The 54,294-nt window shown below is 68.2% G+C and carries 61 protein-coding genes, 3 tRNA genes and 2 pseudogenes (1 of these 66 only partly in view); 37 read left to right on the forward strand and 29 right to left on the reverse strand.

The window, feature by feature from the left end:
* Positions 1-167: 167 nt before the first annotated feature.
* Complete coding sequence (locus tag AB0N73_RS03970; protein ID WP_363560603.1) at positions 168-1,412, reverse strand: isochorismate synthase; 1,245 nt, start codon at positions 1,410-1,412, stop codon at positions 168-170.
* Positions 1,413-1,435: 23 nt separating this feature from the next.
* Here AB0N73_RS03970 and AB0N73_RS03975 point away from each other — a divergent pair, with 23 nt between their 5' ends.
* The 6 genes from AB0N73_RS03975 (at position 1,436) to AB0N73_RS04000 (ending at position 7,116) form a co-directional block, all read left to right on the forward strand.
* The gene (locus AB0N73_RS03975; protein ID WP_363560605.1) at positions 1,436-2,008 is read left to right on the forward strand and encodes a DUF402 domain-containing protein; all 573 of its coding nucleotides are present in this window, start codon (positions 1,436-1,438) and stop codon (positions 2,006-2,008) included.
* Between the two features lie 19 nt (positions 2,009-2,027).
* Entirely contained in the window at positions 2,028-2,747 is a 720-nt protein-coding gene (locus tag AB0N73_RS03980; protein WP_363560607.1) for a class I SAM-dependent methyltransferase, read from the forward strand.
* A 67-nt stretch (positions 2,748-2,814) separates the two neighbouring features.
* Positions 2,815-3,876, forward strand: coding sequence for a polyprenyl synthetase family protein (locus AB0N73_RS03985; RefSeq protein ID WP_363560609.1), 1,062 nt, complete (start codon positions 2,815-2,817; stop codon positions 3,874-3,876).
* Between the two features lie 55 nt (positions 3,877-3,931).
* Positions 3,932-5,305 (forward strand): FAD-dependent oxidoreductase, encoded by a 1,374-nt coding sequence (locus tag AB0N73_RS03990; RefSeq protein WP_363560611.1) that lies wholly within the window; start codon positions 3,932-3,934, stop codon positions 5,303-5,305.
* Positions 5,306-5,344: 39 nt separating this feature from the next.
* Positions 5,345-6,316 carry an alpha/beta hydrolase gene (locus tag AB0N73_RS03995; RefSeq protein ID WP_363560613.1) on the forward strand — a complete coding sequence of 324 codons (972 nt, stop codon included), beginning with the start codon at positions 5,345-5,347 and terminating at the stop codon, positions 6,314-6,316.
* Positions 6,317-6,549: 233 nt separating this feature from the next.
* On the forward strand, positions 6,550-7,116 hold the full coding sequence (locus AB0N73_RS04000; protein WP_363560615.1) for a manganese efflux pump MntP family protein: 567 nt from the start codon (positions 6,550-6,552) through the stop codon (positions 7,114-7,116).
* A 616-nt stretch (positions 7,117-7,732) separates the two neighbouring features.
* On the opposite strand, the gene AB0N73_RS04005 is transcribed toward AB0N73_RS04000, so the two are convergent.
* Positions 7,733-7,960 (reverse strand): hypothetical protein, encoded by a 228-nt coding sequence (locus tag AB0N73_RS04005; RefSeq protein ID WP_363560617.1) that lies wholly within the window; start codon positions 7,958-7,960, stop codon positions 7,733-7,735.
* A gap of 344 nt (positions 7,961-8,304) precedes the next feature.
* Here AB0N73_RS04005 and AB0N73_RS04010 point away from each other — a divergent pair, with 344 nt between their 5' ends.
* The gene (locus tag AB0N73_RS04010; RefSeq protein ID WP_363560619.1) at positions 8,305-8,715 is read left to right on the forward strand and encodes a Fic family protein; all 411 of its coding nucleotides are present in this window, start codon (positions 8,305-8,307) and stop codon (positions 8,713-8,715) included.
* A 342-nt stretch (positions 8,716-9,057) separates the two neighbouring features.
* On the opposite strand, the gene AB0N73_RS04015 is transcribed toward AB0N73_RS04010, so the two are convergent.
* The gene (locus AB0N73_RS04015; RefSeq protein WP_363560621.1) at positions 9,058-10,026 is read right to left on the reverse strand and encodes a tyrosine-type recombinase/integrase; all 969 of its coding nucleotides are present in this window, start codon (positions 10,024-10,026) and stop codon (positions 9,058-9,060) included.
* A gap of 561 nt (positions 10,027-10,587) precedes the next feature.
* Here AB0N73_RS04015 and AB0N73_RS04020 point away from each other — a divergent pair.
* The 5 genes from AB0N73_RS04020 (at position 10,588) to AB0N73_RS04040 (ending at position 13,303) form a co-directional block, all read left to right on the forward strand.
* Positions 10,588-11,136 (forward strand): hypothetical protein, encoded by a 549-nt coding sequence (locus AB0N73_RS04020; RefSeq protein ID WP_363560623.1) that lies wholly within the window; start codon positions 10,588-10,590, stop codon positions 11,134-11,136.
* Between the two features lie 32 nt (positions 11,137-11,168).
* Positions 11,169-11,489: a hypothetical protein gene (locus tag AB0N73_RS04025; RefSeq protein WP_363560625.1), complete on the forward strand. Its 321-nt coding sequence runs from the start codon at positions 11,169-11,171 to the stop codon at positions 11,487-11,489.
* 58 nt (positions 11,490-11,547) lie between these two features.
* Complete coding sequence (locus AB0N73_RS04030) at positions 11,548-11,850, forward strand: hypothetical protein (protein WP_363560627.1); 303 nt, start codon at positions 11,548-11,550, stop codon at positions 11,848-11,850.
* A 5-nt stretch (positions 11,851-11,855) separates the two neighbouring features.
* Positions 11,856-12,305 carry a hypothetical protein gene (locus AB0N73_RS04035; RefSeq protein WP_363560629.1) on the forward strand — a complete coding sequence of 150 codons (450 nt, stop codon included), beginning with the start codon at positions 11,856-11,858 and terminating at the stop codon, positions 12,303-12,305.
* 656 nt (positions 12,306-12,961) lie between these two features.
* Positions 12,962-13,303, forward strand: a complete 342-nt coding sequence (locus AB0N73_RS04040; RefSeq protein WP_363560631.1) for a hypothetical protein — start codon at positions 12,962-12,964, stop codon at positions 13,301-13,303.
* Positions 13,304-13,339: 36 nt separating this feature from the next.
* Here AB0N73_RS04040 and AB0N73_RS04045 read toward each other — a convergent pair whose 3' ends face one another.
* The 12 genes from AB0N73_RS04045 to AB0N73_RS04100 form a co-directional block, all read right to left on the reverse strand.
* Positions 13,340-13,996 (reverse strand): hypothetical protein, encoded by a 657-nt coding sequence (locus tag AB0N73_RS04045; RefSeq protein WP_363560633.1) that lies wholly within the window; start codon positions 13,994-13,996, stop codon positions 13,340-13,342.
* On the reverse strand, positions 13,993-16,617 hold the full coding sequence (locus tag AB0N73_RS04050) for a phage tail tape measure protein (RefSeq protein WP_363560635.1): 2,625 nt from the start codon (positions 16,615-16,617) through the stop codon (positions 13,993-13,995). Before AB0N73_RS04050 ends, AB0N73_RS04045 begins: the two co-directional genes overlap by 4 nt.
* A complete protein-coding gene (locus AB0N73_RS04055) occupies positions 16,610-17,008 on the reverse strand; it encodes a hypothetical protein (RefSeq protein WP_363560637.1) in 399 nt (132 codons plus the stop codon). The genes AB0N73_RS04050 and AB0N73_RS04055 overlap by 8 nt, the downstream gene beginning before the upstream one ends.
* Before the next feature lie 118 nt (positions 17,009-17,126).
* The gene (locus AB0N73_RS04060; RefSeq protein ID WP_363560639.1) at positions 17,127-17,606 is read right to left on the reverse strand and encodes a hypothetical protein; all 480 of its coding nucleotides are present in this window, start codon (positions 17,604-17,606) and stop codon (positions 17,127-17,129) included.
* 17 nt (positions 17,607-17,623) lie between these two features.
* Positions 17,624-18,166 (reverse strand): hypothetical protein, encoded by a 543-nt coding sequence (locus AB0N73_RS04065; RefSeq protein ID WP_363560641.1) that lies wholly within the window; start codon positions 18,164-18,166, stop codon positions 17,624-17,626.
* 1 nt (position 18,167) lies between these two features.
* Entirely contained in the window at positions 18,168-18,551 is a 384-nt protein-coding gene (locus AB0N73_RS04070; protein WP_363560643.1) for a hypothetical protein, read from the reverse strand.
* Positions 18,552-18,815: 264 nt separating this feature from the next.
* Positions 18,816-18,974 (reverse strand): hypothetical protein, encoded by a 159-nt coding sequence (locus AB0N73_RS04075; RefSeq protein WP_363560645.1) that lies wholly within the window; start codon positions 18,972-18,974, stop codon positions 18,816-18,818.
* Positions 18,971-19,357: a hypothetical protein gene (locus AB0N73_RS04080; RefSeq protein ID WP_363560647.1), complete on the reverse strand. Its 387-nt coding sequence runs from the start codon at positions 19,355-19,357 to the stop codon at positions 18,971-18,973. The genes AB0N73_RS04075 and AB0N73_RS04080 overlap by 4 nt, the downstream gene beginning before the upstream one ends.
* 12 nt (positions 19,358-19,369) lie before the next feature.
* Positions 19,370-19,747 (reverse strand): hypothetical protein, encoded by a 378-nt coding sequence (locus AB0N73_RS04085; RefSeq protein WP_363560649.1) that lies wholly within the window; start codon positions 19,745-19,747, stop codon positions 19,370-19,372.
* On the reverse strand, positions 19,747-19,947 hold the full coding sequence (locus AB0N73_RS04090) for a helix-turn-helix domain-containing protein (RefSeq protein ID WP_363560651.1): 201 nt from the start codon (positions 19,945-19,947) through the stop codon (positions 19,747-19,749). Before AB0N73_RS04090 ends, AB0N73_RS04085 begins: the two co-directional genes overlap by 1 nt.
* A 917-nt stretch (positions 19,948-20,864) precedes the next feature.
* On the reverse strand, positions 20,865-21,416 hold the full coding sequence (locus AB0N73_RS04095; protein ID WP_363560653.1) for a hypothetical protein: 552 nt from the start codon (positions 21,414-21,416) through the stop codon (positions 20,865-20,867).
* Positions 21,413-21,610 (reverse strand): helix-turn-helix domain-containing protein, encoded by a 198-nt coding sequence (locus tag AB0N73_RS04100; protein ID WP_363560655.1) that lies wholly within the window; start codon positions 21,608-21,610, stop codon positions 21,413-21,415. The genes AB0N73_RS04095 and AB0N73_RS04100 overlap by 4 nt, the downstream gene beginning before the upstream one ends.
* An 83-nt stretch (positions 21,611-21,693) precedes the next feature.
* Between AB0N73_RS04100 and AB0N73_RS04105 the strand changes: the two genes are divergently transcribed.
* Positions 21,694-22,287 (forward strand): helix-turn-helix transcriptional regulator, encoded by a 594-nt coding sequence (locus tag AB0N73_RS04105; RefSeq protein WP_363560657.1) that lies wholly within the window; start codon positions 21,694-21,696, stop codon positions 22,285-22,287.
* Positions 22,262-23,383 (forward strand): site-specific integrase, encoded by a 1,122-nt coding sequence (locus AB0N73_RS04110; RefSeq protein ID WP_363560659.1) that lies wholly within the window; start codon positions 22,262-22,264, stop codon positions 23,381-23,383. The genes AB0N73_RS04105 and AB0N73_RS04110 overlap by 26 nt, the downstream gene beginning before the upstream one ends.
* A gap of 2 nt (positions 23,384-23,385) precedes the next feature.
* Here AB0N73_RS04110 and AB0N73_RS04115 read toward each other — a convergent pair whose 3' ends face one another.
* A complete protein-coding gene (locus tag AB0N73_RS04115) occupies positions 23,386-23,874 on the reverse strand; it encodes a YajQ family cyclic di-GMP-binding protein (RefSeq protein ID WP_363560661.1) in 489 nt (162 codons plus the stop codon).
* A 65-nt stretch (positions 23,875-23,939) separates the two neighbouring features.
* Between AB0N73_RS04115 and AB0N73_RS04120 the strand changes: the two genes are divergently transcribed.
* The 5 genes from AB0N73_RS04120 (at position 23,940) to AB0N73_RS04140 (ending at position 27,860) form a co-directional block, all read left to right on the forward strand.
* Positions 23,940-24,425 carry an FBP domain-containing protein gene (locus AB0N73_RS04120; protein ID WP_363560663.1) on the forward strand — a complete coding sequence of 162 codons (486 nt, stop codon included), beginning with the start codon at positions 23,940-23,942 and terminating at the stop codon, positions 24,423-24,425.
* A gap of 3 nt (positions 24,426-24,428) precedes the next feature.
* Positions 24,429-25,343: a PfkB family carbohydrate kinase gene (locus AB0N73_RS04125; RefSeq protein WP_363560665.1), complete on the forward strand. Its 915-nt coding sequence runs from the start codon at positions 24,429-24,431 to the stop codon at positions 25,341-25,343.
* 108 nt (positions 25,344-25,451) lie between these two features.
* Positions 25,452-25,536, forward strand: a tRNA-Tyr gene (locus tag AB0N73_RS04130).
* A 270-nt stretch (positions 25,537-25,806) separates the two neighbouring features.
* Positions 25,807-26,835 (forward strand): putative oxygenase MesX, encoded by a 1,029-nt coding sequence (locus tag AB0N73_RS04135; protein WP_363560667.1) that lies wholly within the window; start codon positions 25,807-25,809, stop codon positions 26,833-26,835.
* Positions 26,832-27,860, forward strand: a complete 1,029-nt coding sequence (locus tag AB0N73_RS04140) for a methionine synthase (RefSeq protein WP_363560669.1) — start codon at positions 26,832-26,834, stop codon at positions 27,858-27,860. Before AB0N73_RS04135 ends, AB0N73_RS04140 begins: the two co-directional genes overlap by 4 nt.
* Here AB0N73_RS04140 and AB0N73_RS04145 read toward each other — a convergent pair.
* From AB0N73_RS04145 to sfnG, 3 genes are all read right to left on the reverse strand, one after another.
* Positions 27,857-28,912, reverse strand: a complete 1,056-nt coding sequence (locus tag AB0N73_RS04145; RefSeq protein ID WP_363560671.1) for a crosslink repair DNA glycosylase YcaQ family protein — start codon at positions 28,910-28,912, stop codon at positions 27,857-27,859. The genes AB0N73_RS04140 and AB0N73_RS04145 overlap by 4 nt on opposite strands.
* Positions 28,913-29,043: 131 nt before the next feature.
* Positions 29,044-30,288: an acyl-CoA dehydrogenase family protein gene (locus tag AB0N73_RS04150; RefSeq protein WP_363560673.1), complete on the reverse strand. Its 1,245-nt coding sequence runs from the start codon at positions 30,286-30,288 to the stop codon at positions 29,044-29,046.
* Positions 30,289-30,359: 71 nt separating this feature from the next.
* Positions 30,360-31,490 (reverse strand): dimethylsulfone monooxygenase SfnG, encoded by a 1,131-nt coding sequence (gene sfnG / locus AB0N73_RS04155; RefSeq protein WP_363560675.1) that lies wholly within the window; start codon positions 31,488-31,490, stop codon positions 30,360-30,362.
* Positions 31,491-31,686: 196 nt separating this feature from the next.
* On the opposite strand from sfnG, the gene AB0N73_RS04160 reads away from it, so the two are divergent.
* From AB0N73_RS04160 to AB0N73_RS04185, 6 genes are all read left to right on the forward strand, one after another.
* Positions 31,687-32,871: an OmpA family protein gene (locus AB0N73_RS04160; RefSeq protein WP_363560677.1), complete on the forward strand. Its 1,185-nt coding sequence runs from the start codon at positions 31,687-31,689 to the stop codon at positions 32,869-32,871.
* A 9-nt stretch (positions 32,872-32,880) separates the two neighbouring features.
* A complete protein-coding gene (locus AB0N73_RS04165) occupies positions 32,881-33,390 on the forward strand; it encodes a DUF3060 domain-containing protein (RefSeq protein WP_363560679.1) in 510 nt (169 codons plus the stop codon).
* Positions 33,391-33,392: 2 nt separating this feature from the next.
* Entirely contained in the window at positions 33,393-33,665 is a 273-nt protein-coding gene (locus AB0N73_RS04170) for a DUF4190 domain-containing protein (protein WP_363560681.1), read from the forward strand.
* Positions 33,662-34,381, forward strand: coding sequence for a response regulator transcription factor (locus AB0N73_RS04175; protein WP_363560683.1), 720 nt, complete (start codon positions 33,662-33,664; stop codon positions 34,379-34,381). The genes AB0N73_RS04170 and AB0N73_RS04175 overlap by 4 nt, the downstream gene beginning before the upstream one ends.
* Positions 34,378-35,313 (forward strand): HAMP domain-containing sensor histidine kinase, encoded by a 936-nt coding sequence (locus AB0N73_RS04180; RefSeq protein ID WP_363560685.1) that lies wholly within the window; start codon positions 34,378-34,380, stop codon positions 35,311-35,313. Before AB0N73_RS04175 ends, AB0N73_RS04180 begins: the two co-directional genes overlap by 4 nt.
* Positions 35,314-35,419: 106 nt before the next feature.
* Positions 35,420-36,388: a hypothetical protein gene (locus tag AB0N73_RS04185; RefSeq protein ID WP_363560687.1), complete on the forward strand. Its 969-nt coding sequence runs from the start codon at positions 35,420-35,422 to the stop codon at positions 36,386-36,388.
* 29 nt (positions 36,389-36,417) lie between these two features.
* Here the strand turns inward: AB0N73_RS04185 and AB0N73_RS04190 are convergent, their stop codons facing one another.
* On the reverse strand, positions 36,418-38,001 hold the full coding sequence (locus tag AB0N73_RS04190) for an NAD(P)/FAD-dependent oxidoreductase (RefSeq protein WP_363560689.1): 1,584 nt from the start codon (positions 37,999-38,001) through the stop codon (positions 36,418-36,420).
* Between the two features lie 80 nt (positions 38,002-38,081).
* On the opposite strand from AB0N73_RS04190, the gene AB0N73_RS04195 reads away from it, so the two are divergent.
* The 4 genes from AB0N73_RS04195 (at position 38,082) to AB0N73_RS04210 (ending at position 40,567) form a co-directional block, all read left to right on the forward strand.
* Complete coding sequence (locus tag AB0N73_RS04195) at positions 38,082-38,891, forward strand: inositol monophosphatase family protein (protein WP_363560691.1); 810 nt, start codon at positions 38,082-38,084, stop codon at positions 38,889-38,891.
* A 137-nt stretch (positions 38,892-39,028) separates the two neighbouring features.
* Complete coding sequence (locus AB0N73_RS04200; RefSeq protein WP_363560693.1) at positions 39,029-40,315, forward strand: M23 family metallopeptidase; 1,287 nt, start codon at positions 39,029-39,031, stop codon at positions 40,313-40,315.
* 78 nt (positions 40,316-40,393) lie between these two features.
* A tRNA-Thr gene (locus AB0N73_RS04205) sits at positions 40,394-40,465 on the forward strand.
* Positions 40,466-40,493: 28 nt separating this feature from the next.
* Positions 40,494-40,567 (forward strand) — tRNA-Met (locus tag AB0N73_RS04210).
* Between the two features lie 179 nt (positions 40,568-40,746).
* On the opposite strand, the pseudogene AB0N73_RS04215 reads toward AB0N73_RS04210, so the two are convergent.
* The 7 genes and pseudogenes from AB0N73_RS04215 to AB0N73_RS04245 form a co-directional block, all read right to left on the reverse strand.
* A pseudogene (locus AB0N73_RS04215) lies at positions 40,747-40,944 on the reverse strand (site-specific integrase); the annotation flags it as partial.
* Positions 40,945-41,065: 121 nt separating this feature from the next.
* Positions 41,066-41,239 carry an Arm DNA-binding domain-containing protein gene (locus AB0N73_RS04220; protein WP_363560905.1) on the reverse strand — a complete coding sequence of 58 codons (174 nt, stop codon included), beginning with the start codon at positions 41,237-41,239 and terminating at the stop codon, positions 41,066-41,068.
* Positions 41,240-41,423: 184 nt separating this feature from the next.
* A complete protein-coding gene (locus AB0N73_RS04225; RefSeq protein ID WP_363560695.1) occupies positions 41,424-43,535 on the reverse strand; it encodes a P-loop NTPase fold protein in 2,112 nt (703 codons plus the stop codon).
* A gap of 41 nt (positions 43,536-43,576) precedes the next feature.
* On the reverse strand, positions 43,577-44,449 hold the full coding sequence (locus AB0N73_RS04230) for a DUF4190 domain-containing protein (protein ID WP_363560914.1): 873 nt from the start codon (positions 44,447-44,449) through the stop codon (positions 43,577-43,579).
* Positions 44,450-44,461: 12 nt separating this feature from the next.
* A pseudogene (locus AB0N73_RS04235) lies at positions 44,462-44,545 on the reverse strand (DUF2510 domain-containing protein); the annotation flags it as partial.
* A gap of 304 nt (positions 44,546-44,849) precedes the next feature.
* On the reverse strand, positions 44,850-45,602 hold the full coding sequence (locus tag AB0N73_RS04240) for a CPBP family intramembrane glutamic endopeptidase (protein ID WP_363560697.1): 753 nt from the start codon (positions 45,600-45,602) through the stop codon (positions 44,850-44,852).
* Positions 45,603-45,683: 81 nt separating this feature from the next.
* Positions 45,684-45,899 (reverse strand): hypothetical protein, encoded by a 216-nt coding sequence (locus AB0N73_RS04245; protein ID WP_363560699.1) that lies wholly within the window; start codon positions 45,897-45,899, stop codon positions 45,684-45,686.
* 230 nt (positions 45,900-46,129) lie between these two features.
* Here AB0N73_RS04245 and AB0N73_RS04250 point away from each other — a divergent pair, with 230 nt between their 5' ends.
* Genes AB0N73_RS04250 through AB0N73_RS04260 form a run of 3 tightly spaced genes read left to right on the forward strand, consistent with a single transcriptional unit; the run spans position 46,130 to position 49,103 of the window.
* A complete protein-coding gene (locus AB0N73_RS04250) occupies positions 46,130-47,143 on the forward strand; it encodes an SDR family oxidoreductase (RefSeq protein ID WP_363560701.1) in 1,014 nt (337 codons plus the stop codon).
* Positions 47,144-47,157: 14 nt separating this feature from the next.
* The gene (locus tag AB0N73_RS04255; protein WP_363560703.1) at positions 47,158-47,652 is read left to right on the forward strand and encodes an SRPBCC family protein; all 495 of its coding nucleotides are present in this window, start codon (positions 47,158-47,160) and stop codon (positions 47,650-47,652) included.
* On the forward strand, positions 47,649-49,103 hold the full coding sequence (locus AB0N73_RS04260; RefSeq protein ID WP_363560705.1) for an NAD(P)/FAD-dependent oxidoreductase: 1,455 nt from the start codon (positions 47,649-47,651) through the stop codon (positions 49,101-49,103). The genes AB0N73_RS04255 and AB0N73_RS04260 overlap by 4 nt, the downstream gene beginning before the upstream one ends.
* Positions 49,104-49,106: 3 nt before the next feature.
* On the opposite strand, the gene AB0N73_RS04265 is transcribed toward AB0N73_RS04260, so the two are convergent.
* Complete coding sequence (locus AB0N73_RS04265) at positions 49,107-49,412, reverse strand: hypothetical protein (RefSeq protein ID WP_363560707.1); 306 nt, start codon at positions 49,410-49,412, stop codon at positions 49,107-49,109.
* A 125-nt stretch (positions 49,413-49,537) separates the two neighbouring features.
* Here AB0N73_RS04265 and AB0N73_RS04270 point away from each other — a divergent pair, with 125 nt between their 5' ends.
* Both AB0N73_RS04270 and AB0N73_RS04275 read left to right on the forward strand, forming a co-directional pair.
* Entirely contained in the window at positions 49,538-50,830 is a 1,293-nt protein-coding gene (locus AB0N73_RS04270; protein ID WP_363560709.1) for an O-acetylhomoserine aminocarboxypropyltransferase/cysteine synthase family protein, read from the forward strand.
* On the forward strand, positions 50,827-51,405 hold the full coding sequence (locus tag AB0N73_RS04275; protein WP_363560711.1) for a CoA-binding protein: 579 nt from the start codon (positions 50,827-50,829) through the stop codon (positions 51,403-51,405). The genes AB0N73_RS04270 and AB0N73_RS04275 overlap by 4 nt, the downstream gene beginning before the upstream one ends.
* A gap of 142 nt (positions 51,406-51,547) precedes the next feature.
* Here the strand turns inward: AB0N73_RS04275 and AB0N73_RS04280 are convergent, their stop codons facing one another.
* The gene (locus AB0N73_RS04280) at positions 51,548-52,240 is read right to left on the reverse strand and encodes a TetR/AcrR family transcriptional regulator C-terminal domain-containing protein (RefSeq protein WP_363560713.1); all 693 of its coding nucleotides are present in this window, start codon (positions 52,238-52,240) and stop codon (positions 51,548-51,550) included.
* Positions 52,241-52,354: 114 nt separating this feature from the next.
* Here AB0N73_RS04280 and AB0N73_RS04285 point away from each other — a divergent pair, with 114 nt between their 5' ends.
* The 3 genes from AB0N73_RS04285 to AB0N73_RS04295 all read left to right on the forward strand — a co-directional run.
* Positions 52,355-53,368, forward strand: a complete 1,014-nt coding sequence (locus AB0N73_RS04285; RefSeq protein ID WP_363560715.1) for an SDR family NAD(P)-dependent oxidoreductase — start codon at positions 52,355-52,357, stop codon at positions 53,366-53,368.
* Between the two features lie 75 nt (positions 53,369-53,443).
* Positions 53,444-54,235 carry a sulfite exporter TauE/SafE family protein gene (locus tag AB0N73_RS04290; RefSeq protein WP_363560906.1) on the forward strand — a complete coding sequence of 264 codons (792 nt, stop codon included), beginning with the start codon at positions 53,444-53,446 and terminating at the stop codon, positions 54,233-54,235.
* A 49-nt stretch (positions 54,236-54,284) separates the two neighbouring features.
* Positions 54,285-54,294: the 5' end (the start) of a MaoC family dehydratase N-terminal domain-containing protein gene (locus AB0N73_RS04295; protein WP_363560717.1), read on the forward strand. The gene runs 437 nt beyond the window's last position; the window shows 10 of its 447 coding nt (coding positions 1-10); it begins with the start codon at positions 54,285-54,287; the stop codon falls past the right edge of the window.

Raw genomic sequence — 54,294 nt, forward strand, 5'->3', positions numbered from 1 at the left:
AATTCAAAACGTCCGTGCATGTTTTCGCCACCCGCAAATAGATTTGGTGTTGGTATCCCCAGATAAGAGATTTTTGAGCCATCTGTCCCACCACGGGTTAAACCCACCGTCTCGGCGCGAAAGTGCTGTCTCGCGGGTCCGGCCGGCCGGCCGGCCGGCGGGCGGGGTCAGGCGAGGGCGTCGACGATGGGGCGGAACTTGACGCGGGTTTCGAGCAGCTCGGCCTCGGGGTCGCTGGCGGCGACGATGCCGGCGCCGGCGTAGGCGGTGAGCGGCACGGTCCCCGCCGCATCGGGGGCGTCGAACTGGGCGCACCGCAGCGCGATGGCCCACTCGCCGTCGCCGGCGGCGTCGATCCAGCCGACGGGTCCGGCGTAGCGCCCGCGGTCGAACGGCTCCAACCGGGCGATCGTCGCGATGGCCGCGGCAGTGGGGGTGCCGGCGACGGCGGCGGTGGGATGCAGCGCCGCCACGAGGTCCAGGGCGGATGCGGCATCCGCGAGCCGGCCCTCGACATCCGTCGCCAGGTGCCACACGTTCGGCAGCTTCAGCGTGAAGGGCTGCTCGCTCGAGCGCAGCGCACTCGTGTGGGAGCGCAGGGATTCGAGCACGCTGCGCACCGCGAACTGGTGCTCGTCCTGGTCCTTGGTGCTGGTGGCGAGCGCGAGGGATGCGGCGGCATCCGCATCCGGGTCGGCGCCGCGCGCCGCGGTGCCCGCGAGGACGCGCGCGGTGACCGTGCCGTCCTCGACGGTGACGAGCGTCTCGGGGCTCGCGCCGATCAGCCCGTCGACCGCGAACGCCCAGGTGTCGGGGTAGCCTGAGGCGAGGGAGCGCACGAGTCGCCTGAGATCCGATCCCGCGGGCACCGTGCCGGCGAGGTCGCGCGCGAGGACCACCTTGCTCACGGCGCCGGTCGAGATCGTGGCGATCGCCTCGCGCACCGACCCGACGTAGTCGGCGGGGGCCTGGGCGCCCGGGCCGAGCGTCGCCGACCAGTGCGGGCCGTACGCGGTGGGTGCGGGTCGAGGCGCCGGTTCGTCGGCCGTGCGCACCGTGGTGAGCCAGGAGCGCCCGTCGCGCCGGCCGATGATGGACGCGGGCACCGTGATGCTGCTGGGGCGTGACGACGCGCGGTCGAACGTGAGGGCGCCGAAACCGACCAGGCCCGTGCCGGGGATGCCGACCGTGTCATCGACCTCGGCGGTGGCGGCGAGGTCGCGCCAGCGCTCGGCCAGGCTCTCGTCCCAGCCGTCGCTGTGCAGGGCCACCGCCGCGCCGATGCCGACCATGCCCTCCCCGCGGCGCTGCCACACCAGCGGGTGGGCGGCGCTGGCGAAGGTCAGCAGATCGTCGACGGGGTCGATCTCACGCGTCTCGACGAGCAGTCGAGGGGAGGCGGATCGGGTCACCAGACAAGCCTAGACTCGCTGGCGTGATCGAAGGCCCGCCCTCCGCCGTGCGTCCGCTGCCCGGCACGCCCGTGACGTTCCGCTGGCGCAAGTGGGATGGGGCGCCGCACTGGGTGCACGAGGGCGTCTTCCTCGGCAGCGACGAGTGGGGCGACTGGATCGGTCAGCGCGACGGCGAGCTCTCGGCGCGTCCGGGGCGTCAGATCCGCGCCGACGGCCCCAACGTGACGCTCGTGCCGCCGAGCGGCGACTACGCCTGCACGGTCAACGCGACGCATCCCCGTATCCGCATCTACATCGATCTGGCGTGGGATGTGCGGTGGTCGGAGACCGAGCGCGCCGTTATCGAGGGCATCGACATGGATCTGGATGTCGTGCGCGCGCTCGACGAGCGCGGTCTCTTCATCGACGACCGCGACGAGTGGGACGAGCACCGCGTGCGGTACGGGTACCCGGCGCCGGTCGTCACGCACCTGGAGAGCCTCGCCGTCGATCTGGAACGCCGCGTCGGCGCGGATGAGGCGCCGTTCGACGACGCGACCGCCGCGCGGTGGCTGCGGGAACTGGCATCCCACCCCACCCCGCATCGCCCGTAGCCTCGCCTAGGCTGAGGGGGTGAGCGAACAATCCCACCGGGCCGACCTGGGCAAGGACCCGAAGCGCGTGAGCGGCATGTTCGACGAGGTCGCGGCCGGCTACGACCGGACCAACACCGTGCTGAGCCTCGGCAACGACCGGCTCTGGCGCATCGCGGCGACCCGCGCGATCGCGCCGCGCGCCGGTCAGCGCATCCTCGACCTCGCCGCCGGCACCGCGGCGAGCTCCGTCGCCCTGGCCCGGAGCGGCGCCGAGATCGTCGCCGCCGACTTCTCGCCCGGGATGATCGCCGAGGGCAAGCGCCGGCACGGCCACATCCCGAACCTCTCGTTCGTCGAGGCCGACGCCACGGCACTGCCGTTCGGTGACGCCGAGTTCGACACCGTGACGATCTCGTTCGGTCTGCGAAACGTCAACGACCCGCACGCGGCCCTGGCCGAGATGCGCCGGGTGACCAAGCCCGGCGGGCGCCTGGTCATCAGCGAGTTCTCGACGCCCCCGCATCCGCTGTTCGCGGGTCTCTACGGCTTCTACAACAACCGCGTGCTGCCCGTCGTCGCCCGCGGCGTGAGCTCGAACGCGGACGCCTACGACTACCTCAACGAGTCGATCCGCGACTGGCCCGACCAGCGCACGCTGAGCCAGTGGATCCGCGACGCGGGCTGGGTGGATGTGGCCCACCGCGACCTGACGTTCGGCATCGTGGCGCTCCACCGCGCCCGCGCGCCGCGCGCCTGAGAAGACTCCGGTATCAGAACCGGCGCCCGCCGGAACGGGTGGGGTGCTCCGCAGGTAGGCTGAGGGGGTGACACGCAGTCCCTCCGCCCCCGGCGCGCACCTCGCGAGCAGACTCGGTCTCACGGAGCGTGTCTTCGCGGGACCGTCGTCGCGGCGGCTGCTGAAGACCGTCGAAGACGGCCTCGACCGCGTCGAGACCCACTTGGGCGAAGAGCTCCACTCCACCGACGCGATCGCGGATGCGACCAGCCGGTACCTCTACGAGGCGGGCGGCAAGCGGGTGCGGCCGATGCTGACGGTGCTCATCTCGCAGCTCGGCGACGGTGCGACCGACGAGGTCATCGACGCCGCATCGGCCCTCGAACTCACCCACCTCGGTTCGCTCTATCACGACGATGTGATGGATGGCGCGGACGTGCGCCGTGGCGTTCCCGCCGCGCAGTCGGTGTGGGGGAACAACATCGCCATCCTCACCGGCGACCTGCTCTTCTCGCGGGCCAGCCAGATCATGGCGCGGTTGGGGGAGCGCGCGACCAAGCTCCAGGCCGACACGTTCGAGCGCCTGGTGCTCGGGCAGATGCACGAGACGGTCGGTCCGGGCGAGGGTGACGACCGCGTCGCGTTCTACCTACAGGTGCTCGCCGACAAGACCGGCTCGCTCATCGCCGCGGCCGCCCAGGCCGGTGTGCTGTTCTCCCACGCCCCGCTCGAGTTCGAGCAGCCCGTCCTCGAGTTCGGCGAGAAGGTCGGCGTGGCGTTCCAGCTGCTCGACGACGTCATCGACCTCTCGGCCGACGCGGATGAGACGGGCAAGGTTCCCGGAACCGACCTCCGCGCCGGCGTGCCGACCATGCCGTACCTGTTGCTGGCGCGTCGCGAAGACGCCGCATCCGCCGAGCTGCTCGGCCGGATCGACGGCGGCGTCGCCCTGATCGCGGACGGCGCCGATCCGGCGCTGCTCGACGGGCCGCTCGCGGAGCTGCGCGAGCATGCCGCCACGGCGCAGACCCTCGACCTCGCCCACGAATGGGCGGACGATGCCGTCGCGGCTCTCGCTCCGCTGCCCCGGGGCCCGGTGCGAGAAGCGCTGACGCGATTCGCGGACGCGGTCACCAACCGCTCCCGCTGATCCTCCCGCACGGCCGGGCCTGCACAGCGCCCGCTGCCCCTTCGAAAGGACACCCATGACCAAGCTGAGGCTGGCGATCGTCGGCGCGGGTCCCGCGGGCATCTATGCCGCTGACATCCTGCTGAAGGCCGAACGCGCCTTCGATGTGTCGATCGACCTGTTCGAGCAGCTCCCGGCGCCGTACGGCCTGGTGCGGTACGGCGTCGCCCCCGACCACCCGCGCATCAAGGGCGTCGTGTCGGCGCTGCGCGACGTGCTCGACCGCGGCGACATCCGGCTCTTCGGCAACGTGCGCTTCGGCGTCGACATCACCCTCGACGACCTCAAGAAGCACTACAACGCCGTCATCTTCTCGACGGGCGCGATCCGCGACACCGAGCTCGCCATCCCGGGCATCGAGGCGCAGTCCTCGTTCGGTGCGGCCGACTTCGTCAGCTGGTTCGACGGACACCCGGATGTGGCGCGCACCTGGCCGCTCGACGCCGAGTCCGTCGCGGTCATCGGCAACGGCAACGTGGCCCTCGACGTCGCGCGCATCCTCGCCAAGCACGCCGAGGACCTGCTTCCCACCGAGATCCCCGACAACGTGCACGCGGGACTCGTGGCCTCCGAGATCCGCGACGTGCACGTGTTCGGCCGGCGGGGTCCCGCCCAGGTCAAGTTCACGCCGCTCGAGCTGCGGGAGCTCGGCGAGCTGCGCGATGTCGACATGGTCGTCTACGACGAGGACTTCGACTACGACGAGGCGTCGCTGGCGGCGATCGCCAGCAACAAGCAGGTCAAAGTCATCGACCGCATCCTGCAGGAGTGGCGCACCCGCCCGGGCGTGAACAACGCCGGCGGGGAGGCGTCGCGGCGCCTGCACATGCACTTCTGGGCCAAGCCCGTCGAGGTCAAGAAGGACGCCGACGGACGCGTCGCGGCCATCGTGTACGAGCGCACCCGCCCCGACGGCGAGGGCGGTGTCGCCGGAACGGGCGAGCTGCGCGAGGTGCCGATCCAGCAGCTGTACCGTGCTGTCGGCTACTTCGGCTCGCCGCTGCCGGGCGTGCCGTTCGACGACCGCCACGGCGTCATCCCGAACCAGGAGGGCCAGGTCCTGCACCCCGACTCGAACGAGATCGTGCCCGGCGTCTACGCCACGGGGTGGATCAAGCGGGGGCCCGTCGGGCTCATCGGGCACACGAAGTCCGACGCGATGGAGACCGTGCGCCACCTCATCAACGGGCAGGGCTCGTGGTGGCAGCCCGAGGACCCGTCGGACGAGGCGGTTCCGGCGCTGCTGGCCGAGCGCGGCGTGCGGTGGACGGATCTCGACGGATGGCACCGGCTCGACGAGCACGAGGTGAGCCTAGGCGCCGCGCAGGAGCGCGCGCGCATCAAGGTCGTCCCGCGGGACGAGATGGTGGCGATCTCGCGCGGCGAGTGATCCCTCGAAGCGGATGACGCCCGACGCTAGGCTGGCGGCATGACCGAGTGGACCCCCGACATCCTGGGGTCCGGGTTCATGCAGCGCACCCTGCCGCTGAAGACGCCCGGAGACCACGGGCCTCTCGTGGCGACGATCGTGCGGCATCCGCCCGATCCGTTCACGGCATGGGCGAAGCCGCTGCGCGATGTCGACGTGCTCTACGTGCACGGATGGTCGGACTACTTCTTCCAGACCGAGCTGGCCGACTTCTGGACCGGGCTCGGAGCCCGGTTCCACGCGCTCGATCTGCACCGCTACGGGCGGAGCCTGCGCCCGGGCGAAGTGCCCGGCTACGTCGACTCGCTGCACGACTACGACGAGGACATCGAGGCGGCGCTGTCGGCCATGGGGCACGGCCCGCACCGGCGGCTCCTGCTTCTCGGTCACTCGACCGGCGGGCTCGTGCTGACCCTGTGGGCGGCGCGGAACCCCGGCGTCGCCGACGCCCTCGTACTCAACAGCCCGTGGCTGGAGTTCCAGGCCGGCGCGCTGGGGCGTCAGGCCATCGCGCCCATCGTCAACGCCCGCGCGCGCGTGCAGCCCCGCGGCCAGCAGCCGGTCGTCGACCTCGGGTTCTACACGCGGGCACAGACGGAGCTCGGCTCGATCCCCACCGAGGGCTACCGCACGGACTGGCGGCCGCCGCAGGGGTTCGCGACGCATCCGGGGTGGTTGAGCGCCATCCTCAGCGGGCACGCGACCGTCGCGGCCGGCGTCGACGTGGGCTGCCCCGTCCTCGTGCTCATCTCGAACCGGTCGAGCTCGCCCATCCGCTGGTCGGCAGACATGACGGCGACGGATTCGGTGCTCGTCGTCGACGACATCGCCCGCGCGGCGCTGCGCATCGGGCGCCTGGTCACGGTGGCGCGTATCGAGGGCGCGATCCACGACGTGTTCCTCTCGGCGCCGGAGGCGCGCCAGGCCTCGTACGACGTGGTGCGCGACTGGAGCATCGGCCGCTTCCGCTGAGCTGCGCGCCGCGGCGGACGGCGGACGGCGGGCGTTTAGGACGTCCGAAATGCTGACAATCGCGGCGTCGAGTTGAGTTCGGTTTCCCGAATTCGCCAGGCTGGAACACGAGCGCGACGCCCGTCGAGGTGACCCGCTCTCCCGGTGGCCGTTGCAGCCCGCCTGCGCTCGGACGCATCCGTCCGAGTCCCGCTCTCCGCGGCTGTGACCGGCCGTTCTCGAAGGACGTCGCCATGCCGCTCTGGACTCTGCTCGCGCTCGCGGGAGGTGTGTCCGCCGACGCGTTCGCGGTGGCCCTCGGCAAGGGTCTGCAGGTGCGCCGCGCCGTGTGGCGCAGCGCCTTCGTCATCGCCACGGCGTTCGGACTCGCGCAGGCCGTCATGCCGCTCATCGGGTACCTGCTGGGCAGTGCGTTCGCCGAGGCGATCGCCCCGTTCGACCACTGGATCGCGTTCGGGCTGCTCGGCGCCGTCGGCGTCAAGATGCTGTGGGAGGCCCTCACCCCCGACAAGCCCGAGGATGCCGCGTCGGATCGGGGGCTGTCGATGCGCGAGATCGTGCTGCTCGCCGTCGCGACGTCGATCGACGCGCTCGCCGTGGGTCTGAGCTTCGCGTTCCTGCAGGTGGATGTGTGGGTCGCCGTCGCGGTGATCGGCCTCGTGACCTTCGCGCTCTCGTTCGTCGCGGTGCTGATCGGTCACCGGGTCGGCACCCGGTTCCGCCGCCCCGCGGAGGTCATCGGCGGCCTCGTGCTGCTGGCGATCGGCACCCAGATCCTGATCGAGCACCTCGGTCACTGAGCGGCGGTCGCCGCCCGTCGCAGCAACGAAAAAGCCCCTCCCGGAGGAGGGGCTCACGCGACGTATGAGGTCACGTCCTCACGTCGATTCGAATGACCCGAACACCCGGTCGACGCGGTACCGCTACGACCCAGCGTGTCACGTCCCGCGCCGCCGGACGGACTAGATGAGACGAGTCTCATCCGATGTTCACCGCGGCATGCGTCCGCCCGTCTCAGCGGCAGTTGATGAATCGCGGCCTGGTGGATGGGGGTCGTTGGGGGATACCGACGACTGCGGAAATACGCGGATGTACTTGTGGCTGATGATGGGGGATCGGGGGGTCGAACGCGATTCTTGCGGACTCTCCGCGGACTCGCTCAAGGACGGTCCGGAATTTCGCGCACCACGTGAGTCAGATGACTCAACCCCCCCCGAATGGGGACTTTACCCCGGTCCGGGGGAGAAGCGCCGGCATCCGGCACGCGGCCAGCGCCCCTGACTTTTCGCCAGAATTGGCGAGAAGTCAGGGGCTGGTCGGTGCGGCATCATCCGCGGACGTCCGGCAACCCGGTCAGAAATGACCGCGTCGTCAATCCTCTCTGCCAGGGAGCTAGCAATCTTTTTCCCGAACCGCTTACCGCTGACGTTCGTCCGCTGCGGGGCACTCCACCTCCTCGATCGCCATTCCCGCATCGATCGCCTCAGCTGCGATGTCGCGACTCTTCGGCACCGCCGACCCGTTCCGCTCGGTGGTGTTCCGGGGAACACCACCGAAGCGCGTCGCGGCCTGGCGTTCGGCAGCGGCCGGCTTCTCCATCTCTTCGATCGCCATACCCAGCGCCGCGGCTTCCGAGGTGAGCATCGGCTTGCGTGCGGTGTTCTCATCGCGCTCGGCGACGAGTGCGTCCCGCGCGTCGGCAATGTCGAGGACCGTCGTGGAACCTGTGGTCCCGGGACCACAGGTTCATATTTCGAACGCAGGAGCCCGATGCCAAGTCGGCAGACATACGCACACCCCTCACACACGCGCGGGTGCTACGTTGGCTCTATGGTCGTTATTGGGCGTGGTGAAGGCGAAGTGCTGCACAACTCGGGAGCTGCGCAGCTACCTGAGCAGCATGACACGCGCTACGCCGACACGGAGACGGTTCTCCGGCTCGCGTCGGATATCGCTGCCAGCAACGCGGAGTTGATGCGTCGCCTCGCGTGACGTTCTACTATCTCAAAGCGGACGACATCCGCATCATCAACCTCGCATACTGCGGGGACGGTGCTGGTGTGCGCGACGAGAACGGTTTCATGGGAATCGTTGAGCGGCCGCAGGGTACTTTTCTCGGAGTGGACCTGTTTCCGAACGTCTACCAGAAGGCAGCGGCGTACCTCCATGGGTTCGCAACGACGCAGTTTTTCCACGATGGGAACAAGCGCACGGGCTTCCTCTCCGCGACCGTGTTCCTGCGCATTCACGACCACATATGGGTCGGCCCGGACGTCGATGCCGCGGAGGGGTTCTTGCTGGACGTCGCGGCAAACAAGCATGACGAGCACGAAGTAGCCGTGTGGCTTAAGCACTTCTGTGTGTCTCAGCCGCCGAAGCGTCCCGAGTTTCTCACGTAGTCTCGTACAACGGTCTTGATGCGGCGGGTAGGTTGCCCCACCCATACCGGCTGCCGCCGCCATCTCTCGAGGCCGAGCGATGGATAGCTCCGGGTCCCGGGATCCGGAGCTATCAATCCCCTTCCCGAACCTCTTCCCGGCGTCCCGCTGACCGTTCGTGAGCTGCGGGACGCTCCATCTCCTCGATAGCCATGCCGAGAGCGGTAGCTTCGGAGGGGAGCATCGGCTTGCGGGCCGTGTTCTCGTCCCGCTCAGCGATCAACGCGTCCCGGGCGTCGGCGATGTCACGCGCGACTCGGGCGGGGATCTCCGCACGGCCGAGCGACCGTCTCCCCCCGGTGATTAAGGGGCTGTTCGGGGTGAGCGAGTTTTTTGGCTCCTTAGCTGTCGGCCGGATTTATCGGGTACTCGAACGAGGGGCAACTTCGCCATCGCGTCCGAGATTGCATCGTCCTTGACTCGCACGTACTTCTGCACCGTCTGGTGGTCGGAGTGCCGAAGCGCCGCGGCCACGATGACCGTTGAGGCGCCGCTGTCGATCATCTCTGTGGCGAACCAGGCGCGCATCTGGTGGGGGCGGTGCGCGAGGCCGGCGCGTTTGAAAGCGGTGGAGAGGACGTTGGAGACGTTCGCTGCGGTGACGTGCATGCCTTCACGGGTGGGGGAGGGGAACAGCCACCCGTCGGCGCCGCGCCACCGCTCAAGCTGCTCCCACACCACGGGGTGGATGGGGCGCCAGACTTCCTTGCCGGCCTTCCCGTTGACGGACAGGATTCGGCCGCGTTTCCAGTCGATCGAGGCGGCGGAGACGGCGGCGATCTCCGCCGCTCTGAACCCCTGGTACGAGTACAGCAGCACCCACAGTCGGGTGCGCCGGTAGATGCCTGAAGCGAGGATGTGCTCGATGTCCTCGGTGGTGACGGGGTTCGCTTCCATCTTCGGCACCCGCACGCGGGGGAGCCGAACGGCAGGGTTGTCGATGCGGAACTCTTCCTCCTGCATCCAGGTGAAGAATCCGTGCATTGTTGATTTGAACCCGGCGCGGGTGGACGCCGCGATCCCAGGGCGTCCGAGGTCACGGATTAGATCGCTACGGCTGACGGTCAGCAGTGTTCTGTCGGTCCGGCGGAGCATGGCGCGGATTGCGTACACCCGTTCCCGGATACTCTTCTGCGTCGATCCGGATGCGTACTGAAACGCCGTCCAGTACTCGATGTAGGTGTCGTCTGTCATCAGTCCGGTTGCCACCTGCTCTGGACTCGCGGGATCGTCCCGCATCCCAGACATCTGGGGTGGCTGTGCGACGAGCATGTCAACTCTCATGGTTGCGGCTCCTAATGGTCGGGTGCGTGGCGGTAGTTAGGCTCCGCGCGTGTAGCGCTTGAGGTAATCAACGATCACGTCAGTGAGCGTCTTTCCCTCAGCTTCGGCCTTCTGCATCGCCTTCGCTTTGAGCTCGAGTGGGATACGGAAGTTGGAGACGGGCGTCTTTGGCTTGTTAGGGGACACGGCGCCCATCTTTACAGATGTCTTTACGCATGCTGTTCATGCATGCCTCCCGGTCAAGCCGTTGGGTGTCTTTACACCCAACTTATCAGGTGTAAAGACAGATGTAAAGATGGCGCTCGATACTCGGAAGAGTGAGGTGAGGGCGATCTGCTCTGAGGGGCCGGAGGGTGGGGCGCGAGTCGAGGGTTAGAAGACGACACAGCTGGCTCCGTGCTTCTCCATGCCGGTCTCAGCGGCGCGCCTACTCGTGGGGGGGGCTTGGCAGGGGTGCTGGCTTCGGCGCTTGCATCCGATTCTGCGTTGGGCTGTTGACGACTACTCTGAGGAACGCCTACCGTGCACCGTGTCGCACTTGGGGGAGTGATGAGCAATCGTGCAGCAGAGCCGGAAATCTCGAGTCGAGCGTGGCGGCGTCTAATCCAGGACTTCTGGGCGAACAAGATCTCACGGTTGCTGGCCGTCGCGATCGTCGTTCTGTTGATAGCGCTCGTCAGTATGGTCGGTGTCAACGCCGTCAACTACAACGAGGCAATCGTTGCGCAGAATCAGCGCGACACACTGCAGTCCTCGGCGGCGGCGCTCAACTCCGACATCGTGGATCTGGAAGCCGAGGTTGAGCGCTACAAGCCAGCGTGGATCGATTCGCAGCGCGTTGAAGCACGGACGAAGGCGTTAGAGATCCGCTCCGCCGACGTCGCCCAGATGGAGGCCGACATGGTGACCGCGACAGCGGAGCTCGACGCGCGCGAAGGCTCTCTGAAAGCTCGGGAGGACGCCATCGCAGCGTTAGCGAACAGCACGGACTGGTGGATTGAACAGATTCGAGAGTGCCTCGCTCGACCGGGCTCGTACCGCATGGCATCAGCTACTGAAGGTGCCCTCGGCCGCGACGTCAGCTGTATGTCGGGCTGACAACGTCTGAACCCGCCTGCACACTGGGCTGCATGGCCCTCCACCCGATGACGCAGCTCAGCGTCGAAATCGGCGCGCACTGCGGCCGAGGCAAGTACTCCACCGACCCTGCCATGCACGCGGCTGTCGTCGACGACCTGCGGCGTCTCGCCGGCGTGCACACTGGGCCCCTTCACGAAGAGGTCGGTCGATGGGTCGGGTACTACGGCGACGAGTACACCCAGGCGCGGACGTCCGCACTGCTCGACGCATTCCCGGGAGCCGTCGCGCACGTCGCCACCGGGATCGAACGACGCAACGCGGGTAAGCACAAGACATACGAGACGAATCTCCCACCCGGCGGCTATCGCTGACTTGTGAACTTCGACACGCCGACCTAGGCGACTTGACAAGGCCTGTACTGTGTAGATCATGACCGCTGTGGACGAAGTCTCGGCCCTCACGCAGTCGATTGGGGAGCACGCTGTGCAGGCCATCGGCCGTAAGCACCTGAGCGCGTTGTCCGTCGTCGTGAACCCGATCGACATGACTGCACGTATTGCTGTTTCGCTTCGAGACAGCAACGCGAAAGAGCAGGCCCGCGCGTTTGAGAAGTTCTTTGACGTGCAGGACTTGTTCTTCGACGATGTGAGCATGACGCTCGTGCTCGGCGTGGACGGAAACGATCTGCCCAGCGCGGTGCCAGTAGGCAGCCAGCAGTTCTCGTTTGCATGAGCCCGGTGCCCGTCGCCCGTGATGTGCAGACGCACCTTGAGCGATCCGTCGTGCACATGGAGACTGGCGATCGACTGAAAGCTGCCGACGATGAGTGGTTCGCGGTCTGCTACTTCTACTCCGCATATCACTTGGTGAAGGCGGCGATGCACGCGGACCCGATTTTCGATGACATTTCGCGCTGCAGCGGTGTACATCCACTGTTGTCGGTAGATAGCCGCTACGTCGAGCACCACTCGGGCGGCAAGGGTGAGAACGGACGATCGCTCGGCATGAACGAGATCGTCATGAAGCTATACCGCTCCATCCGCGTCCCGTACCACCGCCTTCACACTGCGAGCATCGCCGTTCGCTATCAGGGTGGCCTGGCACCGATCTCACCAATCACCGTCGCCGACGACTTCACTGTGGTGCGCGAGGAGTACCTCGCCAACAACATCGTCGCGCCCGCCTGAACGTCGAAACGCCCCGGCGTTACCTCCGATGAGGGACGCGTGGAGATTGCTTAGGGGCGTCTGGGGTGCGAGGCGCTCGACCCCGATCTCAGCCCGTTGTAAGTACCATCGCAGCAAGATCGACTGGGGGAAGTCAGCGCAGATTGTTAGCGGTTGGACCATAGTCCTTCTTGGGCCATCGGTGATGGCCCCCACGTGGTGGCGGGCCGACGGTTTGTCGACGGCGGAGGAATGGCAGGCGTTTGCGGCGCTTCTAACGTTGTTGGTGGCCGCGGTGGCCGCGATCATCGCTATCCTGCAGATTCGGCAGGGTGCTCGGCAGCTGGCGTTGTCGGCGGAGGCAAATGCGCGCGCTGCCGACGCTGCAGAATCTGAAGCGGGGAAGCATCGGGCACGGCCACCGTCGGGGCCGGCGTTGGGGGAACGCCGGGTCCAGGTGTCCCATCGGGGACAGGTGTCAAGTTTTTGACACCTGCGAAGCTCGGCCTTACGTCTCGGTGTACTTCGACCTTCGGGTGACGGCGAACGGTGATCCCAAAAATCCGCGCGGGCGGAGGGTCATTTTCGTCATCGTGGAGAGCACAGGTCGTACGCCCGCTCGAGACATTTCGCTTACGGTCAATCCAGCGTTTGAGACGAGCGGAGAGGGGCGGCCCGTGGGTGAGGATGACCCAGCGATGCTGGCCCTGCGGCACATGTTCTCTGGCGAACCGGTGATTGGGATGCTGACGCCGGGGCAGCGTTTAGAGTACATCCTGGACTTCACCTCGCAGGTGATCCGGTCCGGCGGAAGTCTGCGGCAGCGCTACGACGTGGTCGCCACCTACAAGGACGCAACAGCGAAGCGCTCCTACTCAGAGCCGCACATCCTCGATCTAAAGCCATGGTCGTTCGCAATAGCCGAAGCGAAGCCCATGGATGTGATCGCCCGCCAAATCCGACGGGTGAACGAGAACCTAGAGAAGGCCGTAGGGCGAGACTCCTCGGGCAACCGCTGAGCTCAAGCGCGGCTCGGCTGGCATGACGCGAAGGCTCTAACAAATGTTGGCCTCCTTCGCGGCAAACGAGCTCATCGCATATCTGGTGTCGGAATAATCAGAGAATCGATGCCATCGCACGGTCTGACTGCTTCCGTTCGTCACGAGAGTCGCGAACAGATCGCCGCCAATTGGCACCCCTCCCTCGTCCTTTCGATGGACGTTCTCGTCGCGAAGGCGCTCGGCGAGTGCGATCGTCTCTTCGCGTCCCTCGGGGCGTTCGAATGTGAGTCCGGGAGGCGCGGGCTTGGCGCCGAACTGGGAGCCTTCGAATCGCTCAGGTTCGAAGTTGTTCTGGGATCTGTAAATGTACCGGACGAGCTTGTGCGAACCGGTGGGGAACCCGAAGTGATAGATCGTGGTTCGTCCGAGTGGCCCGTTCTCTTTGGCGAGGTGGGCTGAGATCGCCCGCAGCGCGGCGGGCGCATGGTCGTTGAGTCCCTCGATATCCTCCGGGCTGAACGATTCGGAGAGGACGTTCCGCCACGTGAGCGCGACGTTCGCGGTTCCTGTGGCGGCGATGGCCATGTTCATCTGGGGGAGTGTCCACACTTTGTGCTGAAACATCGTCGGCTTGTCGTCGTGGTCGACGACGAGAGTGTCGGTGATGAGGAGGACGTCGGTCTCGGTCTGGTCAAAGAGCAGGATGCTCATCGCGTCATTTCCAGTTCGCGTTTGTCGGCGGCGCCGATGATGGTTCTGGGGTTTGACGGCGGGTTTGTGTTCATCAGCACCTCGGGCCCGTCGGGGGTGAAGATCGGCTGTCGGGTGGCTATGAGGTTCGCTCGCCACTGAGCGACTCGAGCGTGTCCGCCGGCTGCTTGGACTTCGTTGGCGGTGAGGACGTGTTCTCCGTTGGAGAGCATGGCGGGGACGCGGTCGTCCTGCGGGCCGCCTGGTCCGTACACCGGCCCGCCTGAAGCGCGGCGGATGCCGAACTGGTTGGCGAGCTGTTCGTCGCTGACCGGGTTCCCGTTGGGCATCTGGACGTTGATGCGGACGGTCTTGTCCTGCAGGCCCGCGATGACACCGGCGAGTCGGTTCACGCGATCCTGTGCCTCGTTGGTTTCCGCGATCACCTTCCATTCGGTCTGGGTAGGGATCCGGTAGATCTGGTCGGCGAGGCGGGTGGCTTCGTCGGCGTTGTACCCCATCTGCTGTGCACGGTCGATGAGCGCTTGCCGTCCGGCTTCGAGGGTCGCCTTGTAGGCGTCGGTGTTGCCGTCGAGCGCGAACTGGGCTTCCGCCGCTTTCTGTGACTGTTCGGCGAGGGTGTTGAGCATGCCCAGGTTGTCGCGGCCCGCCTCGGTGCTCGTGTCGAGAGTGAGCGCATAGCCCTCTACGCCGGCCGCGGCATTACGGATCTGCTGATCAACGTTCGCGAGAGCGTCTTCATAGGCCAGGTTCGCGCTGATCGCGTCTTGACCGACGCCGTTGGCCTCGTTGATTTTGCTGATCAGTTGGTCGAGGGAAGACGTGAGCTCGTCCGCTCCCGATGCTGCCTGCAGGTAGGCGTCCGCGGCCGTCTGGGAAGAGTCGGAGCTCTGCTTGTCGGCCTTCTGCTTGAGTCGTGCGACCTCGATCGCTTCTTCGAGGGACCCGGCCTCCCCCTTCACCTGCTCCGAGATGATGGCCGCCGCGTTCGCGTACTCGAGGCTGCCGTCCTCGCCTGCTTTGAGCTGCGCGTCGAGTTCGCGCATCGCGGTGAGGTTCCCGATGGCGGCCTCGGTGACGAGGTCGAGGCTCACGCCGATTTTCTCGGCGTTGGACAGCGCGGACCCGTTGTCGATGAACCAGAACCCATCCTTGGCCGACAGGTTCTCTTTCGCGAGCTCACGGGTGGCGCGGGTGACGCGGAGCGTGCCGTCCTCGAGGGTCTGCGAGTACGCTTCGGCGTTCGCGCGGGCCTCGGCTTGCTCTCGCGCGAGCTCACCGACGATCAGGAACAGTCCGCCAAGGGCAGCACCGGCGATGCCGGCGGTGAGGGAGAGACCTTTCGCGCTGAGGCCGAGAGTGCGCATCGCCTCCCGGGTCTCATGGATCTTCGGGATTGTGAGGAGCGCCGTACCGCCGAAGAGGCCGAGTGCCGCCGTGGCGCCGCCGACAGCGAGAACACCGGTCTGCACCGGTTCCGGGAGATCGTTGTACACATCGACGAGCCCAGTGACGGTCTGGACGAGTGCGCGGAGCGAGTCGTTCGCGGCGGATCCGGTCTGGATCAGCGCCGTGTCCATTGCGCCGGAGAGCGCTTCGAGGTCACCCTTGAGGTTGTCGAGGCGTCGGCGGGCAGTGTCAGCGGCGTATCCGCTGTCGTCGACCGCGGCCGTCCACTCGTCGACACCGTCCGCGCCGGCCCGGTAGAGGGCTGTGGCAGCGGTGACGCTCTCGCGCCCGAAGATGATGCCCATCGACGCGTCACGCGATGCGCCGTTCATCGTGGAGTACGCGTTGGAGAGCTGCCCGGCGGCGTTCTCGAGCCCGAGGAACGTCCCTCGGGAGTCGTACAGCGTGAGCCCGAGACGTTCGATCTCACCCCGGGCCTGCGCGGACGGTGACGTCAGCGATGCAAGCACGCCTCGGAGGGACGTGCCTGCCTGCTCGCCGATGATGCCCTGCTGGGCGAACAACGCCAGAACACCCGCTGTCTCCTCGAGCGAAACGCCCATCGACGCCGCGACAGGCCCCACGAACTTGAGCCCATTAGCGAGGTCCTCCACCGAGCCCATCGCCTTGCCGGCGCCGGCAGCGAGAACATCGGCGACGTGGGAGGCCTGGTCGCCCGAGAGCCCGAACTGGTTCAACGCTGTGGAAGTGATCTCCGCCGCGCGTGCCACACCGAGCTCCCCCGCGGCAGCAAGATCGAGCGAACCAGCAAGAGCCCCCGCGAGGATGTCAGCAGTCGAGACGCCCGCCTTCGAGAGTTCTTCGATCGCGCCTGCAGCCTCCGTCGCCGAGAACACGGTCGAGGCGCCGGCTTCGATCGCCGCATTCCGCAACAGCGCCATGTTCTGGGAGGTCTCGTGAGTGGCGGCGTTAACGGCGCTCATCGCCTCATCGAAATCGGCGAACTTCTTCACCGCCACAGCGACCCCGGCGCCGATCAGCGCGCCCATTCCGACGCCAGAGGCGCCGACCTGGTTCATCGCCTCACGAACCTGTGCAAGCTTGGCGCCCTCAGTTCCCACCGATCGAGTCGACTGTGCGGCCTCCGCCATGCCCTTCTTGTACTCGTCGACCTTCGCCGAGAGCCGGACCGAAACGACACGCTCAGCCATGAACAGCGCTCTCCTTCTTCTTCACGGCCGCGAGGAGGCGTTTGCGCGGCTCGAGCTCGTGCAAACCCCAAAGCGCGACGCCCAAGTCGGCGAAAGAGCTCGCAGGCAAGAGCGCCAGCACATCGAGCCACTCTTCGGAGGAGGGGAGCTGACCATCGATCGTGACGTGATCAACGGGGTACCGCCTCAGGAGGGCGCCCGGGTCGAATCCGCATTTCGCGTCTTCGACGTTGTGCGGGCGGGCGGGGCAGTAGGCGACCAGATCGTTCCATTCGGAGCCCGCGACTTCGGTCAGCACAATGCTCGAGGCTTCATCGCCGATCTGCACGTCGACCACGAACGTCTCGGGTTGCCGAGCTTTCGCCCGCTTGATCGCATCTTGAATGCTCATCTGCTTCCTTCCGGTGGTGTCAGTTCGGGTGCCGCATTGTGGAAAAAACGAGGAGGGAGCAGCTGGCTAGCCCCGGAGACCCGGCTGAGCGGGTCGGGGGGTGACCTCTGCCACCCCCTCACCGCATGAACCAGTCGCCGCCGCTGCCCATGAGATCGGAGACGAACGCACGCACCTCTTCGTTGCCCGTCGGCGTGACTGTCACGTGGCCCTCCTTGCGGGCGATGTTGCCGCCGGTGCTGCGCTGTTGACTCAGGGCAGCGAGTCGTCGCGCTTGTGCGGTGAGTCCTTCGGCGTCGGTGGCGGTCATCAGGACGTCGCGATCCTCGGTGGAGACGCCGTGGCTGCTGGCAATGGTCACGCGTAGGTTCTCGAGGCGGGTGTGGGTGATCTCCTGCTCCAACTCCGCGGCGCGAGCATGTGCGTGTACCGCCTCTTCAGCTCGTGCCTTGAGGTCCTCGTAGTCGGCGTGCTGTTCTCGCTGCTCGCGGAGAGCGTCTCGTACTCGGGCGTCTAGGTCGGCCTGCGTGTACTGGCGGCTGGCGTGGGCCGCAGCTACCGTCGCAGGCGAGGGGGGCTGCGGCTCGTTCTCGGGCATCGGTGTGCGCCGTTCGCTCAGCGTCCGAAGATGGCGTAGGCCATCGTCCGCTGGAATGATTCGCTCTTGAAGTCCCCGAGCCAGTTCAGTTCTCGCACCACGTCCTTGAGCGTGGGGTGCTCGGTGATGAAGGCGTTCTTGACGTCGGGCCAGTGGGCTTCGGTTGCGCGACGGAAGACTGCGTGGGCGAGGCTGGTGTCGCCCTGTCGCATCGCACGCTCGATCATCACGAGAGCCTGCGCCTGGTCCTTGAGCTGGTCTGCGCGGTCCTGCGCGTCGCGGAACGCGATGATGTCGGTCGAGGTACCGCCCGCTCGCGACTCGAGCTGGGACTGCAGGTCGCTGATCTTCTTCTTGACCAAGGTCATCTCCTTCTCGCGGAGATCCTTCGCCAGCGGAAGGTAGTGGTTGTAAGACCTGTCGCGCTCGGCTGCCTTGCCGGCATCGCTGAGCTCGGGGTTGCTGTTGATGTCGCGGGTCTCGCGGGCATGCGCGTCCCTGAGCTGGCTAGCCCGCTCGCGGAGAGCTTCGACCTCGGACTTGAAGATTTCGAGTGACATGTCAGTGCTTCTTTCTGCGGCGGATGTACGTGGTGGCGGCGTCTGCGTCGATGGCCCAGGGGCCGCCGGATCGGTGTTGTGTCGCGGGTAGGGTTCCTTCTTTGCAGTCGAGCCGGACTGTGCGTTCGGCGATCCCGGCTGCTCTCGCGACCTGTTGAGTTGTCCACCTCTCACGTTCCTCCGATGCCGCGCTTTGCCGCGTCTGAGTGCCGCGCTCGGCAATCTCGAGCAGCCCCACCCGGTAGAACTTCACGAGGACGTCGTACAGAGCCGTGTTTCCAGACCGGTGCTTCACCCGGAGCGCGTCTAGCCGGGCCGCCTGCCAGAGCATGCGCGCCTCACCAGCAGTGATGACCAGCACAGGCTCGTCGGGCAGGTAGCTCACGCCGCGTTCACCGCCCGTGCCGACCGAGACCGATGGGATCGTTCACTGGACATGTACGGGTTCCGAAGACGGGGGCAAAACCCCGGAACCCGTACAGGGCTTTTTTGCCATCCCCGGCGGTCCGGCTCAGCCTTGGCTCGAGAGGAGGTCCCCCGGGGTGGTGACCAGCGGGGCGCAGGAGGGTCTGTGCGGGAAAGGTGACCTCGCTCGCCTCCTTCGTTCCTCGCGCGGCGGTGACGTTGACGTCCACACTGGTCACGGTTCTCACTCCGACGGCTGCTTCGCCAGATCGGCTTCGTAGTAGCCGAGCGTGAGACGGAGGGTGGTGTTGGTGCGGGAGTTGAACAGGGCTCGGTCCTCAGGGCGGTCGGAGTCGCGGAGTGCGATGAGTCTGTCGAGTCCGGGGTTGCGCTGGAACCTCATCGGGTTGCCTTCCGGGTGCGGGTCTTGATGGCTGGCCGCATGAGGTCGTCGGTGCGGCGGGGTGCGTCTGCGCTCAGGACGGGGAGGCCTGTGCCGTCGTGACCGCGGTGGGCGCCGCAGTCGAGGCAGTGGATCGTCGTCACTCCGTAGCCGGGGTCGCCCGGGCGGAGGTACTGGGAGTGATCGGTAAGCTCGATGCGTTTGGCGGGGCAGTTCAGGTGGTGCTCGAGGTAGGTGCGAGCGCTCTCGGCGACGCTCGCCCACTGGTTGTCTTCTGCGTGGTCGAGTACCTGTTCTGCGGACGGACGGTCTCCGAGTCGTAGGGCTTTCTCGAGCAGGTGGATCGCTTCGGCTTCGGTCTCGATACTGGTGGTGTCGACCATGGGGTGGTCCTTTCAGGTTCTACGGTGCCCGGCGATGTACGCGCGGGCTGCGGTGTCGGGTACGGACCAGGCGTGCCCTGATCTGGTGGCTTTGAGCTCGTTGTTGTGGATGTCGTTCCTGACGGTTCGGGCTGCTCGACGGGATGCTTTCGCGATCTGTTCGACCGTCCAGTGACTACGTTCCTCGCTTGCCGGGATTTGCCGGGGCTCGTGGCCGGGAACGGCATAGACCGCGAACGCGCTGTGACCGATCTCGGTGAGCAAGCGGTACAGCAAGTCGTCCCCTCGGCGGTGCCTGTCGCGCACCTCGGACATATTCGTTGCCTCCCAGATCACGCGTAGCTCGGCATTCGTGAAGAAGCGGCCGGGCTGGTCGATCCGGGAGCTCATCACCTAGCTCGCTGGGCGCATTCGACGACGTCGCGTGCACGGAATCGACTCGAGACCGGGACGAGCTCTCCGCTGCTCACCCACTCCCGGATCGTTCGCACGGAGACCCCGGCCCACTCCGCGGCCTCGACGTACGTCAGCCAGACCGTGAGCATCATGATCTGGCCCCGGGCATCGTGCGTTCCACGGTCGCGCGCCATGCTGGTGAGCCGGGAGCAATGGCGCCATCGTCGCGCAGACCGCACCCGCACCAGCCGGAGACCTGGTCGAACATGTGGCTGCAGACAGGTGGGGCTTGTGGCGCCGGCAGCGGGGAGACTGCGCGGGCTGCTGTCGCGAGTCCACCGCCGAGGTCTGCGTACGCGGCGCTGATGCTCATGCTGATCTCCTCAAGTGCTCGGTCAAGTCATCGGGGTGGATTTCGCAGTGAAGGCATCCGCCAGCGGACACGGCGACGTGACCGTCTCGGGCGCAGTCGTGAGCAGCGGGACGGGCTCCCTTCCGGCCCGTTCGTTCACCCCCATCCCTGTCCCTGACCCTTAGGGGTCGGGACGGGATGGGTGGGGATGGGTGGGGTGGGGATGGGGGTGTGTCACTCATGGCGTCCGTGACGCTGTTGGTGACGGCGTCACTCACCGCGTTTATGCCGATGACGGTGACGGCCTTACAGCGGCGTCCGTCACACAACGAGTGATCCCCGGCAGCGTGCAGATCTCGTCGTTCTCGGTAGCGCTTTTGGCGTTCAGCGTGTGCCTTCTGACGGTCGCGGACTTGCTCGCTCGAGTCCTGTTCCGACCAGTCCAGGACGACGTTCTCTCCGTCTCGCGCCCACATGCCGGATGCGACGAGCTCGTTCGTCAGGGCGCCCGGGTCGCCGTCCGTGAGCCTGCGAAGCGCGCGAAACGGTACACGTCCGTCGCTGAGTACACGGTTGCTGTAGAGCACCGCTGACACGTGGAGACGGAACGCGGCGTCAGAGAGCGCCATCACCTCGGGGCGGTCGGTGAACTCGTCAGAAAACCGGGACCATGTCACGGGTCGGTGCCTCCCATCCGTTCGTCGAGGTCGGCGGGAAGCCACCCGGGCCGTACATCGTCGGGGTGCACCCGCTCATGGCCTAGGACTCCATGATTCGGCGCGCATCCAGGAGCGCCTCTGTGAGTGGTCGAAGGGATAAGAGGTGAAGATCGATGTCGATGACTTTGCCGTCCACTTCGATCACGAGATTCGGTTCGCTGTCTGAGACCACCGTCCCGACTGGACCATGGCTCGAAGGGTCGGAGTCCGATGTGACGATGACGACCGTCTGCTCCCACCAGACCCTGAGCGGAACAGCGCCGATGGGAGCTGATTGGTAGCGGATCCGTGCGTCGGGCCAATCCACGAGATACATACGCACGCTCGACGCCCAGCCGGGGGTCGGGAGCGGCGGGTTGAATGTCTCCGAGAATGCTGAGTCGAAGTACGCGTGCCCCAGTTCTTCACTGAGACCGCAGGTGATGTACTCCGCGATGCGCGCCGGCGTCAGAGCGTAGGCGCCCGATTGAGCCAAGACGTCTGCGCGCGGGTCGTCGACCGACTCGATCGGCCTGCCGTAGACCGTGCGCAGATCTGCGAGGCCGCGGCACCATTCGTTCACGCTGGTGGTGACCAGCGGTTCACTAGTCATTCGACGAAGCCAGACTCGATGAAGGCGTCGAGATCCTCGGGCTTTACGACCACGCGTCCCCCGACCTTCCCGGTCTTCAAACGCTTCGTCGCGATGAGCCAGCGGACTGACGCTTCGGAGCGGCGCAACTCGCGCGCGACCTCTTCGACGAACAAAAGCCGCGGCCGTGCGGCTGGAGCGATGCTTTCTGTCATGAGAAGACCTTTCCTTTAACGAGGATACCTGCGTAATAAGGAAGGTAATGGAGACTGCGTTGTTAGTCAACTAGGCTTGCAACATGGCAGACCGGCAACGCGGCAACGACATTGGACCGATAGGTCGCCGTTTGGGTGATCAGGTACGCCGAGTTCGAGATGAGCTCGAGATCACGCAGGCAGAGCTTTCTCAGCGGCTCGGCTCGCTCGGTCGCGCCATCCCGACGGCGAGCATCGGCCGTATGGAGTCGGGACAGCGAAAGATCGACATCGACGACTTGATGGCGATTGCCTATGCGCTGGACGTGTCCCCACTAGCGCTGCTGCTCCCATTCACAGAAGCGCCCTCCGACACAGTCCGGCCAGCGGGTGTCGGCCGAGAGATGGATTCGATCGCGGCGTGGGAGTGGGCTCTCGGTGTCGCGCCACACTCGTACGAAAGCGGAAACCGTGACAGCCAGATGGCGCAGTGGAGCCAATTCAGATCGAGGTCGCGTCCATGGTGGCTCTCCGTCGATGCGTCCCTCAACGAGCGCCTCATAGCGGAACTGCGCAGGCTGCCGGCCTTCTCGTCCGAATTGGCGGAGCAACCCGACCCGCTCTATGAAGGGCAGTCGGATACGAATCCCGAGTGGTACAGAAAGGCCACGGATGGCCAGCATCAAGCAGAGACCTGATGGTGTTTGGCGTGCCCGTTACCGCGACGCGGACGGCCGCGAGCATGCGAAACACTTCCCGCTGAAGCGGGATGCTCAGCGATGGATCGATGAGGTCACTACGTCGGTCGTCACCGGCCAGTACGTGGACCCGCGCGCCGGGTCGATCACCTGGGACGAGTGGGTACGCACGTGGTCGGAACGGCAGTCATGGACCGCTGGAACGATCGATGCAATGCGGACCGCAGCGCAAAGCGTTCCATGGCGGACACTGTCAATCTCGAAGGTGAAGCCGTCGAACGTCCAGGCATGGGTGACTGCCGAAGCGAAGCGCGGTCTTGCGGCTTCAACCATCCGGACCCGTCTTAACTATGTACAGATGGCATTCCGTGCGGCGGTGCTCGACCGAGTCATCGCATCGAGTCCCGCGGTCGGAGCTAAGCCGCCACGTGCTCGCAAGGCAGAGGCCACCATGCAGATTCTCAGCGCCGAGCAGGTCGCGGCGGTGCTCGTGGCAGCGGGTGACTTCCGGGCGTTCGTCGAGGTGTGCGTGTTTGCGGGGCTCCGTCTCGGTGAGGCTGCCGGCCTGCAGGTGGGCGACGTCAACTTCCTCGGTCGCTCAATCGACGTGAGACGTCAGGTGCAGGGCTCGACGATCAAGAGTGCGACGCTCGTGCCACCCAAGTACGGCAGTGAGCGGACGATCTATGTACCGAGCCAACTCATGGCCACGCTTTCGGCGCATGTCGCGACCGAGGCGTTGAGCGGGCCGGGGGAGCAGCTCTTCGTAACGCCACTCGGTCGCCTCTGGCAGAGAAACAACGCGGGCGAGGAGTGGCGCCGCATCCGCAAGGAGGTTGGCCTGCCTGAAGGGATCACGTTGCACGCGCTGCGGCACACATTCGCGTCGAACCTCATCGCGTCAGGGTGCGACGTCGTGACGGTGCAGCGCGCGCTCGGCCACTCGCAACCGTCGATCACGCTCAACGTCTATAGCCACCTCTGGCCCTCTGCCGAGGATAAGACGCGTAGTGCGACCGCGGATTTCATGGCCGCCGTCGCCGGTCCTGCGGACTCTGTGCGGACTGAAGCAGCAAAACCCCAGGTCAGGGGCTAGCCCTACCGGTAGTTGATGAACTGCAGGTCGACGTCGAGGTCGGCGGCCTTCAGCAGGCGCTGGACTTCCTGCAGGTCGTCGCGGGACTTCGACTGCACGCGCAGCTCGTCGCCCTGCACCTGCGACTTCACCGACTTGGGGCCCTCGTCGCGGATGATCTTGCCGATCTTCTTCGCGTTCTCCTGCGAGATGCCCTCTTTCAGGGTCGAGGTGATGCGGTACTCGCGGCCGCTGGCCGTGGGCTCGCCCGTCTCGAGGCTCTTCAGCGAGATCCCGCGCTTGATGAGCTTGGTCTGGAAGACGTCGAGCACGGCGTTCGCGCGCTCTTCGCTGTTCGCCTTGATGAGGATCGCTTCGCCGCTCCACTCGATGGACGCATCGGTGCCCTTGAAGTCGTAGCGCTGCTCGACCTCTTTACGCGCCTGGTTGAGCGCGTTGTCGGCCTCCTGCTTGTCGATCTTGGACACGATGTCGAACGAGGAATCTGCCATGCCGAGATTCTAGCGGCGGGGGCCGCGGCTGCTCCGCGGGTCGCTGCTCTCCTTAGAATTGCGCCATGCGGGCACTGACCGAGACCGACGTGCGCGGCGCCCTCGTCAACGCGGATGCGGACGAGCTGCGCGTGGCGTCGATGCCGCACGACTTCGTGCTGACCGACTGGGACCACCTGGATTTCTTCGCCTGGCGCGACCCGCGCACCCGGGGACGGGGGTATCTCGTGGCCGAGCGTGAGGGGCGCCCGGTGGGCGTGGTGCTCCGCGCCGCAGACGGCAGCAGCCGCGCGCGTTCCGCCATGTGCAACCTCTGCCACACGATGCAGCCGGCCGATCAGGTGGCGCTGTTCACCGCGCGCAAGGCGGGCGACGCGGGCGATCACGGCGACAGCGTAGGTACCTACATCTGCGCCGACCTGTCGTGTCATGAGAATGTACGTTTGGCGGCGCCGTTGGCGCCCAGCGAGATGAGGGCGAGCGTCGATCGGCGCATCGACGGCACGAGGCAGCGCGCGGAGGCATTCGTCGACCGCGTACGGGGGGAGTAGGGCATGGGGGAGACAGGACGCGTCGTCGTCGTGGGCGATGCGCTGATCGATGAGATCAGCGACCCGCAGGGGCACCGCGAGTTCGTCGGAGGAGCCGCGTTGAACGTGGCGGTGGGTCTCGCTCGCCTGGGGTGGCCGACCACGCTCATCGCCATGGTGGGTGACGACGAGCCGGGCGACCGCATCCGCGCCTATCTCGACGAGTTCGGCGTCGACCTGCTCGCATCGCCTTCCCCGCTCGGCACCGCGCGCGCGATCAGCACGCGTGACGCGGGCGGCGAGCCCGTCTACGAGTTCTCGGATGCGGCATGGCACCGGCGGATCTCCTTCGGCGACGCCGAACGCGCGGCCATCGCGGGCGCGGCGATCACGGTCGTCAGTTGCTTCCCGTTCGACGACCCGGTGCAGACGCTGGCGCTGGCCTCCGCGCTCGCCGAGGCCGACGGTGCCCTGGCGATCGATCCGAACCCCCGCCTGGGGATGCTGCACGACCGCGCGGATTTCGTCTCGGGCTTCGAGGCGCTCGCCGCGCTCGCGGATCTGGTGAAGGTGGGCGACGACGACGCCGAGCTGCTCTACGGCACGGCGCTCGACGAGCTGCGGGATCGGCTTCTCGCCCAGGGCGTGGGGGCGGTCCTCGCCACGCGCGGCTCGAGCGGTGCCGGAATGGCGACGACGGCCTTCGCTCTCGAGAAGCCGATCGCCTCGGCGCCCGGCCCGATCGTCGACACCATGGGGGCGGGCGACGCCGTGCTCTCGTCGGCGGTGTCGACGCTGCTCGTCGAGCACCCGGCGGATGAGGCGGCCTGGGCGGATCTCGTCGAACGCGCCATGCAGGTGGCCGCTGCGACCTGCCGATTCGAGGGTGCGCTGCTGCGGTTGCCCTCGGCGCTCAGCGGTCTCGAGGACGGCTCCTGACCGGCCGGATCCTGCCGGTTCGGCGCCGATTTCTGAGAGCGCGCCGCAGAGGGTAATATCGGTGATCGCGCCTCTGGTCGACTGAGAAAGCCGGGCGGGTGCGCGTTTGGCAGGTTACCCAAGCGGCCAAAGGGATCTGACTGTAAATCAGACTGCTCAGCATTCGGGGGTTCGAATCCCTCACCTGCCACCATCCACGAAGAACGGCCCCCGCCTGCGGGGGCCGTTCTTCGTTCACGGGCCGCGTCGGCCGAGAGGTTCGGCAGGGACGGGCGTGCCTCGCACCATGCGCCGTGCGCCGCGATGTTACGTCGAACTTGCGAGCACGCGGCGTCGTCGTGATGATCGGAGAAGTCGTAGCCACGCGAGGCCTCGCGCCCGGACGAAATGAGCCGGGCACGTTGCGGCTCTTGAGCACTGATTCAGCGGCCGTCCCGGCCCGCTCCAACAAGATCGGTTCGACGTGCGTCTGGCTTCCTCGCTCTCTCCCGTGTTCCCGCTGTTCTCCGTGGAGCGCACGCGCTTCGACGTCGACTACGAGCCGTCCGACAGCACGCGGATCACCACGAACTTCGCCAACCTCGCGCGCGGCGAATCGCGTCAGGAGAATCTCCGCAACGTGCTGCGGATGATCGACGACCGCGTCAACGAACTGGCGCCGTGGGACAACGAGGAGGGGGAGCGGTACTCCCTCGAACTCGACATCGTCTCCGTGGACGTCCGGTTCGACGGTGACGGCGATGGTGGCGGCGAGGCGTTCCCGATCATCGAGGTGCTGCACACGACGATCGTGGACCGGCTCACGGGCGCTCGTATCGACGGCATCCTCGGCAACAACTTCTCGTCGTACGTGCGTGACTACGACTTCAGCATCCTCCTTCCCGCATACAACGAGAATCGCGACGGCTTCGGGGTACCGGACGATTTCGGGCGGCTGCACGGGAATCTCTTCAAGGCGTTCCTCGAATCCGATGCGTACCGTCGCCTCTCTCGCAAGCCGCCGGTGATCTGTCTGAGCGTCTCGAGCAGCAAGACCTACCATCGGACGGACAATCGCCACCCCATCCTGGGGGTCGAGTACCGCCACGACGAGTCCTCGTTGACCGACGACTACTTCGGGACGATGGGGCTTCGGGTCCGATACTTCCTGCCCGACGGCGGCGTCGCACCGCTCGCGTTCTACTTCGTCGGTGATCTGCTGAGCGACTACAGCAACCTCGAACTGATCTCGACGATCAGCACGATGGAGAGCTTCCAGAAGATCTACCGACCCGAGATCTACAACGCCAACGCGGTGGCGGGCCGGCACTACCGCCCGCGCCTCGACAACGCGGACTACTCCACGACGCAGATCTCCTACGATCGCGAGGACCGCAGCCGACGGGCGGTGGAGCAGGGCACGTTCGCGGAGGAGAGATTCATCGCTCCCCAGCGCGCGGTGCTCGAGGAGTGGTCGGCCGCTTACGCCGCCCCGCAGGGAGGGCAGTCATGAACGCTCTGCTTCCGACCTCGACCGCGGGAAGCCTCCCCAAGCCGTCCTGGCTCGCACAGCCCGAGACGCTCTGGTCGGAGTGGAAACTGCCGGATGACGAGCTGGCAGAGGGCAAGCGGGACGCCCTGCGCCTGTCGTTGGCCGACCAGCGGGACGCCGGCATCGACATCGTGAGCGATGGCGAGCAGACCCGGCAGCACTTCGTCACGACCTTCATCGAGCACCTGGGCGGCGTGGACTTCGAAAAGCGCGAGACCGTCCGCATCCGCAATCGCTACGACGCGTCCGTCCCGACCGTTGTGGGGGCGGTCAGTCGCGACCGACCGGTGTTCGTCGACGACGCCCGCTTCCTGCGCGCGCAGACCGATCAGCCCATCAAGTGGGCGCTGCCCGGCCCCATGACGATGATCGACACCCTGTACGACGCCCACTACGGCAGCCGCGAGAAGCTGGCGTGGGAGTTCGCCGGGATCCTCAACCAGGAGGCCAAGGAGCTCCAGGCCGCGGGCGTCGACATCATCCAGTTCGACGAACCCGCGTTCAACGTCTTCTTCGACGAGGTGAAGGACTGGGGTGTCGCCGTGCTCGAGCGGGCGACGGAAGGCCTGACCTGCGACACCGCCGTCCACGTCTGTTACGGGTACGGCATCAAAGCCAACACCGACTGGAAGCAGACCCTCGGTGCGGAGTGGCGGCAGTACGAGGAGATCTTCCCCAAGCTCCAGGAGTCGAGCATCGACATCGTCTCGCTCGAGTGCCACAACTCCCACGTGCCGCTGGAGCTGATCGAGCTCATCCGCGGGAAGAAGGTCATGGTCGGCGCCATCGACGTGGCGAGCACGCACATCGAGACGCCGGATGAGGTCGCCGCCACGCTGAGGCGCGCGCTGCAGTTCGTCGACGCGGACCATCTCTATCCCTCCACGAACTGCGGCATGGCACCGCTGCGCCGCAGCGTCGCCCGCGCCAAGCTGCAGGCGCTGGGGGCGGGTGCGGCGATAGTCCGGCAGGAGCTGTCGGACTAGGTCACGGCGCCGGGACGATCGGCGTCGCCCCGGCCACCCGGTGGCCTCGTCGGATCGAACCACGCCACGTTCGCCGCGCCGTCCTCCATCCGCCACGTCCCGCGGACCCGGCCGCCGACCACCGCGACATTCGCGCCCCGCGAAACGACCGTGCGGTGCGCCGCGGGAACGATCGTCTCCTCTGCGGTGCCGGGACCGAAGACCCACCGGTCGTATCCGGGCAGGAGGTGCGCGTCGTCCGACGCCTCGTGCGCGCGCACGGCCGGCACGGTCGCCGTCAGCGCGGAGACCGACGCGTCGTCGACGTCGATCTGCGTGATCGTCGACCCGAGCGACGCGAGCCAGGCGTCCACGCGACGGCGGGGCACACTCAGACCCTCGGTGAACCAGCGATGGATCTGCGCTCTGCTCGCGGGACCGTACGCCGTCAGATACGCGGCCATCATCCGAGGGCCGGCCTCGTCGACCTCGGGCAGGCCCGGCCAGCCCGGCTGCAGCGCGAGCGACTGGAAGGTCGTCGTCCCGTCCCGACGCGGGCCGAAGCTCATCACGCCCTGCCAGGCGAGAGGCTTGAGGATCGTCTGCGACGGATGCGAGAAGTGCTCCCGCAGATGGGCGAAGCCCGACCGGGCCGCCACGGCCGCGGCGAGCTCCGATTGGGTGAGCGGGCCCGCTGACAGCGCGTCGGCGACGACCGTGCGGAGCTCGTCCCATCTCTCCGGCGCCAGCTCGTAGAACGTCTGCCAGGTCCGCCGCTCCCACTGCCTGCTCGCGCCCCGCAGAGCCAGGACGTCGGCGGCACCCGCCGGCGTCATCAGGTGCACCGCTCCGCCGAAGGCGTACGCGGCGATCAGCTCGCGCGACGCCAGTGCCGTCGCCACGGCATCGCGGTCGGCGGCGGCGAGGCGGATGCTCACCGACAGCTCCGGGTCGCCCGAGTTCGCGGGCACCGAGATCAGACGCCCCACGACCTCGGCGGCCGTGCGCGCCGGAGCGGTGAGGAACTGCTGGTCGGCGCGCCAGGCGAGCGCCCGATCCCAGGTGACCGTCATCGCGCTCCCTTCGCGGCGTCGCCGTCCGCGTCGACCGCGGGTTCATTGTGCTCCCGAACGCGCAGGAACGGGGAACAGCCGCCGCGGCGGTCCGTTCCCCGTTCCCCGTTCCTGCCCGAGACGAACAGGCGTCAGGTGTACCAGGTGGGCTCGGGCACGTCGCCGAGCAGCACGTACTCGCCGACCTCGCGCTTCTTGTAGGCGATCGGGTCGTGCAGGCTGTGCGTGCGCAGGTTCCGCCAGAAGATGTCCAACCCCACGGCGCTCGCTGACGCGCGGGCGCCCGTCAGCTCGTAGACCTTCGTGGCGACCTCCAGCCCGTCGTCGACGATGCGCGTCTTCCCGGCCGCGATCCGCACGGCGATCTCGCCCCGGCGCCGCTCCGTGAGCTCTTCTCGAGGAGCGTGCAGGACGCCGCTGATCTCGGCGCCGACGGCATCCAGGAGCGCTTCATCCGCCCAGATCTTGGACTGCAGCTCGCCGTAGCCTTCGAGGACGTACCATTCCTCGCTGGCGTGCTGCTTGTTGTCGCCGCCGTACGGCCACGCGCGGGTCGTGCTGCGGGTGTAGGCGGATGCCGTCTCGAGGGCTCCTTGCGCGATGCCCAGATAGAAGTTGGCGAAGACCAGCTGGATGGCCGGCACGTTGAGCGTGTTGTAGGTGAGCGGCTGGAACACCCGGTCGACGAAGCCCGCCGCCGCGGCCCACGGCACGCGGACATCCCGGATCTCGACGGACCCCGACTCCGTCAGCCGCTGGCCGAGGCTGTCCCAGTCCCCGGCGAAGACGATGCCCTCCTGCGCGGTCGGGACGATCGCGAAGATGTGCGTCTCGGTGCCCTCGAGCACCCCTTCGAGCACCGTGAGGTCGGAGATCTGGCCTCCCGTGGAGAACGACTTGCGGCCCGAGAAGACCAGCTCGTCACCGTCCTCCCGGATCGTGAGGTCGGAGTCGCGCGGGTTCACCGCGCCGCCGAAGAGGAAGTTGTTGCTCGTGTACAGCTCTTCGACCGCGGCGATCTGGTCCTCGGTGGCCACGAGTCGTGCCGCCCACGCCCAGAGGTAGTGGTAGCCGAGTACCTGGCCGATCGAGCCGTCGCCGCGCGAGACCGCCCGGATGACTTTGTAGGCGGTGTCCCAGCTCTCGCCGGCGCCGCCGTGCGCGACGGGGCCGAGCAGGGTGACGAGACCCGCGTCCTTCAGGAGTCGCACCTCGGCATGGGGCGTGGCGCCCGCGCGATCGCGTTCGACCGCGTCGACGGCGAGGATGTCGGCGACCTCATCGGCGCGCGCGATCCACGCGGCGCTACCCTGAGGGCGGGCTGCGTCCCGCCAGCGGTCGGTGAGGTCGGTGGTCACTGGATCCGTGATTGTCACGTTCTTGCCTTTCCGGTTCGGTGATTCGGTGATTCGCCTCGATCGGGTGCATCCGGTCGAGCACGTCTTCGTCAGAGCGCGGTGGGGCGCAGCTCGGCGCCCGTGCGCGCCAGGTCGGCTTCGAGCTCTCGCACGATCGGGATGACCCGGGTGCCGAAGGCCTCCACCTCTTCGATGAAGTGGAGGAAGCCGAGCAGCAGCAGATTCACGCCCCGCTTCTTGTACTCGATGATGCGTCGGGCCACCTGTTCCGGGTCCCCGATGAGCTGCGTCCGGAAGCCGTCGTTGTACTGCACGAGGTCCTCGAAGCTCGAGTCGGCCCACATCCCCTTCTTGTCGGATGTGGAGGCGCCCGCCTGCTGCACCGAAGCGCGGAAGCCCTCGACCGACTCGACGTCGGCATGGGCGATGATTTCGCGCAGGACATCGCGCGCCTCGGCCTCGGTGTCACGGACGATCGCGAAGCCGTTCAGCCCGAAACGGACCGTGCGGCCGTGCTCGGCGGCGATCTGCGTGACCTCGTCGTACTGCTCGGTGAAGCCATCGAAGTCCTTGCCGTTCGAGAAGTACCAGTCGGCGTGCGCGCCGCCGTTGAAGCGTGCTGCGGTCGAGTTGCCGCCCTGGAAGATCTCGGGATGCGGGCGCCCCGCCACGGGGTACGGGCCCGGTCGCAGCGTGAACCCGTGGGTGCGGTAGAAGTCGCCGGCGAAGTCGAACTTCTCCTGCGTCCACAGGCCGCGGAGCACCTCGATGAACTCGGCGGAGCGCCGATAGCGCTCGTCGTGCTCGAGCCAGGGCAGACCCAGGTCGACGTACTCGTCCTTGAACCAGCCGCTGACCACGTTCACGGCCGCGCGGCCGTGGGAGAACTGGTCTGCCGTGAGGATGAACTTGGCCAGCACGGCCGGCTCCCAGAGACCCGGATGCACGGCGGCGATGACCTTGAGCTTCTCGGTCGCCAGCAGCAGCGCAAGGCTGGTGCTGGTGGATTCGTGCTGCTGCGCGGCGCCGTAGCTCGACGCGTAACGCACCTGACTGAGCGCGTACTCGAAGCCGACGCGTTCGGCCGTGCGGGCCAGCTGGACGTTGTAGTCGTAGTCCCACGATGTGCGCTGCTCGATGGAGCTGACGACGAGGCCGCCGCTCACGTTCGGCACCCAGTAGGCGAACTTCAGCGGCTCGTGAAGGGACGTGCGAGTCATGTGCGGGTTCCTCTCCGTTGCGTTCCACGCGCAAAGGTAGGCGCGAGTCCGGGCGAGGACACCGTTGTTACCGGAGGTGATCCCGCGTTACCGGAGGTGACGGGGCCACGGCTCGCGCATCGGATGTCGCAGGACTGCGACACATCCGAGACAGCTCCGCGACCACCCGCCCTCGCGCAGTCGATACCTTCGACTCGTGACGAAATCCCCCCGATCCGCCGCACGATCCGCCGCCGTCCTCGCTCTGGCCGCCATCGTCCTGGCGGGGTGCGCCCCGGAACCCGCCCCCGTCTCCTCGACGCCCGCCGCATCCGCGCCCGCGCCCACCGCGACGTCGACGCTGCCCGCGGTCGCCGGCTACGCCCCTGGCGACGTGCCCCCGGTGCCGTTGTTCACGATGCCGGACCTGAGCCTGCTCGACGAGTCCCTGGGCGGATTCGCCATCACGCTCGATCGTGAGATCGCGCCCCGTCCGGGGCTCGACATCCGCCCCGCCGCCTGCGGAGACGTGCGCGAGCGCGCCGCGGGCCGGGGCACGGCCCTGCTCTACGGCGACGGGTCCGGCTCGTTCAGCGGCCCCGACGGGGAGATCCGCAACTACGGCGACGGCTCCGGCACCTTCACGGTCGGCGGGGTCACCGCGACGGTCTACGGCGACGGATCGGGGTCGTACACCTCGCCCGACGCCCAGATCTGGAACTACGGCGACGGTTCCGGTCAGGTCACCACATCCGAGGGCGAGACCTGGGTGTACGGCGACGGGTCCGCGTCGCTGAAGACCGACACCGTCGAGCACTGGAACTACGGCGACGGCTCCGCGCTGTACCGCGACCCCGAGGTCGAGATCCACAACTACGGCGACGGGTCGGGCTCGTACACGACGGCGGGCTTGGAGATCTGGAACTACGGCGACGGCACCGGCGCCGTCAACGGCGTGCCGACGCAGGTCGAGCCGCTCGCCCCCGAGGCGCCGGTCGGCGTGTTTCCGCCGCTCGGCACCCTCGCCCCGCTCACCTCGTGCGGCACGACGATCACGCTGCAGGACGGCGTGCTCTTCGACTTCGACAAGGCGGACGTGCGATCGGATGCCGCTGCGGTGCTCGATGAGCTCGCCTCGGTCATGGCGGAGCTCGGTGTGCCGGCGGCGGAGATCGGCGGGCACACCGACGCGATCGGCACCGACTCCTACAACCAGACGCTCTCGGAGCGCCGCGCGCAGGCCGTGGTGGCGGCGCTCACGGAGCGCGGCGTCGATGCCGACCTGAGCGCCGTCGGCTACGGCGAGACCGCACCCGTCGCGCCGAATGAGATCGACGGCGCCGACAACGCGCCGGGGCGCCAGCTCAACCGGCGCGTCGAGATCTTCATCCCGGCGTTCTGAGAGGACGACATGATCACGCGCAGAGGGATGACGGTGGCACTGTTCATCGCCGCGACGGCGACACTGAGCGGATGCTCGATCGGCTACGTACCGCCCGGAGACGCCGCGTCGGCACCGGCGGCATCGCCCACGCCCACCCCGACGCCGTCCGCGCCGCCGAGCGCCGCGGCCCCGTCGGCGTCGGGCGACGACCCCGCGGCGGATCTGCGCGCCGAGTACGAGGCGGCGGCGAACCGGATCAGCTGCCCCGGCGGCACCCTCGTGGTGAGCGAGGCGGCGGCGGTCGTGTCGGTCGCGGAGGACTGCGACAGCATCCGCATCGCCGCGAGCGGCACCGTGGTGCTCGCGGCGGGAGTCGGCACCCTCACGGTCGAGGGTGCGGCCAACCGCGTGCAGGTGGTGTCGGCCGAGGCGATCGACGTCGCCGGCAGCGGGAACGATGTGCGGTGGCAGACCGGCGAGCCGCGCGTGAGCGACACGGGAGCCGGCAACACGATGCGTCCCACGACGGAAGGCTGACCATGACCTCTCCCTACGCCCCGCCCGCGGTGGTCTACGTCCCGCGCCCGACGAGCGGTCTGGCCATCACCTCGTTCGTGCTCGCGCTGTGCGGCCTGAACCTGCTCGCCGTGATCTTCGGCCATGTCGCGCTCGGGAGCATCCGGCGCACGGGCGCCTCGGGCGCCGGCTTCGCGATCGCCGGGCTCGTGATCGGCTACCTGACGCTGATCGCGCTCGTCGTGGTCGCCATCGCCGTCGTCTGGCTCACGGTCTGGGCGGTGAACGTCCGATGACCGAGGCGCCGCGTCCGCGCGTGCTGCTCGTCGACGACGAGGAGGCCATCACCGCGACGCTCTCGCCCTTCCTCGAACGCAGCGGCTTCGAGCTGCGCGTGGCGGCCGATGGCATCGACGCACTGGCGGCGCACGCCGACTTCGCCCCCGACATCGTCGTGTCGGATGTGCTCATGCCCCGCATGGACGGTCGCGAGCTCGTGCGGCGCCTGCGCCAGGCGGATGCGTGGACGCCCGTGATCATGCTCACCAAGGTCGATGCGTCGTTCGAGCGGACGGCCGCCCTCGAGGACGGCGCCGACGACTACCTGGGCAAGCCGTTCGATCCTCCGGAGCTGGTGGCCCGCATCCGCGCCGTGCTGCGGCGGACGTCGGCGGGCGGGCGGCCGCTGACGGCATCCACCGTGCTCGTGAGCGGGGCGCTGCGCCTGGACCGTACGGCGCGACGGGCGACGAGAGAGGGCGTGGTCGTCGAGCTGACGCCCAAGGCCTTCACCCTGCTCGAGTACCTCATGTCGCACCCCGACGAGGTGCACACGCGGGATCACCTGCTCGAGGCGCTGTGGGGATTCGAGTTCGCCGTGACGACGCGCGCCGTCGACCACCGTGTCGCCGAGCTCCGCCGCGCGCTGGGCGACGACCCGCAGCACCCGCGGTGGGTCGAGACCCTGCCCGGTGTCGGCTACCGCTTCCTGGCCCCCGTGAGCACCTCATGACAGCGCCGACCTCGGGCCGTGTCGCCCGCCTCGCGATCTCTGCCGTGCCGGTGCTCGTCGCCGTCGTCCTCGCCGTCGTGGTGGTGCTGGCCGGCGGCAACGGCACCCTGGTGCTCCAGGTTCCACTCGCCAGCGCCCTGATCCTCACGGGGGTCGCCGCGACCGTCGTGCTCACCGTGCTCTGGGGCCTCCGGCCGTGGCGCGCGCGCCGACGCGCCGCGCAGCTGGCGACGGCCCGCGAGGAGGGAGCCGCCGCCGAGCGCGACGCGCACCGCCGATTCCTCGGCCGACTCGACCACGAGCTCAAGAACCCCGTCACGGCGATCCGTTCGGCGCTCGCCGCGGGTGAGCAGACGCCGCCGCAGAACCTCGTGATCGCGTCGGCGCAGGCGGCCCGGCTCGGCTCCCTCGTCACGCAGCTGCGCGCGCTGTCGGCGCTCGAGACGCGGGCGCTCGAGAGCTCGCGGGTCGACATGACCGCCCTCGTCGCCGAGGAGACGGCTGCGGTGCGCGATGAGCTGCAGGCGCGGGGCGTGCGCCGCGACATCCAGATGACGTTCCCCACCGTGCCGTGGCCGCTGCCCGCCGTGCAGGGAGACCCCGATCTGCTGTCGGTGGCGGTGCGCAACCTCCTGCTGAACGCGGCCAAGTACTCCGACGACGGGGCCCGGATCGAGGTGCGCGGCACCGAGGACGGCGCGCACGCCGTGATCGAAGTGGCCGACACCGGATGGGGGATCGACCCGCAGGACGTGCCCTTCGTCTGGGACGAACTGTGGCGGGCGGCGCCGGCGCGCGGCGTGGAGGGCAGCGGGCTGGGCCTCTCGCTCGTGCGGGTGGTGGTGCAGCGCCACGGCGGCGACGTGTCGCTGCGCTCGCTGCGCGGCCAGGGCACGAGCGTGCGGATGCGGCTGCCGCTGGCTCCCCGTTGACCCAGCGCATCACGGTGTCGTTCCGAAGCTGTGCACAAACCCGTGCGCCGGCACCGCGCATGCCAGGATGACAGGGCGGGCGTGTGCCCGCGGGAGGAGCACCGAGATGACAGCCCCGCAGCCGCAATCGCCCACGCCGCCCACCGAGGAGGCGAGCGCAGGCCCGTCCAAGCTCATCCGCTCCGCGATCTGGGTGGCGATCGGTGCCCTCATCGCCGCCGCCCTCGTGAGTGTCGTCTGGGTGCTCATCGGCGCGCAGAACGGCATCGTCGGCCGTGCGTTCCTCACGATCTTCCTGCTCGCCGCCTTCGCGGGCGTCGCGATCCTCGACGCGCACCTGGCCCCGCGCCGACCGGGATGGTTCGCGCTCACCAGCATGATCGGATGGGTCGTCTCGCTGCTGATCGGCGCGTTCCTCATCTGGATGCCCGAGCGCACGTACACGTACTACACCGGCAGCTACGAAGAGTACGACTCTCCGCTTTATCCGCGGCCGTTCGACGGGTTCACCCGATTCCTGGTCTTCCTGCTGATCGTTCTGATCATCCAGCTGGCTGTGCTGCACGTGCGCCTCTACGCGAAGGCGATCCTGCGGGTGCCGACCACCTTCAACAAGGTCGTCGGCTACATCACGATCGGTCTCGTGGCCGTGCTCGTGATCATGCTGGTGCTGCCGCTCACGCTGTTCGAGTGGGTCGAGTTCTTCGAGATCTACTGGCGGATCGTCGTGGCGATCAGCATCCTCGCCGCCGTCGGCACCGCACTCGTCCCGCTCGTGAACGTGCTGTTCGGACCCAGGCGACCGCGCCCCACGGCCCCGCCGCTGCAGGCGTGGCCGACCTACGCCGACGGCGTGACCCCGCTGCCCGTGCTGCCCGACGGCTCGCCCGACTGGCAGGCGTACTACACGGGTTACCCCACCGGCTACGCGCCGCAGGGCCAGCCCCCGGCGGCGCCGTACCCGGGTGCCGCGCACGCCGCGGAACCCGCGATCACGCCGTCGGAACCGCCCGCGGCGCCCGCTCCTTCGGCGTACGGCGACTACCCGCCGCCGCCTCCGCTCCCGCCGCGCTGAGCGCGCGACCCACGCGCGGCGCTCCGCCGTCAGCGGGCCAGCAGTTCCCGCGCCGCCATCGCGGCGTTGTGGCCGCCGATCCCGCTGACGGCACCGCCGCGCTGGGCCGACGCCCCGCAGCGCAGAATGCGGTGGTGCGCGGTGTCGACGCCCCACCGGGCAGCGGCCGAGTCGTCATCCGTCTCGGTGCGCCAGGGCCACGACAGCGGGCCGTGGAAGATGTCGCCGCCCGTCATCCCGAGCGACTGCTCGAGGTCGCCGGTCGTGCGCGCCTCGATGCACGCGGCGCCATTGGGAGCCGTCATGACGCAGTCCGCGATCGGCTCGGCCAGCACGGTGTCGAGCGAGCGCTGCGCCGCCGCCAGGAGCTCGGCCCGCACGAGCGCAGGGTCGGAGCCGGCGAGGAGTCGGTGCGGCACCTGCAGCCCGAACAGCGTCATGGTCTGCGCTCCGGCGGCGCGCAGCTCCGGCCCCAGGATCGAGGGGTCGGTCAGCGAGTGGCAGTAGATCTCGGCGGGTAGCGGGGAGGGGATGCGTCCCGCCACCGCCTCGGTGTACGCGCGGTCGAGCTGCGTCATCGTCTCGTTGACGTGGAAGGTGCCCGCGAACGCGGCGGCGGGGTCGACGGTCTCGTCGTGCAGACGCGGCAGGCGGTGCAGCAGCATGTTGACCTTGACCTGCGCACCCTCCGGCGGCGTGTGCTCGGGGATGTCGGCGCCGCCCGCGCGCAGCAGATGGTCGAGCACGGCCGGGCCGACGCCCGAGAGCACCAACCGGCCGGTGACGACGCCCGGCTCTTCTCCCGCGTAGGTCACCTCGCCGTCGGGTGTCACGGCGGTGACGGGGGACGAGGTGCGGATGTCGGCCCCGGCGTCGCGGGCCGCGCGTTCGAGCTCGGCGCTGACCCGCCCCATCCCGCCCACGGGCACGTCCCAGTCGCCGGTGCCGCCGCCGATCACGTGGTACAGGAAGCAGCGGTTCTGGCTGAGGGAGGGGCCGTCGGCGTTCGAGAACGTGCCGATCAGCCCGTCGGTGAGGGCGACGCCGCGCAGCAGATCGGTCTGCAGCGCCGAGCGGATGACGCCGCCCAAGGGGCGCGCGGTCACCGCATCCCAGAGGTCGTCGTCGCCGACGGCGCGCCGGACGTCCGCCGCGGAGGGCAGCGGGTCGGTCATCGTGGGGAAGACGGCCTGGGCCAGAGGCGCGAGGTCCCCACCGAACGCGCGATACCGCGCGGCCTCGTCGGCGTCGCCGGTCGTGCGGACGATGGATGCGGCGGTGGCGGCCGCATCCGCCGTGTCGATGAGAACGCCGCGCGAGGGATCGGACGGATCCGGTGTGTAGGAGGAGAAGCGCCGTCGCCGCAGATCGATCGACAGGCCGAGGTCGTCGATGATCCGGCGGGGGAGGAGGCTCACGAGGTACGAGTACCGCGACAGGCGCGCGGCGACTCCCGCCCACGGCTCCTCCGACACGGCGGCCCCGCCGACCGAGCTCTGCGCCTCGAGCACCACGACCCGGTGTCCGGATCGGGCGAGGTAGGCGGCGGCGACCAGGGCGTTGTGACCCCCGCCGACGATGACGGCGTCGTGGGTCGGCGTGGGCATGACCATGCCTTCACGCTATCGGGGAGCCCCGTCGCGTCGCGATGCTCGCGCCGGGCGGAGTCCGGCCGCGCGGTAGCGTGGGATGCATGACCACCCCGCTCGAACTGCAGTCGCTCGCCGTCGAGATCGCGCGGGAGGCGGGTGAGCTCGCCGCACATCGGCGTCGCGAAGGCGTCAACATCGCCGCGACGAAGTCGGCGCTCGCCGACATCGTCACCGAAGCCGACCGCGAGGTCGAAGAGCTCGTGCGCCGACGGCTCCACGAGGCGCGGCCCGGCGACGGATTCCTCGGCGAGGAGTCCGGGGGCGCCGACAGCGAGACCGGCCTCACCTGGGTCGTCGATCCGATCGACGGCACGGTCAACTACGCCTACGGCATCCCGGCCTACGCCGTGAGCATCGCCGCCGTCCAGGGTTCTGCCGATCCCGCCACCTGGCAGGCGCTCGCCGGGGCCGTCTTCAATCCGGCGATCGACGAGCTCTTCGTCGCCGCGCACGGCGAGGGGGCGCGGCTGGTGTCGTCGATCGAGGGGGAGCGCGCGCTGCGCGTCGCTGCGGAGGCGCCGGCCGCCGGTGCGCTGGTGGGCACGGGGTTCGGATACGACCCGGCGACCCACGCCGCCGCGCTGGACCAGCTCGCCACCGTCATGCCGATCGCCCGTGACCTGCGCCGCATCGGCGCGGCGTCGTTGGATCTGACGGCGGTGGCCGCCGGCCGGCTGGACGCCTACTACGAGCGTGGTCTTCACCCCTGGGACATGGCCGCCGGGTCGCTGATCGTGGCTGAGGCCGGTGGGCGATTCGCCTGGATCCCGGGGCACCCGTCCGGGCGGGCGATGACCATAGCAGCAACGCCCGCGCTCTTCCCGCGGTTGTCCGAGATCCTCTCGGCTTGATACGCGTGCATGGCTTTCTCAGCCGTCGCGCGCTAGTGTTTACCTATTCGTTATCTTCGTTACCCGAACGAGGATGAGCACCTCCTTCCGTTTTCCCCGTCGCTGCCCGAGCGACCACGACCGAGGCTGACTGCGCGTTGACATCTGATACCCCCGAGGCTGGAACCGCTCCCACGCGACGCTCCAGCCGCATCCGCTCCGCCGCGGCGGCGTCGTCGGGGACCCCTCGTCCGAACGTCGAGCCCATCGAGCTGCTCGTCGTGGATGAGGCCGCCCCGGCCGTCGAGTCGGCCCCGCCCGCCCCGCCGCTGACCCGCCGTCGCGCGCGCGAGCTGGCGCGCCCCGTCGCCGAGACGCCGGTCGATGTCGCCCTCGCGGCGATCGACGACGTCGACACCACCGTCCCCGAGATCGACGTGGTCGCCGTCGATGCAGCCGCCGTTCCCGACGAGCTGCCCACGGTCGAGGCCGACGATGCCGACCAGGCCTTCACCGACGCGGTCATGGCCGACGAGGCCGAGGCGCACGCGATCGTCGACGAGTTCGAGGCCGCCGCACGGCTCTTCTCCTTCACGGGCGAGACCCCCATCCAGGTCGCTGCCGCAGCGATCGACGAGGATGAGGACCAGCCCGCCATCACCGGAACCACCCCCACACGCGGGCCGCGCCGCCGGTTCTCGGGTGCCGCGTTCCGTCGCGCCACCACGGCATCCGCCACGGTCGGCGCGATGGGCATCGTGGGCCTTCTCGCGATCGGGATGACGACCCCCGCCGAGGCCGTCGCCGGCGCCGGCAACAGCGCGGCGACCGCATCCGTCTCGCTCGCGTCGAGCTCGTCGCCCTCGGCCGCGTCGAAGAAGAGCATCGCCGCCGACGAGATCCAGGCGTACGTGAGCCCGGCCGACTCGCAGGTGGTCGCGCTGGACCGCAGCGAGTACGCCACCGCATCCACCGCCGACATCGCCGCCGAGTCGGGCATCAGCCACTACTCCAACTTCTTCACCAACAACGCGAACAGCGCCATCCAGTGGCCCTTCGCGGTGGGCGTGTCGATCAGCTACGGCTTCGGCGTGCGCAGCGGCGTGATGCACGACGGACTCGACTTCACCCCCGGTGAGGGCGCTCAGATCCAGGCCGTCGCCGACGGCGTGGTGCGCACCGCCACCGAGAGCGGCGGCGGGTACGGCGTGATGATCATCATCGACCACGTCATCGACGGTCAGCTCGTGTCGACCCGGTACGGCCACATGCAGTACGGCTCGCTGAAGGTCAAGACCGGCGACACCGTCAAGGTCGGGCAGATCATCGGCCTCGTCGGCGACACCGGTCACTCGTTCGGCGCGCACCTGCACTTCGAGGTGCTCGAGAACGGCACGACCGCGATTGACCCGCTGCCGTGGCTGCGTCAGCACGCCGGTGGTTGAGCGAGACGCGCCGGAGTTCACGGTGAGCCGTTCGCTCTGATAAACTTTTCTGGTTGCCCGGATTACGGTCCGGGAAGCGCCCCGATAGCTCAGTGGTAGAGCACTTCCATGGTAAGGAAGGGGTCGACAGTTCAATCCTGTCTCGGGGCTCGCAGTATCCGTTCGTCGAATGCCGTGCGGCAGGGTAGCTCAGTTGGTGAGAGCGCACGACTCATAATCGTGAGGTCGCGGGTTCAAGCCCCGCTCCTGCTACAACCGAAAACCCCCGGAATCCCGGGGGTTTTTGCGTGGTGGGTTAGCTGCTTTCGTCAGCCGGGAGTGCCGTGCCCACGTTTTTCTCACACTTCCTTGAGGCGCTCTCGACGCGAAGGCCGCGAGTGGCTGTCTATTAGGTCGTTGGGGTATCTGGAGGTGAGACGTTCGACGGTCGTTCACGAGAGCGGCCGGCAGAGTGGGCGCTGGCTTCTCGATCGAGCGCTGAGATCCTCGCCGAAGAGATCGGCGTAGACGTCGAGGGTCATTGCGAAAGAAGCGTGACCGAGCATCCGCTGCACGGCTTTCACGTTAGCGCCGGACGACGGGGCGAAGCTTGTTGCCGTGTGCTGGAGATCGTCCGGGGCGATGATCGGGATCGTCGGACCCTCGATCCGCACCGTGACGAGCGTGTAGCCGAGCCGTAGCGTGCCTGACCGCGGAGCACGTATCTCCGCACAAAATACTCGTAGCCTGACCAGGTGGTGGGGTTCACGCTCACGAGAGTGCTGACCCTCCTCTCGCCCATTCGCTCAAAAGGATGCGGGCGCTGGAGGCCGAAACGAACTCGCCTGTCGCCTTCATGTTCTCGACGGACGCGAGAAACTCCTCAGCCTCCCGCTTCGTGCGAAAGCCACGCTTGTCCGTTTGTTGCTTCGTCGGGGTTTCGATACCGCACGCGTTAGCGGCGACCCTTCGTAGTGTCGTACGACTCGATCGTGGCCATGCGCCATCCTTCGATCACGAGCAGCATGCGGTGCGACCCGACCGTCAAGGAATCGGTGCGGATTGGATGAGAGTGGATGACGACGTGAGGGCGCGACCGTCTAAACGCAGATGCTCCCGGAGGAGGGGGCTACTCGCCCTCGCGCAGCCACCTATAAACGGCGTGTCGCCGGTTATAGGCAGAGTCCAGTGGGTCGTCGAGAAACACGCCTTTCGGCACTTCGACGTCAATGAGTTCGCCTTCATGCGCAGATCGGACTTCCGCGAGATTAAGGAGCTCCGAAGCATTGTCGTGGTCAAAGCCACTCAGGCGCGAGATGGGCGTACGGGTGCCTATCGACGTGGAGATGTTGACGAACAGGCACAGTGCGTCGATGTCACCGACCCGTTCTCTGACGTCCTGGAACCACAGCTGGAAGCCCGGTAGGTCAACGAAGAACCATCGCCAGGCCGCCGTCCTCTCGCGGTGTCCCATTGTTGCGGGGTTTGTGTCGGACAGGTACGTGTTCAGAGCCGTTCGGAATGCTCCTCGCGTGGGGTCGTCAAGGAGCACGGGAGAGCTGGGCTCGCCGTCGTACTCCCGGCAGGCCCGTTCCACCACTATCGACATGAGTGTCGCGTCTTGCTCGGCGAGCGCTCGCACGCTGGCGGCGGTGTCGGCCGCGTCGAGAAGCCGCATCTGCAGCGCGAGGATTGCCTCGAAGCGTCGAGCGGGATCGATGATGTCGTTGTGCTCCGGGACAGCCGAGTGAAGGGAAGCCAGCCACTCAATGAGGCTCACCGATGACCGACTGATCGGCTCCAACTCTCTCGCCACCTTGTCTAGGACCAACGCGGGCTCGAAAGCTATCACTCGACGGATCTCGGCGTCCGCTTCGTCCGCGTTTTGGCCCGCCTGATGCGCCTCGATACTTGCCCTGACCGTCGCGTCCGCCACGTCATCTTCGGTGAGGCCGAAGCTGAAGTACCGATCGAAGTACTTTTCGTTCGCCACTCCGCGCGGTCGGGCGCCACTCGATGCGCTCGACCCAGCCCAGACGCTTGCGAATGCGGGGAACAAGTAGCTAACGGCTGATGCGACGCCCTCGAGGTCCTTCTCGCGCGTGCCTGCTTGTTTGAAGCTCGTCCGCCACTCGTCAGCACGAGCGCGCAACTGTTCTCTGTTTGCGTCTGAGCGTGCAAGTGCGCGGGGCAGGTCGCTGCCGGTCAACTCTCCGCGATGCGACTGAAGCAACGCGTAAACGCCGGGTTCTAGCGTGCGCAGCCACGTCAGAACGAAGAAGTCAGGAAGGTCCAACTCGTCGGACATCGATGCTGAAAGAAGCCGGAGCTGGGTGAAGAACCTTTTCAGCGCTCGCGGGGTGTTGAATCGCTCGGCGAGGAACGAGAAATACGCAGTCGAGAACCGCTCCGTATCGGGCACGCTTAGCGACAATCCACCGTGGTCAGCGAGTTCTTCTAAGCCGCGGTTCGTGAGACGCAACGCATCGGTAGGACGCAAGTGGGGAATATCGAAGCGGACCTGTACGACCTTCTCCATATACTCTCGCGCTCTCGAGAGGGAGTGCTTGCCGACCAAGCTGGTTCGGCTGAGAACATCTAAGACGGTGGACTCGTCGTACGACAGCAAGTAGTGCACGTGAGGCAGCCGCCCGAGCTGGCGCACGAGCTTGAGCGTGAGGAGCAACTCCTCAGCGGTCACACGATCGAGATCGTCGATAACGACAAGAATGGGCGTGGCGGCGGACACCAGCGCCTTCTCAAGCTTCGCGCGGCTCGCAGCGGCGCTTGAATCTGGGTCGACAAGATCAGCCGCCGCCGCGATGGCTTCCGTCATGTTCGTACCCGCGAGGGCTCCTATGACCCCGAGCGGAGCAACCGCCCGTCCGAAAGCCGCGACGCGAGAACGGACCTTGCTCAGACTCGCTTTCTTCTGAAAGGCAGCCGCGAGCTCGTTGAAGAATCCGAGCTGCAATGACGAGGGGTCGGCGTAGTCCCATGGGTTGAACTTCACCGTCACCCAGCGAGGCTTGCGTTCGTCGGTGACTGCGCGACGGGCGAGCCAATCGAGAATCGAGGTCTTTCCGGTTCCCCACGGTCCGACGAGGCTGAAGACCGTCGACGACTTTAGCGAGTGAGATTCACGGATCACGTCCCAGACACGCTCGACGAAATCCTGTCGCCCAAGCCCGCCAGCCACATCAGCTGCGGCGTCATCTGAGAACCACGTCGTCTCGTTCAACCGATCCACTCCCCGAGCGAAGTCCTACAGGCGCAGCTCCGTCAGAAGCTCACGTAGTTGCGGTTGTCGTAAAGGAAGAAAGTCGTCGCAGACTCTGGAACGACGTAGGCGGCATACCCCGTGAATGACGAGCCGGGATATAGCGTCGGACCTTCCCAGAGGGACGCCATATCGTCCCCGAAGCTCGTTGCCTCGCTGGAATATCGGTTGCCTTCGCCTGTCGCGAGGTAGAGGTCCCATTCGGCGAGCGATGGCTCGACGCCGTCGGGATCGATCCCGGTCATGGTTAGCTCGATCACGACGTACTTGAAGCCGGCGGGGGCGTCGGAGTTGAACATGTTCCACTCCTTGACTGCTGCGCCAGCATTCGCGTCGACGATGCGGCCGGTGAGCGTGTACTTTTCGCCGCCCAAGAGTCCGCGAGCGGTGTATGGCTGCGGATAGGGGTGGGCTACGGTCCCGTCTGCCGCGGCGGGCTGTTGCTCGGCCGGAGTTGGTTCGGGCTGCGGCTGTTCGGGTTCCGGCGTCGACTCGGGCGCTTCTGGGGTGGCCGAGGCGCTTGCGGACGACTGCGGAGCAGAGTCCGTGTCGAGGTCAACGCGGGCGCCCGAGTTCAGGATGCTGGTGAATCCGATCGTCACTATGAGCCCTGTCAGCAGTCCGACGGCGCCCAGAGCGAGACCCGTGATGGCGAGTCCTTTCGACTGTTTCTTCACCAACGCGAGGACGCCTGCGGCGACTGCGGTTATCGCGAGGATCAGGCCTAGCCAGGGCAGTAGCCCCGTCAGAAATGCGGCGCCACCCAACACGATTGCAGCGATTGCCCAGCCTTTAGAGGCGGCAGGCCCAGGAGCGGGTGCCTGGGCGTCGGGGAACTGCTCCGGTGGGCTGGGTATGACAGCGGTGGGCGCCATGGGCGCGCCTTCGTGCCACTGCGTGCCGTCCCAGTAGCGAAGCTCGTTGTTTGCGTGCGGTGCTGGGTACCACCCAGCAGGCGTCTGGTTTGTCATTTCTCCCCCAAGAAGACAAGCACGTACGTTTCGGGTCGTACGTTGTCTGAACTCTAGCCGAGATGTGACCGAGCCATTCGACTATCGGCCGCACCGCGGCCGCGCCGCGGACCCAGCGTTTCTGTGACCCATCGCAGCTGGCTCGAGTGGTCACCAGAACGCTCGCGGCAAGCAATCCACTCGGAGCGTTCTGCAGATTGAAACCCCCGGTTTTCCGGGGGTTTTGTCGTATTCGGCGGGTCCGGGCGGTGTGTCTGATGGGCGATGCGCCGATGGCGGAGCAGTGACCTGACCGACCCGCGGCTCAGGTCAGCACGGGTCGCTCGTCGGTTCCCTTGATGACCCAGTAGACCGTCGCGAGCGCGAGGACGCCGACGATCGGGCCGAGCAGTGACCCGAGGGCGGGGCCGAGCGGGGCGTGGCCGGACGCGAAGACCGAGACGTCCCACAGGCCGTGCAGCACCATCGCTCCGATGAGGGAGCCCGTCACGCGCCTCACGATGTAGAACGCGGTGCCGGAGGCGAACGCCAGGCCCGCCTGCGCGAGAGCGCCGCCCAGCGGTGCGCCGAGGAGCGCGTTGATGAGGTGCATGCCGCCGAAGAGCGCACTCGTGATGAACCAGACCCACGCTTCGCGAACCTGCGGTCGGAGGCCCGTGAGCAGGAGGCCGCGTGCCATCAGCTCCTCGTTGAAGCCGACCAGGATGCCGAGAGCCGCCAGCGACAGGAGGAAGGACGCGTCGAACTGCGACCAATCCGTGGTGACGACGTTGATGAGCACTCCGACGAGCATGAGGATCGGCACGAAGATCGGCCATCTGTGGCGCGAGCGGCGTCGCTCCGTGAGGGCGGGTCGCCACCACCCGAGGGCGGCCGTGACGATGATGAGGAACACGGCGCCGACGGCGAGGTCCAGGACCGCACCGCGCCAGGTGGAATCCGCCGAGGTGCCGATGTCCGTGAACGGCACGCCGCTCATCAGCGAGACGACGAGGATGATGAGGACGTAGCCCGCCCAGACAGCCAGGCCGATCCAGACGCGGGGGGTGACGCGCATGCGCACGAGCCTTTCGTTCACCGGAGATTCCGACTCACCCTAGCGAGCCGCGGCACCTTGCCGGCGTCTGTCCGCGGACGGCTACTGGTTGCCGATGTTCTTGTCGATTCGGTCCCGCACCTCGTCGACCTTCTGGTGGTGCTTCTCGGGCGCGACCTTCTTGATGGCGTCTGCGGCGCCGCTCAGCAGCTTGTCGCTCACATCTTCGGCCTTCTCGCTCTTGAGCGCCTCTTCGATCTTGTCGCGATTCTGCTCGAACATCTGCTTGCCCTTGTTGATGATGTCGTCGACGCCCACGGCGGTTCCTCCTCGATCGGATCTGTGCCACTACTCTGCCGATCGCGCCCGCGCGGGGCGAGGGCTTGACGGCGTGCCGATGAGGGCGTTCGGAACGGGGGCCCGCACGCAGCACGGTTAGCGGGCACGACGAGGGTGCGCAACCCGCATCGCGCTTCCGGAGTCGGTCCGTACGGTGGCCGACACGACGCCCGGACTCGGGCGCTCGGATGACGAGGGAAGAGGCCCCGATGGGCGATGCAGACAACCGGGGAGTCGCCGTGGTCACGGGCGGCAGCGCGGGGCTCGGACGCGCCACGGTGCGCGAGCTCGCGGCGCGCGGCTGGGACGTCGCGGTGCTCGCGCGGGGTCAGGACGGCATCGACGCGACGGTCGACGAGGTGCGCGCCGCCGGTCGGCGTGCGGTCGGCGTGAGCGTCGACGTCGCCGATGCGGCGGCGGTGGATGCGGCGGCGGACCACATCGAGGATGCTCTGGGCCCGATCACGCTCTGGGTCAACAACGCCATGGCCGGGATGATCGCGGAGTTCCTCGACACCACCGCATCCGACTTCGAGCGCGCCACTGCCGTGACGTACGGCGGCGCGGTGAACGGTACCCGGTCGGCGCTGCGCCGCATGGTGCCGCGGGGCCGCGGACACGTCATCCAGATCGGCTCGGCGTTGGCGCACCGCGGCATCCCGCTGCAGGCGGCCTACTGCGGAGCCAAGCACGCCATCCACGGGTTCACCGACTCGGTCGTCTCGGAGCTCACCCGCAACGGCAGCGAGGTCGCGGTGTCGATCATCGACATGCCTGCGCTCAACACCGTGCAGTTCAACTGGGTGGCATCCGATTTCTCGAAGCACCCGCAGCCGGTGCCGCCCATCTTCCAGCCCGAGGTGGGTGCGCGCGCGGTGGCCGATGTGGCCGATCGCCCGCGCCGTCGCACCTGGGTGGGGGAGTCCACGGTCGGCCTCGTGCTGGGCACGCGCTTCGCCGGGCGGTTCATGGACTGGTATCTCGCCAAGAACGCCTACGACGGCCAGTTCGCCGTCGACCACCACGAACCCATGCTCCCCGCCAATCTCTACGAGCCGGTGACGGGCGATCACGGTGCGCGCGGCGTCTTCACCGCGGAGGCCCGATCCGGCAGCCTCCAGACATGGGCGATCCGCCACCGCCGGGCGCTCGGGGCGGCGGGTGCGCTTGCGGGCGCGGCGGCGGCCGTGATCGGATGGGGCGCCGTACGGCGCGCGAACTGAGAGGACGACCACCCATGTCACGCAACGTCCGAGCAATGGCCTGCACCCCGGAAGACGTCTTCCGTGTCTTCGAGAACGGATGGCTGTTCCCCACCTGGGTCGTCGGCGCCTCGCGGATGCGGGATGTCGCCGACTCCTGGCCGCGCACCGAATCACGCCTGCACCACTCGTTCGGCGTCTGGCCGGCGCTCATCAACGACACCACGAGCGTCGTCGAGTACGACCCGCCCCGCCGCTTCGTGCTGCGGGCGCGCGGCTGGCCGATGGGCGAGGCCGAGGTGGCGCTGGATGTGCGGCCGACGGCGGACGGATGCGTCGTGCAGATGGTGGAGCACGCGGTCGCAGGCCCCGGCGCCCTCATCCCCCGCCCGCTGCTCGACATCCCGCTCGTCCTCCGCAATGCCGAGACCCTCCACCGGTTGGCGTACCTCGCCGAGGGGATGGCGCCCGCGCCGACGGGGGAGACCACCGCCGAGGCCGAACCCGGAACCGGCGAGCCCTCCTCGTGAGCGCACCGCTCGACGCCGTCATCGTCGGCTCGGGCCCCAACGGGCTCGCCGCGGCGGTGACGCTCGCGCGCGCCGGGCGCAGCGTCCGCGTCTACGAACGGGCCGAGGCGCTCGGCGGCGGCGCGTCATCCGCGCGCCTGACACTGCCCGGATTCCTGCACGACGTGTGCTCGGCCGTGCACCCCATGGCGTTCGAGTCGGGCTTCTTCCGGGAGTTCGATCTGGCATCCCGCGTCCGCTTCACCGTGCCGGAGGTCTCGTACGCCCACCCCCTCGATCACGGCCGCACGGCGCTCGCCTATCGCGACCTCGACCGGACGCGTGATGCGCTGGGCGTGGACGGCGCGGCCTACGCCCGGCTCATGCGGCCACTGGCGGAGCGCGCGACGGCGGTCGCCGAGTTCACGGGCGGGCCCCTCCTCCGATGGCCCCGCGATCCGCTCACGGCCGTGCTGTTCGGAACACGCGCGCTCGAGCAGGGCACGCACGCGTGGAATCTGCGGTTCCGCGAGGAGCGGGCACCCGCCATGCTCACGGGTGTCGCGGCCCACACGATCCTCGATCTGCCGAGCCTGGCGGGCGCGGGCGCCGGGCTGGCGCTGGCCGCCTACGGCCACGCGCGGGGGTGGCCGATCCCGATCGGCGGCAGCCAGGCCATCGTGGACGCCATGGTCGCGGACATCCGCGCCCACGGAGGCGAGTTCGTGGTCGATCACGAGGTGACGTCGCTGGCAGAGCTGCCTCCGGCCAAGGCCGTGCTGCTCGATGTCACCCCCGCCGCACTGCTGCGCCTCGCCGGCGACGCCGTTCCGCCGCGGTACCGTGCCGCGCTCGAGCGGTTCCGTTACGGCGGCGGCGTCGCGAAGGTCGACTTCGCGCTGTCGGAGCCCGTGCCGTGGGCGGACCCGGAGGTGGGGCTCGCGGGCACCGTGCATGTCGGCGGTACGCGCGCCGAAATCGCGGCGTCCGAGAACGCCGTCGGGCGAGGCCGGGTGAGCGACAACCCCTACGTGCTGGTCGCGCAGCCGTCGCTCTTCGATCAGACGCGCGCTCCCGCAGGGTCCCACACGCTGTGGACCTACACGCACGTGCCCGCCGGCAGCGACCTCGACCGGGAGGAGGCCGTAGTCGCGCAGATCGAGCGGTTCGCGCCCGGCTTCCGAGACACGATCCTGGCGGCCCGTTCGCGCAGCGCCGTGGATGTGGCCCGCTACAACCCCAACTACCCCGGAGGCGACATCTCGGCCGGCGCCCCCACGCTGCCGCAGATGCTGCGCCGGCCGGTCGCCGGCTCCGATCCGTGGCGCACCCCCATCCCCGGCGTCTACCTCTGCTCGGCGTCGACGAGTCCGGGACCGGGCGTGCACGGGCTCAACGGCTGGTACGCGGCGCGCAGCGCCCTGCGCCACGAGTTCGGGACGCTCACCGCTCCCGACCTCTCTCCCGTCTGAGCCTCAGCGGCGCGGGAGGCTCGACCAGTTCGCGTCGATCTCCCGCGGTGTGCGGCGCGAGAAACGCGCCCGCACCCGGACACCGGGCTCGGGCCAGAAGCGCCGGTCGAAGACGAACTCGGTCACCATCGTCTCGGACGGGAAATCGGGCGCTTCGAGGAGGAGCTCGACCGTGCAGGCCTGGTAGCGTCCCCGTCCCGCCGGATCGGTTGCCGACACCACGCGCACGGTGCCCACCCAGGCATCGGCCATCGGGTCGCCGGTGGCGCGCTCGAGCGCTGCCGCCGCCTCATCCACCCAATCCTCCACACCCGCAGCGTATCGGCCCCGTGTTACGGCGGTGCGACACATGCGGAGCCCCCTGTGATGGGGGCCGATAGGCTGCGGGAGGCCCCCGGGCCGCTCCGCAGCACCGCTCACCGAAGGGCCCGCCCATGGCAGATCGCGAATACGGATTCCGCACGCGCGCCATCCACGCCGGCAACATCCCCGATGCCGTCACCGGCGCCCGCGCGCTGCCCATCTACCAGTCGGCCTCGTTCGTCTTCGACGACACCGACGACGCGGCGGCCCGCTTCGCGCTGCAGAAGTACGGCAACATCTACAGCCGTCTCGCCAACCCCACCGTCGCCTCGTTCGAGGAGCGGATCGCCTCGCTCGAGCAGGGGCTCGGCGCCGTGGCGACCTCGAGCGGTCTGTCGGCGCAGTTCATCACCTTCGCCTCGCTCGCGGGCGCGGGCGACCACATCGTGGCCAGCGCCAACCTCTACGGCGGCTCCATCACGCAGTTGGATGTGACGCTGCGCCGTTTCGGGATCGAGACGACGTTCGTCGCCTCGGCCGACCCCGCCGCGTACGCCGCCGCGGTCACCGAGCGCACGAAGGCGATCTTCGCCGAGACCATCGCCAACCCTTCGGGCGAGATCGCCGACATCGAGGGGCTCGCGGATGTCGCGCGCGCCGCGGGTGTGCCGCTCATCATCGACTCGACCGTCGCGACGCCGTACCTGTGCCGTCCGCTCGAGTGGGGCGCCGACATCGTCGTGCACTCCGCGACCAAGTTCCTGGGCGGCCACGGCACGTCGCTGGGCGGCGTCGTGGTCGAATCCGGGCGCTTCGACTGGCACAGCGATCGCTTCCCGCTGTTCACCGATCCGGTGCCGAGCTACGGCGGCCTGGAGTGGTCGGGCAACTTCGGCGAGTACGCGTTCCTCACCCGGCTGCGCGCCGAGCAGCTGCGCGACATCGGTCCCGCGCTCGCGCCGCACTCGGCCTTCCTGCTGGCGCAGGGCGTCGAGACACTGCCGTTCCGCATGAAGGCGCACGTCGACAACGCCCGCGTCGTGGCCGAGTGGCTCGACGCCGACCCGCGCGTCGACTTCGTCAACTGGGCGGGTCTGCCCGGCCACCCCCACCACGACCGTGCGCAGAAGTACCTGCCCGAGGGCCCCGGGGCGGTCTTCAGCTTCGGCGTCGCGGGCGGGCGCAGCGCGGGGCGCACGTTCATCGAGTCGGTCGACCTGGCCAGCCACCTCGCCAACATCGGCGATGCGAAGACCCTCGTCATCCACCCGGCGTCGACCACACACGCGCAGCTGACCGAGCAGCAGCTCGTCGACGGCGGGGTGCTGCCCGGCCTCGTGCGCATCAGCGTGGGCATCGAGGACGTCGACGACATCCTGTACGACCTCGATCAGGCACTCGACGCAGCGCAGGGGGCACGATGAGCGACACCACCGTCGACACGGTATCGACCCGGCTGGCCAACGGCCTGACCTGTGCGCTGCCGGCGGCGTCGCCGCTGGCCAAGCTGCTGCGTTCGCAGCGCACCTGGGAGGGTCCCTCCGCCAAGGAGCGGCTGCAGATCCTGCGCACCGCCAAGAGCGTCGCGATCGTCGGCGCATCGGCGAACCCCGCGCGCTCGAGCTACTTCGTGGGCACCTACCTGCAGCAGTCCAGCGACTACCGCGTGTACTTCGTCAATCCGAACGCCACCGAGATCCTCGGCCAGCCCGCCTACCCCGACCTGGCCTCGCTGCCCGAGGTGCCCGACATCGTCGACGTGTTCCGCAAGCCCGCCGACATCCCTGCGGTGATCGACGACGCGCTCGCCGTCGGCGCGCCGGTCGTGTGGGTGCAGCTGGGGATCTGGAACGAGGATGCCGCCCGCTACGGCGAGGAGAACGGCCTCACCGTCGTCATGGACCGCTGCATCAAGATCGAGCACGCCCGCTTCCACGGCGGCCTGCACCTCATGGGCTTCGACACCGGCCAGATCAGCTCCCGGCGCACCCTGCGCTGACCCCGCCCGCCGAGGTGCCCGTGCGGGCTGGTGCCGGTGCCAGTGCCGGTGCTGGCTGGTGCTGGTGCCGCCCCATCCCGCCGAGTGAGCATCCCTTCGGCGAGCGAGCATCCGATCGGATGCGGATTCGCGGAATGGGTGCTCAGTCGGCGAGGGATGGGGCGGCGGAAGGCGCTGCGGGGAGACGCGCGGACATCGCGGTGACGACCGCATCCACGTCGAAGGCGAACTGCGCCTCCCCGTAGGCGTCGAATCCGCTGCTGTCGAGCCGGCGGAGCACGCCCAGCTCGTCGACCCGCGCCTCGGAGAGCATCTCGCGGAAGTGCGTGACCTGCGGGTGGCCGCCGGCGCCGGCCGCAGCGAACTGCTCGCGCGCGAACCCCGTGGCGATCGTGGTGAGGAGCAGGATGATGCGTCCGGCGGTCTCGTCGTCGAAGCCGGCGGACAGCAGGCGCTCGATCACGATCTCGGCGGGGCGGACGGCCGCGATCGTGACCTGCGACGAGGTGCGGAAATGCTCCGCGAGAGCCCCCGACGCGAGGAGCGCCGCGCGCATCCCCTCCGCGAAGCGGCGGCAGGCATCCCGCCAGTCGGCATCGGCGGGGATGGGGGTGCGCGACATGTGCGCGAGGAAGACGTCCTCGGCGAGCAGCTCGAGGAGCGCATCGCGCCCGCTCACGTGGTGGTGCAGGGCTTTGCGATCGACGCCCAACCGGTCGGCGACGCTCTGCATGGTCAGCGCGGCCGGGTCGATCTCGCGCGCGGCGTCGATGATGGCGGCGCGGTCGAGCCCGGCGCGCTCGCCGCGTCCTCGCCGGGCTGCTGGTGCCGTCATCGTTCCCGCTTTCCTTGAGTGCGTGCCAGGACGAGCGTAGTATTTCCCGCGCGGGATTTAAATGCACGGACTCGCTCAGAGCCGAGGAGCCCGCCGTGAAGAAAGGAATCCGAGATGTCGGAGAACGCCGCGTTGACCGCGAACAGCACCATCGGGCAGTGGCTCGACCACCCCGTCGGCGGTGAGCTGGTGCGGGCGCTGCTCGCGCAGTCCGGAGCGACCGAGGAGTCGCTCGCTCCCATCAAGGGCCTGCCGCTGCAGCAGCTGGTGGCGCTCAGCCAGGGGCAGATGCCGCAGTCCGTGATCGACGACCTCGTGCTCGCCGCCAACGGGGGAGTGGCCCCCGAGGAGAGCGAGTCGGGGGCGTGGGTCGAGAAGACGACCCCCGGCCGCTTCGCCGGCCGAACGATCATCGTCACCGGGGCGGCGTCCGGCATCGGTCGTGCCACCGCATCCCGCATCGCGCGCGAGGGCGGTCGTGTCGTCGCCGTCGACGTGTCGGAGCAGCGCCTGGCCGAGCTCGCGGCGTCGCTGCCGGATGCGGCGATCGTCACGGTGCGCGGTGACATCACCGACCAGGCCTCGGTCGACGAGATCGTCGCCGCCGCCGGCGGGACGGTCGACGCCCTCGCCAACGTCGCCGGTATCAACGACGACTTCTCGCCCCTCCACGAGACGAGCGACGAGATGTGGGACCGGGTGATCGCGGTGAACCTCACCGGCTCGTTCAAGCTCTCGCGCGCCGTCATCCCCCTGATGGTCGCCGCCGGGCGTGGCGCGATCGTCAACGTCGCGTCCGAAGCGGGTCTGCGCGGCAACGCCTCGGGCAACGCCTACACCGCGTCCAAGCACGGTGTGATCGGCATGACGAAGTCGGCGGCGTTCATGTACGGCCCCGCGGGTCTGCGGATCAACGCGGTCGCTCCGGGCGGGGTGGCCACCGGCATCCCGTTCCCCCCGAACGTCTCCGAGGCCGGACGCGCGCGCCTGACGCCGTTCCAGGCCCAGATCCCGACGGTCGCCACGGCGGAACAGCTCGCCGCATCCATCACGTTCCTGCTGTCGGATGACGCCGTGAACATCAACGGCGCGATCCTCGCATCGGACGGCGGCTGGTCGGTGCAGTAGTCCGCGCGGCGGGGGCGGGCGAGTCGACCGGCGATGCAGCGCTAGGCTCTCACGGTGACCGACGCCCCCGCACGCGTGTTCCCCCCGCGCACGCCCGCCTTCATCATCACCTGCATCGCGACGGGCCTGCTGGCGGGCCTGCTCTCGGGACTGTTCGGCGTGGGAGGCGGCACGGTGATCGTGCCGCTGCTGGTCATGTTCCTGAAGTTCGACCAGCGGCTCGCGGCCGGCACATCGCTCGCCGCCATCGTGCCGACCGCGACGGTCGGTGTGATCTCCTACGCCCTGCACGGCTCGGTCGCATGGATCCCGGCCATCATCCTCGCCGTGGGCGCGGTGGTCGGTGCGCAGATCGGCACCTGGCTGCTGCCGCGGATCTCGCAGACCGCCCTGCGGTGGGGATTCGTCGCGTTCATCGTCGTGGTGATCGTGAGCCTGTTCATCGTCGTCCCCTCCCGCAGCTCCGAGATCGAGCTGACCTTCTGGTCGAGCGTCGCCCTCGTGGTGGTGGGCGTGTTCACCGGCATCATGGCGGGGCTCATCGGCGTCGGCGGCGGCGTGATCGTCGTGCCGATCCTCATGCTGCTCTTCGGCGCGAACGACCTGCAGGCCAAGGGCACGTCGCTGCTGTTCATGATCCCCACCGCCGTCTCGGGCACCGTCGGCAACCTGCGGCGGAAGAACGTCGACCTGCTCGCGGCGGCCCTCGTCGGCGTCGCCGCCTGCACGACCACAGCGGTCGGCGCCTGGCTCGCGACGCTGCTCGATCCCTTCGTCGGCAACATCCTGTTCGCCGCGTTCCTCGTCTTCATCGGCACGCAGATGGCGATCAAGGCCATCCGCGGGCGCAAGCCCCGCGCCGTTTAGTAACGGCGGTCGGGCCGGGCCGGATGCGGCCGCTCGGTAGGATGGCGGGGTGCCCGTGA

The organism is Microbacterium sp. NPDC089189, from assembly GCF_040685095.1.
Lineage (GTDB): Bacteria > Actinomycetota > Actinomycetes > Actinomycetales > Microbacteriaceae > Microbacterium.

Coding starts and splice junctions, on each gene's coding strand:
- AB0N73_RS03990 (WP_363560611.1), top strand. CDS start 3,932: ATGACCAAGCTGAGGCTGGCGATCGTCGGCGCGGGTCCCGCGGGCATC.
- AB0N73_RS03995 (WP_363560613.1), top strand. CDS start 5,345: ATGACCGAGTGGACCCCCGACATCCTGGGGTCCGGGTTCATGCAGCGC.
- AB0N73_RS04000 (WP_363560615.1), top strand. CDS start 6,550: ATGCCGCTCTGGACTCTGCTCGCGCTCGCGGGAGGTGTGTCCGCCGAC.
- AB0N73_RS04005 (WP_363560617.1), bottom strand. CDS start 7,960: ATGCTCACCTCGGAAGCCGCGGCGCTGGGTATGGCGATCGAAGAGATG.
- AB0N73_RS04015 (WP_363560621.1), bottom strand. CDS start 10,026: ATGCTCGTCGCACAGCCACCCCAGATGTCTGGGATGCGGGACGATCCC.
- AB0N73_RS04020 (WP_363560623.1), top strand. CDS start 10,588: ATGAGCAATCGTGCAGCAGAGCCGGAAATCTCGAGTCGAGCGTGGCGG.
- AB0N73_RS04025 (WP_363560625.1), top strand. CDS start 11,169: ATGGCCCTCCACCCGATGACGCAGCTCAGCGTCGAAATCGGCGCGCAC.
- AB0N73_RS04030 (WP_363560627.1), top strand. CDS start 11,548: ATGACCGCTGTGGACGAAGTCTCGGCCCTCACGCAGTCGATTGGGGAG.
- AB0N73_RS04045 (WP_363560633.1), bottom strand. CDS start 13,996: ATGAGCATCCTGCTCTTTGACCAGACCGAGACCGACGTCCTCCTCATC.
- AB0N73_RS04050 (WP_363560635.1), bottom strand. CDS start 16,617: ATGGCTGAGCGTGTCGTTTCGGTCCGGCTCTCGGCGAAGGTCGACGAG.
- AB0N73_RS04055 (WP_363560637.1), bottom strand. CDS start 17,008: ATGAGCATTCAAGATGCGATCAAGCGGGCGAAAGCTCGGCAACCCGAG.
- AB0N73_RS04060 (WP_363560639.1), bottom strand. CDS start 17,606: ATGCCCGAGAACGAGCCGCAGCCCCCCTCGCCTGCGACGGTAGCTGCG.
- AB0N73_RS04065 (WP_363560641.1), bottom strand. CDS start 18,166: ATGTCACTCGAAATCTTCAAGTCCGAGGTCGAAGCTCTCCGCGAGCGG.
- AB0N73_RS04075 (WP_363560645.1), bottom strand. CDS start 18,974: ATGAGGTTCCAGCGCAACCCCGGACTCGACAGACTCATCGCACTCCGC.
- AB0N73_RS04080 (WP_363560647.1), bottom strand. CDS start 19,357: ATGGTCGACACCACCAGTATCGAGACCGAAGCCGAAGCGATCCACCTG.
- AB0N73_RS04085 (WP_363560649.1), bottom strand. CDS start 19,747: ATGAGCTCCCGGATCGACCAGCCCGGCCGCTTCTTCACGAATGCCGAG.
- AB0N73_RS04090 (WP_363560651.1), bottom strand. CDS start 19,947: ATGGCGCGCGACCGTGGAACGCACGATGCCCGGGGCCAGATCATGATG.
- AB0N73_RS04095 (WP_363560653.1), bottom strand. CDS start 21,416: ATGACTAGTGAACCGCTGGTCACCACCAGCGTGAACGAATGGTGCCGC.
- AB0N73_RS04100 (WP_363560655.1), bottom strand. CDS start 21,610: ATGACAGAAAGCATCGCTCCAGCCGCACGGCCGCGGCTTTTGTTCGTC.
- AB0N73_RS04105 (WP_363560657.1), top strand. CDS start 21,694: ATGGCAGACCGGCAACGCGGCAACGACATTGGACCGATAGGTCGCCGT.
- AB0N73_RS04110 (WP_363560659.1), top strand. CDS start 22,262: ATGGCCAGCATCAAGCAGAGACCTGATGGTGTTTGGCGTGCCCGTTAC.
- AB0N73_RS04115 (WP_363560661.1), bottom strand. CDS start 23,874: ATGGCAGATTCCTCGTTCGACATCGTGTCCAAGATCGACAAGCAGGAG.
- AB0N73_RS04120 (WP_363560663.1), top strand. CDS start 23,940: ATGCGGGCACTGACCGAGACCGACGTGCGCGGCGCCCTCGTCAACGCG.
- AB0N73_RS04125 (WP_363560665.1), top strand. CDS start 24,429: ATGGGGGAGACAGGACGCGTCGTCGTCGTGGGCGATGCGCTGATCGAT.
- AB0N73_RS04140 (WP_363560669.1), top strand. CDS start 26,832: ATGAACGCTCTGCTTCCGACCTCGACCGCGGGAAGCCTCCCCAAGCCG.
- AB0N73_RS04145 (WP_363560671.1), bottom strand. CDS start 28,912: ATGACGGTCACCTGGGATCGGGCGCTCGCCTGGCGCGCCGACCAGCAG.
- sfnG (WP_363560675.1), bottom strand. CDS start 31,490: ATGACTCGCACGTCCCTTCACGAGCCGCTGAAGTTCGCCTACTGGGTG.
- AB0N73_RS04165 (WP_363560679.1), top strand. CDS start 32,881: ATGATCACGCGCAGAGGGATGACGGTGGCACTGTTCATCGCCGCGACG.
- AB0N73_RS04170 (WP_363560681.1), top strand. CDS start 33,393: ATGACCTCTCCCTACGCCCCGCCCGCGGTGGTCTACGTCCCGCGCCCG.
- AB0N73_RS04175 (WP_363560683.1), top strand. CDS start 33,662: ATGACCGAGGCGCCGCGTCCGCGCGTGCTGCTCGTCGACGACGAGGAG.
- AB0N73_RS04180 (WP_363560685.1), top strand. CDS start 34,378: ATGACAGCGCCGACCTCGGGCCGTGTCGCCCGCCTCGCGATCTCTGCC.
- AB0N73_RS04185 (WP_363560687.1), top strand. CDS start 35,420: ATGACAGCCCCGCAGCCGCAATCGCCCACGCCGCCCACCGAGGAGGCG.
- AB0N73_RS04190 (WP_363560689.1), bottom strand. CDS start 38,001: ATGGTCATGCCCACGCCGACCCACGACGCCGTCATCGTCGGCGGGGGT.
- AB0N73_RS04195 (WP_363560691.1), top strand. CDS start 38,082: ATGACCACCCCGCTCGAACTGCAGTCGCTCGCCGTCGAGATCGCGCGG.
- AB0N73_RS04230 (WP_363560914.1), bottom strand. CDS start 44,449: ATGGCGCCCACCGCTGTCATACCCAGCCCACCGGAGCAGTTCCCCGAC.
- AB0N73_RS04240 (WP_363560697.1), bottom strand. CDS start 45,602: ATGCGCGTCACCCCCCGCGTCTGGATCGGCCTGGCTGTCTGGGCGGGC.
- AB0N73_RS04250 (WP_363560701.1), top strand. CDS start 46,130: ATGGGCGATGCAGACAACCGGGGAGTCGCCGTGGTCACGGGCGGCAGC.
- AB0N73_RS04255 (WP_363560703.1), top strand. CDS start 47,158: ATGTCACGCAACGTCCGAGCAATGGCCTGCACCCCGGAAGACGTCTTC.
- AB0N73_RS04270 (WP_363560709.1), top strand. CDS start 49,538: ATGGCAGATCGCGAATACGGATTCCGCACGCGCGCCATCCACGCCGGC.
- AB0N73_RS04275 (WP_363560711.1), top strand. CDS start 50,827: ATGAGCGACACCACCGTCGACACGGTATCGACCCGGCTGGCCAACGGC.
- AB0N73_RS04280 (WP_363560713.1), bottom strand. CDS start 52,240: ATGACGGCACCAGCAGCCCGGCGAGGACGCGGCGAGCGCGCCGGGCTC.
- AB0N73_RS04285 (WP_363560715.1), top strand. CDS start 52,355: ATGTCGGAGAACGCCGCGTTGACCGCGAACAGCACCATCGGGCAGTGG.